General features: G+C 48.5%; 46 protein-coding genes and 2 tRNA genes (1 of these 48 only partly in view). 20 read left to right on the forward strand and 28 right to left on the reverse strand.

All coding sequences use genetic code 11. The annotated features are described in order from the left end of the window. Positions 1-91 precede the first annotated feature (91 nt). Positions 92-694: a nitroreductase family protein gene (locus ACJJI8_RS16820; RefSeq protein ID WP_444913658.1), complete on the forward strand. Its 603-nt coding sequence runs from the start codon at positions 92-94 to the stop codon at positions 692-694. A 271-nt stretch (positions 695-965) separates the two neighbouring features. Beyond that, complete coding sequence (locus tag ACJJI8_RS16825) at positions 966-1,877, forward strand: right-handed parallel beta-helix repeat-containing protein (protein WP_444933092.1); 912 nt, start codon at positions 966-968, stop codon at positions 1,875-1,877. A gap of 254 nt (positions 1,878-2,131) precedes the next feature. On the opposite strand, the gene pbpC is transcribed toward ACJJI8_RS16825, so the two are convergent. The 6 genes from pbpC to ACJJI8_RS16855 all read right to left on the reverse strand — a co-directional run bounded on the left by pbpC (position 2,132) and on the right by ACJJI8_RS16855 (position 12,463). Further along, complete coding sequence (gene pbpC / locus ACJJI8_RS16830; protein WP_444933093.1) at positions 2,132-4,498, reverse strand: penicillin-binding protein 1C; 2,367 nt, start codon at positions 4,496-4,498, stop codon at positions 2,132-2,134. Next, positions 4,495-9,618, reverse strand: coding sequence for an alpha-2-macroglobulin family protein (locus ACJJI8_RS16835; protein WP_444933094.1), 5,124 nt, complete (start codon positions 9,616-9,618; stop codon positions 4,495-4,497). The genes pbpC and ACJJI8_RS16835 overlap by 4 nt, the downstream gene beginning before the upstream one ends. Positions 9,619-9,866: 248 nt before the next feature. Next, positions 9,867-11,005, reverse strand: a protein-coding gene (locus tag ACJJI8_RS16840) for an IS3 family transposase (protein ID WP_444933095.1) whose coding sequence is annotated in 2 segments (ribosomal slippage) — positions 9,867-10,756 and positions 10,756-11,005 — 1,140 coding nt in all. Because the reading frame shifts where the segments join, the coding sequence is not laid out codon by codon here. Between the two features lie 144 nt (positions 11,006-11,149). Further along, the gene (locus tag ACJJI8_RS16845) at positions 11,150-11,308 is read right to left on the reverse strand and encodes a hypothetical protein (RefSeq protein WP_282932647.1); all 159 of its coding nucleotides are present in this window, start codon (positions 11,306-11,308) and stop codon (positions 11,150-11,152) included. A gap of 49 nt (positions 11,309-11,357) precedes the next feature. Continuing rightward, positions 11,358-11,768, reverse strand: a complete 411-nt coding sequence (locus ACJJI8_RS16850) for a hypothetical protein (RefSeq protein ID WP_444933096.1) — start codon at positions 11,766-11,768, stop codon at positions 11,358-11,360. A gap of 275 nt (positions 11,769-12,043) precedes the next feature. Beyond that, positions 12,044-12,463 carry a hypothetical protein gene (locus ACJJI8_RS16855; RefSeq protein ID WP_444933097.1) on the reverse strand — a complete coding sequence of 140 codons (420 nt, stop codon included), beginning with the start codon at positions 12,461-12,463 and terminating at the stop codon, positions 12,044-12,046. A gap of 272 nt (positions 12,464-12,735) precedes the next feature. Here ACJJI8_RS16855 and ACJJI8_RS16860 point away from each other — a divergent pair, with 272 nt between their 5' ends. Continuing rightward, on the forward strand, positions 12,736-13,797 hold the full coding sequence (locus ACJJI8_RS16860; protein WP_444933098.1) for an FAD-dependent oxidoreductase: 1,062 nt from the start codon (positions 12,736-12,738) through the stop codon (positions 13,795-13,797). A gap of 12 nt (positions 13,798-13,809) precedes the next feature. On the opposite strand, the gene ACJJI8_RS16865 is transcribed toward ACJJI8_RS16860, so the two are convergent. The 4 genes from ACJJI8_RS16865 to ACJJI8_RS16880 form a co-directional block, all read right to left on the reverse strand. Next, complete coding sequence (locus ACJJI8_RS16865) at positions 13,810-14,127, reverse strand: heavy metal-binding domain-containing protein (RefSeq protein ID WP_444933099.1); 318 nt, start codon at positions 14,125-14,127, stop codon at positions 13,810-13,812. Between the two features lie 487 nt (positions 14,128-14,614). After that, a complete protein-coding gene (locus ACJJI8_RS16870) occupies positions 14,615-15,121 on the reverse strand; it encodes an arsinothricin resistance N-acetyltransferase ArsN1 family B (RefSeq protein WP_444933100.1) in 507 nt (168 codons plus the stop codon). Positions 15,122-15,214: 93 nt separating this feature from the next. Continuing rightward, positions 15,215-15,823 carry a hypothetical protein gene (locus ACJJI8_RS16875; protein ID WP_444933101.1) on the reverse strand — a complete coding sequence of 203 codons (609 nt, stop codon included), beginning with the start codon at positions 15,821-15,823 and terminating at the stop codon, positions 15,215-15,217. A gap of 194 nt (positions 15,824-16,017) precedes the next feature. Next, on the reverse strand, positions 16,018-16,599 hold the full coding sequence (locus tag ACJJI8_RS16880) for an SEL1-like repeat protein (protein ID WP_444933102.1): 582 nt from the start codon (positions 16,597-16,599) through the stop codon (positions 16,018-16,020). A 1,278-nt stretch (positions 16,600-17,877) separates the two neighbouring features. Between ACJJI8_RS16880 and ACJJI8_RS16885 the strand changes: the two genes are divergently transcribed. Next, a complete protein-coding gene (locus ACJJI8_RS16885; RefSeq protein ID WP_444933103.1) occupies positions 17,878-18,729 on the forward strand; it encodes a hypothetical protein in 852 nt (283 codons plus the stop codon). A gap of 281 nt (positions 18,730-19,010) precedes the next feature. Here ACJJI8_RS16885 and ACJJI8_RS16890 read toward each other — a convergent pair whose 3' ends face one another. The 5 genes from ACJJI8_RS16890 to ACJJI8_RS16910 form a co-directional block, all read right to left on the reverse strand. Further along, a complete protein-coding gene (locus ACJJI8_RS16890) occupies positions 19,011-19,286 on the reverse strand; it encodes a TehB family protein (protein ID WP_413665657.1) in 276 nt (91 codons plus the stop codon). A gap of 51 nt (positions 19,287-19,337) precedes the next feature. After that, positions 19,338-20,237 (reverse strand): alpha/beta fold hydrolase, encoded by a 900-nt coding sequence (locus ACJJI8_RS16895; protein WP_444933104.1) that lies wholly within the window; start codon positions 20,235-20,237, stop codon positions 19,338-19,340. Positions 20,238-20,325: 88 nt separating this feature from the next. Next, positions 20,326-22,761: an ABC transporter permease gene (locus tag ACJJI8_RS16900; RefSeq protein ID WP_444933105.1), complete on the reverse strand. Its 2,436-nt coding sequence runs from the start codon at positions 22,759-22,761 to the stop codon at positions 20,326-20,328. Continuing rightward, on the reverse strand, positions 22,758-23,474 hold the full coding sequence (locus ACJJI8_RS16905) for an ABC transporter ATP-binding protein (RefSeq protein ID WP_444933106.1): 717 nt from the start codon (positions 23,472-23,474) through the stop codon (positions 22,758-22,760). Before ACJJI8_RS16905 ends, ACJJI8_RS16900 begins: the two co-directional genes overlap by 4 nt. A 34-nt stretch (positions 23,475-23,508) precedes the next feature. Further along, positions 23,509-24,759 carry an efflux RND transporter periplasmic adaptor subunit gene (locus ACJJI8_RS16910; protein WP_444933107.1) on the reverse strand — a complete coding sequence of 417 codons (1,251 nt, stop codon included), beginning with the start codon at positions 24,757-24,759 and terminating at the stop codon, positions 23,509-23,511. Between the two features lie 174 nt (positions 24,760-24,933). Here ACJJI8_RS16910 and ACJJI8_RS16915 point away from each other — a divergent pair, with 174 nt between their 5' ends. Beyond that, positions 24,934-25,161, forward strand: coding sequence for a hypothetical protein (locus ACJJI8_RS16915; RefSeq protein ID WP_444933108.1), 228 nt, complete (start codon positions 24,934-24,936; stop codon positions 25,159-25,161). Between the two features lie 97 nt (positions 25,162-25,258). On the opposite strand, the gene trhP is transcribed toward ACJJI8_RS16915, so the two are convergent. The 3 genes from trhP to ACJJI8_RS16930 form a co-directional block, all read right to left on the reverse strand. Further along, a complete protein-coding gene (gene trhP, locus ACJJI8_RS16920) occupies positions 25,259-26,557 on the reverse strand; it encodes a prephenate-dependent tRNA uridine(34) hydroxylase TrhP (RefSeq protein WP_444933109.1) in 1,299 nt (432 codons plus the stop codon). A gap of 224 nt (positions 26,558-26,781) precedes the next feature. After that, the gene (locus tag ACJJI8_RS16925; protein ID WP_444933110.1) at positions 26,782-27,351 is read right to left on the reverse strand and encodes a cytochrome P460 family protein; all 570 of its coding nucleotides are present in this window, start codon (positions 27,349-27,351) and stop codon (positions 26,782-26,784) included. An 87-nt stretch (positions 27,352-27,438) separates the two neighbouring features. Further along, positions 27,439-28,083, reverse strand: coding sequence for a Crp/Fnr family transcriptional regulator (locus ACJJI8_RS16930; RefSeq protein WP_444933111.1), 645 nt, complete (start codon positions 28,081-28,083; stop codon positions 27,439-27,441). Between the two features lie 137 nt (positions 28,084-28,220). Between ACJJI8_RS16930 and ACJJI8_RS16935 the strand changes: the two genes are divergently transcribed. Next, positions 28,221-29,705, forward strand: a complete 1,485-nt coding sequence (locus ACJJI8_RS16935) for a bifunctional 2-methylcitrate dehydratase/aconitate hydratase (protein ID WP_444933112.1) — start codon at positions 28,221-28,223, stop codon at positions 29,703-29,705. 121 nt (positions 29,706-29,826) lie between these two features. On the opposite strand, the gene ACJJI8_RS16940 is transcribed toward ACJJI8_RS16935, so the two are convergent. Next, positions 29,827-30,765 carry a porin gene (locus ACJJI8_RS16940; protein WP_444933113.1) on the reverse strand — a complete coding sequence of 313 codons (939 nt, stop codon included), beginning with the start codon at positions 30,763-30,765 and terminating at the stop codon, positions 29,827-29,829. Positions 30,766-31,035: 270 nt separating this feature from the next. On the opposite strand from ACJJI8_RS16940, the gene ACJJI8_RS16945 reads away from it, so the two are divergent. The 11 genes from ACJJI8_RS16945 to ACJJI8_RS16995 all read left to right on the forward strand — a co-directional run bounded on the left by ACJJI8_RS16945 (position 31,036) and on the right by ACJJI8_RS16995 (position 45,124). Beyond that, positions 31,036-33,615, forward strand: coding sequence for a DNA internalization-related competence protein ComEC/Rec2 (locus tag ACJJI8_RS16945; RefSeq protein WP_444933114.1), 2,580 nt, complete (start codon positions 31,036-31,038; stop codon positions 33,613-33,615). Positions 33,616-33,728: 113 nt separating this feature from the next. Then, positions 33,729-34,352, forward strand: a complete 624-nt coding sequence (locus tag ACJJI8_RS16950) for a MotA/TolQ/ExbB proton channel family protein (protein WP_413665667.1) — start codon at positions 33,729-33,731, stop codon at positions 34,350-34,352. A 15-nt stretch (positions 34,353-34,367) separates the two neighbouring features. After that, the gene (locus tag ACJJI8_RS16955) at positions 34,368-34,787 is read left to right on the forward strand and encodes an ExbD/TolR family protein (protein WP_444897173.1); all 420 of its coding nucleotides are present in this window, start codon (positions 34,368-34,370) and stop codon (positions 34,785-34,787) included. Between the two features lie 83 nt (positions 34,788-34,870). Beyond that, positions 34,871-36,700, forward strand: a complete 1,830-nt coding sequence (gene msbA, locus ACJJI8_RS16960; RefSeq protein WP_444917054.1) for a lipid A export permease/ATP-binding protein MsbA — start codon at positions 34,871-34,873, stop codon at positions 36,698-36,700. Positions 36,701-36,709: 9 nt separating this feature from the next. Beyond that, positions 36,710-37,744, forward strand: a complete 1,035-nt coding sequence (gene lpxK, locus ACJJI8_RS16965; RefSeq protein WP_444912975.1) for a tetraacyldisaccharide 4'-kinase — start codon at positions 36,710-36,712, stop codon at positions 37,742-37,744. Next, a complete protein-coding gene (gene kdsB, locus ACJJI8_RS16970) occupies positions 37,734-38,501 on the forward strand; it encodes a 3-deoxy-manno-octulosonate cytidylyltransferase (protein WP_444933115.1) in 768 nt (255 codons plus the stop codon). Before lpxK ends, kdsB begins: the two co-directional genes overlap by 11 nt. Positions 38,502-38,512: 11 nt before the next feature. Then, positions 38,513-39,529: a UDP-N-acetylmuramate dehydrogenase gene (gene murB / locus ACJJI8_RS16975; RefSeq protein WP_444933116.1), complete on the forward strand. Its 1,017-nt coding sequence runs from the start codon at positions 38,513-38,515 to the stop codon at positions 39,527-39,529. Positions 39,530-40,078: 549 nt separating this feature from the next. Then, complete coding sequence (locus ACJJI8_RS16980) at positions 40,079-40,732, forward strand: response regulator (RefSeq protein WP_413665673.1); 654 nt, start codon at positions 40,079-40,081, stop codon at positions 40,730-40,732. A 44-nt stretch (positions 40,733-40,776) separates the two neighbouring features. After that, on the forward strand, positions 40,777-42,591 hold the full coding sequence (gene uvrC, locus ACJJI8_RS16985; RefSeq protein WP_444933117.1) for an excinuclease ABC subunit UvrC: 1,815 nt from the start codon (positions 40,777-40,779) through the stop codon (positions 42,589-42,591). Between the two features lie 101 nt (positions 42,592-42,692). Continuing rightward, positions 42,693-43,256, forward strand: coding sequence for a CDP-diacylglycerol--glycerol-3-phosphate 3-phosphatidyltransferase (gene pgsA, locus ACJJI8_RS16990; RefSeq protein WP_444897179.1), 564 nt, complete (start codon positions 42,693-42,695; stop codon positions 43,254-43,256). A 158-nt stretch (positions 43,257-43,414) separates the two neighbouring features. Continuing rightward, positions 43,415-45,124, forward strand: coding sequence for a sulfatase-like hydrolase/transferase (locus ACJJI8_RS16995; RefSeq protein WP_444933118.1), 1,710 nt, complete (start codon positions 43,415-43,417; stop codon positions 45,122-45,124). A 30-nt stretch (positions 45,125-45,154) separates the two neighbouring features. Here the strand turns inward: ACJJI8_RS16995 and ACJJI8_RS17000 are convergent, their stop codons facing one another. Then, on the reverse strand, positions 45,155-45,763 hold the full coding sequence (locus tag ACJJI8_RS17000) for an LEA/WHy family protein (RefSeq protein ID WP_444917057.1): 609 nt from the start codon (positions 45,761-45,763) through the stop codon (positions 45,155-45,157). A 79-nt stretch (positions 45,764-45,842) separates the two neighbouring features. Between ACJJI8_RS17000 and ACJJI8_RS17005 the strand changes: the two genes are divergently transcribed. Further along, positions 45,843-47,009, forward strand: a complete 1,167-nt coding sequence (locus ACJJI8_RS17005) for a dipeptidase (protein WP_444933119.1) — start codon at positions 45,843-45,845, stop codon at positions 47,007-47,009. Between the two features lie 386 nt (positions 47,010-47,395). Then, positions 47,396-48,091: a YopT-type cysteine protease domain-containing protein gene (locus tag ACJJI8_RS17010; RefSeq protein WP_444933120.1), complete on the forward strand. Its 696-nt coding sequence runs from the start codon at positions 47,396-47,398 to the stop codon at positions 48,089-48,091. Positions 48,092-48,251: 160 nt separating this feature from the next. Here the strand turns inward: ACJJI8_RS17010 and ACJJI8_RS17015 are convergent, their stop codons facing one another. Further along, the gene (locus ACJJI8_RS17015) at positions 48,252-48,743 is read right to left on the reverse strand and encodes a RidA family protein (protein WP_444933121.1); all 492 of its coding nucleotides are present in this window, start codon (positions 48,741-48,743) and stop codon (positions 48,252-48,254) included. Positions 48,744-49,174: 431 nt separating this feature from the next. Between ACJJI8_RS17015 and ACJJI8_RS17020 the strand changes: the two genes are divergently transcribed. After that, complete coding sequence (locus ACJJI8_RS17020; protein WP_444932648.1) at positions 49,175-50,302, forward strand: ISAs1 family transposase; 1,128 nt, start codon at positions 49,175-49,177, stop codon at positions 50,300-50,302. A gap of 1,140 nt (positions 50,303-51,442) precedes the next feature. On the opposite strand, the gene ACJJI8_RS17025 is transcribed toward ACJJI8_RS17020, so the two are convergent. The 7 genes from ACJJI8_RS17025 to ACJJI8_RS17055 all read right to left on the reverse strand — a co-directional run. Beyond that, entirely contained in the window at positions 51,443-51,616 is a 174-nt protein-coding gene (locus ACJJI8_RS17025) for a 6-carboxytetrahydropterin synthase (protein WP_444905354.1), read from the reverse strand. Positions 51,617-52,927: 1,311 nt separating this feature from the next. Continuing rightward, positions 52,928-53,014, reverse strand: a tRNA-Leu gene (locus ACJJI8_RS17030). Positions 53,015-53,104: 90 nt separating this feature from the next. Then, positions 53,105-53,178 (reverse strand) — tRNA-Cys (locus tag ACJJI8_RS17035). 476 nt (positions 53,179-53,654) lie between these two features. Further along, positions 53,655-54,878, reverse strand: a complete 1,224-nt coding sequence (locus ACJJI8_RS17040; RefSeq protein WP_444905353.1) for a hypothetical protein — start codon at positions 54,876-54,878, stop codon at positions 53,655-53,657. Between the two features lie 398 nt (positions 54,879-55,276). Continuing rightward, positions 55,277-57,184, reverse strand: a complete 1,908-nt coding sequence (locus ACJJI8_RS17045; protein WP_444933122.1) for a S8 family serine peptidase — start codon at positions 57,182-57,184, stop codon at positions 55,277-55,279. An 85-nt stretch (positions 57,185-57,269) separates the two neighbouring features. Further along, positions 57,270-57,503 carry a hypothetical protein gene (locus tag ACJJI8_RS17050; protein WP_282932693.1) on the reverse strand — a complete coding sequence of 78 codons (234 nt, stop codon included), beginning with the start codon at positions 57,501-57,503 and terminating at the stop codon, positions 57,270-57,272. Between the two features lie 90 nt (positions 57,504-57,593). Then, a protein-coding gene (locus ACJJI8_RS17055) for a hypothetical protein (RefSeq protein WP_444917061.1) crosses the window boundary here: on the reverse strand, positions 57,594-57,671 show its end. 792 nt of this gene lie beyond the right edge of the window; the window shows 78 of its 870 coding nt (coding positions 793-870); its start codon lies beyond the right edge, outside the window; its stop codon occupies positions 57,594-57,596.

Raw genomic sequence — 57,671 nt, forward strand, 5'->3', positions numbered from 1 at the left:
CTCCGTCGAACCCCATTATCAGCGATAGGGAAACCCAATAAGCTTCTTCTCATCGACATTCAATCAACGAACGATAGTCAGAGAGAAACTTATGGAATTGTTTAAAGCTGTTGAATCCCGCCGCTCGGTTAAGCATTTCGATGTCACAGCAGAGATGCCTGCCGAGGACTTCACCCGTCTGGTCCAGGCGACTATGTTGTCGCCGACTTCTTACAATATCCAGCACTGGCGCTTCCTGCGCATCACTGACATTTCCCTCCGTAGCCAGCTTAAAGATGCAGCCTGGGGGCAACAGCAAGTAGAAGATGCTTCTGAGTTGATCATACTTTGTGCAGATATTAATGCCTGGAGCGACCGGCCGGAGCGGTACTGGGCCGAAGCGCCGAAAGAGGCTAGGGATGTGTTAGTGCCAATGCTAACTGAGTTCTACAAGGGTAAGCAGCAACTACAGCGGGACGAGGCTATTCGAAGCTGTGGATTGGCAGCACAAACCATGATGTTAGCGGCAAAGTCTATGGGATATGACACAGGTGCAATGGTTGGGTTTGACCCAGAGAGAGTCGCTGAGCTGATCAATTTGCCCGAAGGTTATTTGATCGGGATGATGATAGTGATTGGAAAAGCGGCAAAAGTTGCGAATGGGCGTGGTGGACAGCTGTCGATAAATGACGTCCTGTTCGAGAATAGCTTTTGAGGTGATGAGAAATAGAGGTGAAACGCTATTGAGGCTCTTTTTTTTAGTAGGTCTCAAGGATTAATTATGTAAATTATAAAGGCAATTACAGTGTCTATTTGCTGACGTTATCAAAGTTTCGTTATGCTTGCCTACCTCAAATAATAGATGTGAGATAGAGCAACATAATAAAAGCTCCCTTAGGCTCAGAATGAATTCTTTTCATTGATATTGGAAACGTGAAGTGTGGCTTATGCCTACAATTTTCTTATATCAATGAGAGGGACCTGCTATGAACACCTATTACCACAAGTTAGTCACAGCTTTCGTCACAAGTGCTACTTTATTCTCATCACCACTTGTTATGGCTGTTGATTGTGGCGATGTAATAACAACAGCTGAAACCCTGTCGGAAATGCTGAATTGTGAACTGAGCCTGGCGAATCCCTATGCGGTAACAGTAACTGGACCCGGTGGAAGACTTACGATGGCAGAGGGCGGGGAAATTATTTGTGATAACCCAAATCTAGAAGGTATCGCTGGAATTTTGGTTAATGGATTATCTGGTGCCGTTTATGGTGGGACGATAACCGACTGTCCAGATGGTTTAAACCTGGAGGGAGATGGATTTCATACCATAGATGGAATTATGATCTTAAACTCTCCACGAGAGGGAATTGTTATTGATAGTGACTCCAATAATATTGTTGGGAATCAAATTATTGATACTGGCAATGATGATGGTATAGATGTTAGAGGCGATCGAAACCAAATTATCAATAATTATATTGAATCAGCCGGTGATCAGGGAATTACGGTAAATGGTGTGTTTACACTGGTTCAGCTAAATACTGTTGTCGGCAGTACTGATGGTGATAACGGAATTGATATTAATGAAAGTAACACAACAGTTATTCAGAACTTTGTTACCGGCAGTGCGAGTAATGGGATTGAACTCAATGTGGATGTATCAAGTACTTCTATAATACAAAACATAGTAATGGAAAATGGGACAAATGGCTCGCCTGATACAGCCGGTATTAATATTGCTGGATTCAATAATGAGAATAATGTGGTGATAGGGAATACATCGCTTGATAATTCTGCATTTGATTTACGTGATCCTACCGATCCAACCTGTAGAGGAAGTAATACTTGGATTGGCAATACTCATGTAACAGCAGAACCTGCCTGTTTGGATTAAAATCGGGGAGACTTTTAATCTGGGAAAAGTAGAAGCGTGTAAGTGATAGTGCTGGAGAAGGCGGAAAGATATACTGCTTTTAAGGTGTGCTGTGCATTCGTGTGTTTCCTATTTTGGGTAAGTTGCGGAGTTACCAAAATTGAGCCCGAACTACGATGTTCCACGCCAATGCTGACATTCGATTGCCGATAGGGTGACACTAAGGGATATATTCTGTGAGAGAAACGACATAGCAGTCTTCTGCTTTATGAAAATCAGTTGTCGTTTCCTACAAAAATCTCAATCCGGTCGACATTCCCGCTAGTATCCAGTACAGCAATTTGGTGCTTACCACTTCCCGGAAGTAGTGCCAGGTTTTCGTTTCCGAGGGTTTCGCCCTTGGGTTCACCGTTTAGGAACCAATAGCGCTTTCCCTGTCCGCCAATCGCGCTCAGAGTTAAACGCGGAAGTGGGGCATTTTTGCCGGTAGGTCGATACTGGTTACCATCTCCAGCTCCGATAATCTTTAGTGGAGTTCCTGTTGTTGCAGTCGGGGTGTAACACTCGGGAGCCGTCGGAGGAATTTGCTGGGCCCGGGTTTGGTTTGCGGGTAGCCAGGATTCCAGTTCTTTTGGCCAAAGGGCTAGGCTATGCCTTTCAGTAGTAGAATCCATACAACTGGGCTTTACCCGCATACCTTGCCGGTTTGCAAAGAAACTAAAGGTTTGTGCTGCCCACAGAGGCTCACCTTGCGGCGATAGTGTTCTGGGTGTGCGCCCTTGGATTAACCAGGCGTTGTGTTGCAGATGGCAGTGGCTGGTTTGTGTGAGCGTCTTCTGGCCCCCAAGCGGCCAACAAATAGTCTCTTGAGTTACTGAGTCTGGCTTTTTCAGGTGCTGTTGTTTGTTGTCTGGTAATGCGGCGATAACTGCGTTCAACAGAGGTGTGGCACTAATGGAGCCATAGTAACCGGGCAGGGGAGTGCCATCCGGTCGGCCTACCCAAATGCCGACGGTGTAGCCGGGAGTTACGCCAATCGCCCAGGCATCCCGGTAGCCGTAGCTGGTGCCTGTCTTCCAGGCGATATCTGCCTTGTTTTGCCGCACCAGATTGCGCCAACGGCGGGAACCTCCGCGATTGGAAGCGAGCATTTCAAATGTAATCCAAGCTGCCTCAGGAGACATCAGATGCCTTTCACGTACGGGCTCCTCGGGTAAATAGCGGGGAGCTGCAGTCTGGCCTCCCCGTGCCAGTGTGGCATAAATACCTGTCAGCTGGTCAAGACGAGCACCTACGCCCCCCAAAATCATGGCCAAGTTGGGTCTACCGCCACTGGGAAACTCTAGTGCTAGTCCGGCATTTTCCAGGGCTGCGGCCAATCGACCGGGGCCGTAATGTTCCAGTAGCTGAACTGCAGGAATATTGAGAGATTTCTGAAGGGCGGCAGTGGCGGTGACAGGGCCGGCGAAGCCTCGATGGAAATTCTCAGGGCGGTAATCGCCGTAGATAAGGGGCGCATCGCTGAGCAGGGAGGCGCTGTGGATCAGGTCCTCATCAATGGCAAGTCCGTACAAAAAGGGCTTGAGCGTGGAGCCCGGTGAGCGCACAGCCTTGGCCATATCCACATAGCCATAGCGACGCCCGTTACCAAAATGAGAAGCTCCCACATAGGCACGCACAGATAAATCGGAATTCTCCAAAACTACAACAGCTGCAGATGTTTTGGCTGGATAGCTATCCATATGATCGCGCAGAAAATCTTCCAATCCGCGCTGGATGTTTCCGTCGATTGTGGTGCGAATAACTTCTTGATCGCTGATGGTATTTACCAGTCTGCGAGCTAGGTGTGGGGCGTTTTGTGGGAATTCCAAGCGTTCCGCATAGACCTGCTCAAGTTGGGCGCGTTTAACATCCTCAGCGCTCCAGACGGTAAATGACTGCAGCCTATCCAGAACTTTGTCCCGGGCTTTTTGTGCCTTTAGAGGATGCCGATCTGGCCGCAGGCGGCTCGGAGCCTGAGGCAGTACAGCTAGCAGTGCAGCTTCCGCATGGGTAAGGTTGGAGGCTGATTTACGCAGGTATAGGCGGCTGGCTGCTTCCACTCCTTCAATATTGCCGCCGTAAGGTGCGAGGTTCAGGTACAGATCGAGAATTTCATTCTTGCTGAAGTGCCACTCCAATTGCAATGCACGAAATATCTGCTTGGTTTTGCCCGGCAGAGTTTTGCGGTGTGGGTCCAGTAGTCGCGCTACCTGCATGGTGAGAGTGGAACCGCCGGAAACGACTCGTCCATTGCGAAGGTATTGGACTGAAGCTCGCAATAGGGCTAGCGGATTTACTCCGGGGTGCCGATAGAAGTGTCGGTCTTCGTAGGTGAGAAGAGCTTCGATAAAGCGCGGTGATACATTTTCCCGAGATATTGGGTATCTCCAAACTCCGCGACTGTCGGCAAAGAAGCGTAGTGGTTTGCCGTAACGATCTGCAACGACCCGTGCAAAATCTTGAGTTTCGGGAAGAGGTGGAGGGAAAGCAAAGTCGAGCAGTAGCAGTACCGCTGTGAGGGCGGCGGGCGCAAGCAGCAGTGCGCGAACTCTGCGACTGCTGCTTTGCCAGGCTCTCTGGATAGTGGCCAACAGCTTCACTGTTTACCGATTACCCGCATTTGCGTTAGGGGATTTTCACCGATAGCGAAGCGTTCCGGTTTGTACATATCCTCTACGTAGGGTGGGGGCACCTGATAGTTGCCGGGGGTTACTGCGCGGGCGATATAGAAGAGATTGGTGGTTTTGTATCTCAGCTGATCCAGTGCCGCTACAAAGCGGTCGTCGCGATATTCAGTGTGTTGGATATTGTCCTGGGTGTCCTGCCACTGGGCGATATTTTTGCCATCGAACTGGAGTTCATCCACTTTGACACTGTCGGCCAGGTTTTGATTCTCAAGCTCAAAACCTGCGGGCAATAGGTCCACTACAAGTAGGTCGGGCAGGCGCTGGTCCGCATCAATTTGCAAACGCACCAGGTAAAGCTCGCCCTCACGAACCTGATTGGGAATGACTTCCGTGCCATCCAAATTGTGGTAGCTGCGTTTAATTCTGACACCTTTATCCATCTCCGCCTCAGGTGACTTCTTGCTGTAACCATTGATGGTAATTGCTGCATAGAGTTTTTCTATCTGTGCAGTTACCTCAAGTGCGCTGGCGGCTTCGCGGCCGCGGAATAATGTGCTGTGCGGGTTATCGCTATTGAGCTCGCGCAAGCCATCAATACTGGCCAAAGTCGCAGACCAGTTTGCACTGCTATTAAGTTGCAACTGTGCTCCAGCCATAAACACACTATTGCGCTCCTGGGTGCTGAGATATTGGCGACCGTGGAGAAGATCGGCCAGCTCGAACACCAGAGATTCCGTTTTATCACCTGCGAAATTGTGCTCTAAGAGCAGGGAGATCATTTGGGCCGTATCCCGTAGGTCTGATCCATAATCGCCATAGTAACTGCGGCGTTTGCGCTCGATTTTAAGCGCTTTTTGCAGGGCCTCCTGGGCCAGGGTGGCATCGCCCATGGTGTGCAAAGCGATTGCCATATGGAGGTTTGGTAAGGGAGATTGGGACAGGCTCGAGCCGCTTTCATAAAGGGTACGCAGTTGCCCGAGAGACACTTTTTGTACTCGTGAGAGCACATAGGCTGCGTAAGCTCTTGAGGCATAAGCATAGAAATCGGGACTATAGCTATAGCGTTGCTGATAGAAAGTACCGCGCTCACGGGTGTAGTCCTGCAGGCGCTTGAGTGCGGATTCCAGGCGGTTATTGTCAAATACGATTCCCTGGTCCCGGGCCCGCAATAGAAGATCGACTACATAGGCGGTTAGCCATTGGCTTTCGGAAGACTCGGAACTCCATAGGCCAAAGCTGCCGTTTCCTTTTTGCATACTGAAAATGCGTTCAATACCTGCGTCGATACGCTCGGCCCGTTCATTCTCATCCAGAGGTTCAAGGCCCAGTTTTTGCTGTCGCTGCGGCGTTGCCATGACTAGCGGGAAGGTCCGACTGGAGGTTTGTTCCAGGCAGCCGTAGGGGTATTGCAGCAGGTTGGATAGGTGATCCTGTAACTGCAGTTGCGGTCGGCTGTCCAGGGATACCAGGGTTTGAACAGTTCCAGGCATTAGGGAATCCAGGAAGCTGCTATCGGCACTGAAGCTCTCGCCCTGGGACAGGAGTCTGCGCTGGTTGCGTGTGGTTGCCGGCCAAGCGGGGCGCACGCCCAGGCGCCACTGCTGTTCGACATCGATATTATTTCCATCTTTATCGACGGCACCCTGCACGACCAGTTTGAACTCCGCATCTCCGGTGGCATCTTTGGCGGTGATAGGGAAGCGCAAAGTTTTGCGTTCACCATCCGCCAGTTCCAGCATCCGCTCACCCATTTCCAAATCTACCGCGCCCACTGATTGCATATTTACAGTGAGTTTCTGGGAGCGGCCACTTAAGTTATTGAGGTCAAGGGCCAGTGTGCTGCTATCACCAGGGGCCATAAAGCGAGGCAAGGCGGCTTGGGTGACAACCGGTGAGGCGACTGTTACTTCTCCGTCAGTGCTACCGAATCGGTCTTTGCTGAAAGACACCGCCATCAAGCGCAGCTGTCCGTTAAACTCCGGTAGTTGTAGCGCGACCTTTGCTTGGCCCTGAGTATCAAATTCAACGGGTCCTGAGAATAAAGATACTATTTGAACATCGGAGTTGGGCTCGTCGCCGCCTCGGGCCAGTTCCGCATCGCCGCCAAAACGTTGCTCCACCAGTTTGCCACTGTTGGATTCAATAATGCGATGATAGATATCCCTTACATCCACACCATAACGGCGCTGGCCAAAAAAGGCATCGAAGGGATCCGGGGTTTTGAAGCGGGTGATATTGAGTACGCCGACATCGACGGCGGCAAGGGTGGCCCAGGCTTTGCTTCCGTTTTGTTCGATAGAATTTTCGTCAGTAGAAATGGTAACTTCAATTTCCGAGCCGGGCAGGGCATTCGTGGGCGCTTCGAGTGAAATGGGCAGGCGCCGTGGATCGCGATTCAGGGGCAAGTGGGCGAGACCAAAAGCGCGATTGGGGGCGATACGCTCATTCTTGTCCGCAGGGCGCAGAGCAGTAACAGAAATATAGGTGTCGTGGCGATCCCACTCAGCAGAGATTGGGATTTCGATATTGGTGCCCGACTTTTCTACAGGTAGTCGTTTGGACCACAATAGTTGGTCGCTCTCCACCAACACCAACGCCTCTCCGTCAGCGGGCGGTACTATGGTGAGTTGCGCCAGATCTCCAGAAGAGTACCTTGGTTTATCCAGTGATAGGGCCACGGTATCTGGACGCGCAGCCTGGCCTTTGGCTACTTGATCCTTACGCCACCAGTAATACCAGTCCCGGCCGGCGTGGAAGCGTAAGCTACTGGTTGCCCCCGTATTGGTATCAGTGACTTCTAAGCGGTAGTGACCATGTTCCACTGGGACTGTGAGCTTCAGTGGCTGCTCTTCGGTGAATTGGAGCTGGCGACTGAAAGTTTCAAATTCAGCACTTGAGTATTCATAGTGCCAGCCCCGATTTGCAGAGTACTCCCAAAAGTACTGGCGGTCTTCGGAAATTAACACCGCTTTGAGATCCCGCCCGATAACAGGCTCGCCCTGTGCGTCGGCAACCACTATTTCAAATTCAGGCCTGCTGTTGGCTGATGGGTTTTCCTCTCCAAAATTTGGGCGAATACCTACCACCGGGTGTGTGGGCCATACCAGGACTGGATGTTGGCGAGTTACCGGGCGGCCGCCGGATTCGAACAGGCTGGAAACCAAGTTGATTTTCAGTGGGCTCTTTGCTCGTTTCCAACGGGAGGGCAAGGTCAGATTGCTCAACCCTTCCTCATTGAGTTCAATCGTAGGCGCATGAAACTGTCGCGTGGGCAAAGATTCATTAGTGTTCCCAAATAAGAACCCTTTCCACTGGGGGAAGGGCTCGCGATAGTGGCTAATTTGCACCAGAGTTTCCAGGCGGTTCTTTGCCGCTGGCGCACCATAGAGATAACTACCTTCTACTTGAAGTTCGAAAGATTCTTTATGGCCCTCTACCAGACTGCGCTCTTCACCGTCTTGCAAAACCAGCTTCATTCGCTCTGGCAAGAATTCTTCTACCTTAAATGGATATTTCACTTTGCGCCCATCGGCTAGCTCAACATCCAGGCGCCAGTCACCGGTAGGTGCATTTTGTGGAAGTGGGATAAGCTTTTCGTAGTATCCGGGCGCGCTGGCATGCCATGTGAATGCGCGCGCGCTGGTATTGTCCGGCTTTATGAGTTCTGCCTTGATCGGCAGGTCTTTGATATAGCGACCATCATAATTGCGCAGCAGCCCGCTCACCTGGATCGATTCATTGGGGCGATACAGATCTCGCGGGCCATACATGAAAAACTCCATCGGTCTCGAAGGGCGCTGGCCCAACTGAAAATCCGAAAGGTCCAATGCAGGTTCACGTAGGTCGAGTATGGAGAAGTGACCGGTATCAGGATCTCTTGCGATGAAGAAGCGCTGTGAGTCTTCCTGTTCCTGCGTCAGAGCAAAGCGCACCTGGCCGTCTTGGTCGGTTGTGTATTGCTGGATTAGCTCCCCTTTGTTGTTGAGCAGCTCGACTTCAATGCCCTTAAGAGCCTGCCCTTCATCCAGAGATGAAACATAGAGGTCAACACTGTTTGGATAGTACCGCGCATGAAGGCCTAAGTTGGAGATAGAGAAGTGGGTGACATCATAGAGATTGGTGTCATACACGCCTGCCGGCTGCATAACTGCGACATAGATTCCTGGTTGTTGCAGGGGCTTTATATGCCCGATAGAGAGGTCGAAATCTCGCTGGACGTATTTCTCCTTGGTGAGATCGAACTGGGCACTATAGACAAAATCGGCCACTTGATTGAGGGACTTTAAGCGATAGTAGTATTTTAGTGACTGGCTTTTGATCAGCCTGAAGAACTCGGAATAATGCTCAGGTTTCACTCTATGGAAGTGAATCTGTGCAGCCTCAACACTGACTGCAGTAACAGGTAGGCCGGGAGTTACCGTCGTGGGAAAAATACTTCCATTGCTGGCAAAGCTGATACTGGGCTCAATCCGTCGGGTGCGAAGCCTCTCCTGTTTCTCTTCCTGTAATTCCAAGCCGTTTTCGCCGGGCAGACCCGGGAGCACGGTGAGTTTATAGCGAGTATCTGGTTCAATATGAGGAAAATAGAGAATTTTCTGGTTATCGGAGAGAACCCAACCACCATCTACACGCTCGCCATCGTCACGGGATAGATTCAAGTAGGAGCCAAAATGGGCATTGCCCAGTAAAGGTTCAGAAAAGATAACAGCGATGGCCCGTGCATCTTTAAACGTCCGCTCCCCAACATGGAGGACCTTTAGAAAGTGATCCCCGGAGATTTGAGTACTGGCTCTGGCTGTGACTTGTGCAGGGGTAGCATCATTCTCTGTCAGCTCAGTAGAATTAGTTTCAGAAGTGCGCCGAACTTCATCAGCTTTCGAGCTTATTTCACTAGAAGAGGCCGCTTCTTTTTTATGCACTTTCTCAGTGGGGCTGAGAGCTTGTGCCTGGTTGTTACCCTCTTCAACGCTCCCGCCTTCCGCAAGCTTGGGGGTGTCAGCGAGTTTCTTCTCTGACTTTTCTTGTGAGCAAGCCATAGCAATAAGACAAAGAAGAATGACCGCAATCCAGCGTGGTGAGCGGTGAAGAGACATGGGTATTTCCTTATAGAATCCATTTAACGACGCACAATTTAGTCCGTCTTTAAATATGTCTCAAGTTTCCTCCATGGTTTCTGTGCTCGGTATCTACTTCTGATGCAAGTGTGTATCAATAGTGAGGCGGGATTACTGATGGCTGGAAAATAAATTTATGGAATGGTGGGGTGGCAATTAGGTGGCTTAGATAGTAAGTGACTTTTCTGCTCTATGGTTGTTGTGGTCAACTCCAAGCGGACACTTCTTTAAGCACATTTCTCAAATTCGATAGGGGCTAGGTCTCCCAGTGTTGTATGTATTCTTCGTGAGTTGTAATAAGCAATATAGGCTCTTACATCTGCTACCGCATCCTCCCTTGTCGGATAAAGGTTTCCCGTTAACCACTCCCGCTTCAGGCTGCTGAAGAAACGTTCAGTCGGTGCGTTGTCCCAACAATTTCCCTTACGGCTCATTGAACACACCATCCCCTGCTGACTCAATAACATTTGGTAGGTATGGCTGGCATACTGACTGCCACGATCAGAGTGATGCAGGAGACCTTTTGGGGGCGAACGCAAATTGACAGCCATCATCAACGCACGAGTTACCAGGGCCGTTTCCATCTTCCGATCTAGATGCCAACCAATAATCCGGCGCGAATAGAGATCAATCACTACCGCCAAGTACAACCAGCCCTGCGAAGTCCAAATATATGTAATATCAGTCGTCCAAACTTGATTTTTAGCACTCGGTGAGAACTCCCTATTTAGAAGGTTCTCTGCGACCGGCAGGTGATGTTTACTGTCTGTCGTCAGTGTAAATCGCTTCTTGCGCTTTACTGCCAAGCCTAGCTTTTTCATGAGCTTGCGGACTCGATAGCGCCCGACTTCAAAGCCTTCTTTACGTAACAGCTTCATTAACCGACGACTTCCCAGGCTCTGTCTAGATTCTGCAAATAGGGCCTTCAAACGATGGCATAGTTGCCATGTTTGAGCATCTATTGAGCTATTACCACGGCAACACCAATCGTAATAACCAGACTTACTTACCTGCATTACCCGGCAGAGCACCCTAACAGGAAAGCTGCCTTGCTGTTTTTCAATAAAGCTGTACTTTATTTCATTTCTTTCGCAAAGAAGGCGCTGGCCTTTTTTAGGATTTCTTTCTCCATCCGCAACTGCTTATTTTCACATCGTAATCGCTCTAATTCTGCGCGCTCACCTACATCCAACCTCACACCGTCTTCTTCCTGCTTCAGTTCCTTTATCCAGCGTCGCAGGTTATTGGCTGTTGTTCCTACAGCCTCTGCTGCTTTAGAAATTGAATACCCTTGCTCAGAGACTAGCGCTACGGCGTCTTTCTTAAATTCCGGCTTGAAATGCCGACGTGTACCTTTTGTTGTCATACTTCACCTCGCTTGGTAGTTTTACCATCTTAGCGAAGTGTCCGGAAGGATTAGACCACTACAGGTACTAAATTGGGGCGTGTAGTGTATTCGATAATCACTAGTTCAATTGAATCTAGCCGAAATAACGTTGTATCACTACACCTATGTTGGCTTCTTTTTACGTTTAAATAGCTTAATCCAGAAGATTCCTTCAAAGATAATGCCAAGAGCAAGGAAGATTACCCCTCCCACAGGGACTCCGAAAGCGTAGCAGGCAATCGCCGCAAATAAAAATAGCAGTGCGGTGGCAATTCTTTTCACTTTGATATCCCTTTGTTATGCCTCAGTACTAGCCTAAGCTTATCCTACTTCAAAGACTATACTGAATACCGGACTTAAACCCAACATAAATAATGCCCAAGCATAGAACTGTGGAACAGAAAGCTAAAGGCAGATAGAGTTTGTGATGGCCATGCCTGACCCTGTAAATCGTCACCACTATCAGCGAACTTAAGGCCAAAAGTGCCGATAAGCCTAGAGCCATAAAGATGACTTGAACTTCAGTAATACCATCATTTCCGGCAACTAGCGTCGGTTCTAAATACTTGGGGCCACTTTGCCTGGCAGCTGTTACAGCGGAGACACTTTTGGCTAAAAGCAGTTCGTTACCATTAAGCCCTCGCCAGTACTCCATAATGGAAATAAGAGTTGCTATTGAACTTGCTATAAGGCAAAGGCTGATTTTTGAAGCGGTAGCCATGATGCTTGAAGTTGGGGGCATACAGAATGTCTTATTTTGTCTTTCTATTGAGTTTGCTTTGCCAGAATGTGATTAGTAAGCAGGCAGCTAATGTAGGTATGAAAACGACTAAAGCCTGAAACATCAATATGGAGGCCTGGAGCTTCAGAATTTCACCTTCACCAAAAGAGTTATCGTAAATGTAATGTGCAGCCAGAGTATAACTTAGGCTGACTATTATAGAAGTAATCAGTGATCTTAGAATCATTGTTTTAGTTAACTATGATAACTCAGCTTGGATGGCCTTTAAGGATAAACTAAAGCTGTGTTAGATTTCTAAGGAAATTATTAATTGATTCTTGTAGTTCGTAATCCTCTGCACTGACAGAATAGATTTGTGCTTTATGGGCAAATTTCAAGGCTTTATCTTGATTGTTTAGCCTCAAAAAACGTTCAGCCATTTCCAGGGCAATTGAAGCTGAAAACAAAGGGAGATCTAATTTTATGGAGCAGTTAAGTCCCTGCGTGTATGCCTGTATTGCAGCCTCACAGCTTTCTGAAAAATCACCCAGAGCCTCCCACTGTAGGGGATGGTCTAGCTCGCCTCCGGCATATTTTGCGCATAGTCTCTCTAGCGAGTTGAGGGAGTCTTGGCACCCAGCTTTATCCCCAGAGGCGGATTTATTGACTATCTCAAGTGCGAGTCCATGTACATCATCGTAAAGTGGTGTAATCATTTAGAAATTAAACCCAAGAGATGAAATATAAAAATATCGATATAACAGTGGGTACTCTTTGGCAAGACGAGTCTTTTGTCTATCGTTGCCAGATATTAGAGGTTTTGACTTCGCAAGTTTAAGTACGTCCTCACCAAGCGGTGACTGGTATTGCTGTGAAGAGATCACTGGTGGCGACCGAGGTTTTTTATAAAGAGTCTCAGACCAGTCAGTCATCCTTACTCTTTCATATGTACTATCTTACTGTTAGGTGGGGTTATTTGAGGTAGCCTGTGAAAGTACTGATTGTTGGGGCTGGGCCCACGGGCCTTACAACAGCGGTCGAGCTTGCTCGGCGAGGGCTATTGCCAAGAATTGTGGACCGCAGGGATAGCGCTTCAACCCTTAGTCGAGCGGTGGGAGTTACTTCTCGCAGCCTTGAGTTGCTTTCACACTCTGGCGTTTCTGAAAAGTTGATTGCCGAGGGGATCGCTGTTCAGAGCGCATGCATTTACCTAAATACGAATTTAGCTCTAGAGTTTCCCCTCCATTCCAATCGGACCTATTTCCCCGCCATTCTTGGACTTCCTCAAGACAGAACTGAAGCTCTCATGGCTCAGGTTTTATCTGGTATGGGAGTCGAAGTTGAATACAGGAAAGAACTCAAAACCCTTACAGAGGAAAATAGTGGGGTAGTGGCTTTTTTTGATAATGGTGAAGAGGAGCGATTTGACCTAGTCATAGGAGCGGATGGTATTCGCAGTACTGTTCGTGAAGCTGCAGGTATCAGTTATCCTGGATTTGATTTGGAAGAAGTGTGGTCAATCGCGGATGTTGATACAGGGGATTGGCCTCCTAAAAGAAAGTTTACCTTGGTCAAAATGGAATCTGGCGTGGTCGCTGTTGCGGTGCCATTGGGAGAAGGCCGACACCGTCTGGTAGCTAGCTGTGATAATGCAATTAAAGCATTTCCGATGGCGGTGGATGTTAAGAGGGTTAGGCGGGAGGGAACCTTTAAAATCTCAATTCGACAAGCGGAAACTTACTCAAAGGGCAGGATACATCTAGCTGGGGATGCTGCTCATTGCCACTCTCCGGTTGGGGGGCGAGGTATGAACCTTGGGATAGCTGATGCAGCCGAATTGGCAAAACGAATCACTGAGGGGCAGCTCCTAGGCTACTCTGAATTGCGCCATCAAGAAGATAAAAAGGTTATTGAGGTAACTGAGCGTGGCCGGAAAATGATTACTGGACAATCCCTGAAAGCAAGATTTGAATTTCGAGCGTTAATCGCTGCCGCCAGTTCTATTCCTGCGGTGCGGAGAAAACTGGGGCAGTTTGCGGTAGAACTTTAGGGGCATTCCAACCTATTTTTTTAGTTTTACAGCTGTACCAAAGACAAGAATTTCTGAGGAGCCATCCATAATTGCACTTGTAGTAAAACGAATTCCTACCACGGCATCAGCGCCTTTTTGCCGGGCACTGTCACTCAATCTTTGAAAAGCTTTGTTTCTCGCTTCGGTCAGCATTTCCGTATAGCCTCGTATCTCTCCACCGACAATACTCTTTATACCTGCCATTAAGTCACGGCCGATATGTTTTGATTCAACAACGTTGCCCGTAACGATATCCAGTACCTCCGATATTTCTCTTCCTGGTACTGTTTCTGTAGTTGAAAAAATCATATCACTTCCTTAATTATAATTACCTATTTTTTGCTCTATTGGTGATCTTACCCTAACCTGGATCCGTTATGCGAATATATTTAATTGTTTGATGGTGGTCGAATGTTTGTTTTAGCTGCCGTGTCTTTTCTGGATTTTAGCTTTTATCTTACATTAAATGAGGTAGGGTTCCGGGGTGAAAAGTGTAATGATCATATAGGTCAGTAACTTTTGATGGAATATGAGTTAAATTAAAAGTAATCCAGTAATTGCTGAAACTTTCTCTATAGTAAGTTGTCCACTTTTATTTTGGTGTAAATTGGGAGGGAAATCAGTGCCCTTAATAAAGTCTCGGCTACTCAATGTAATAGCCCTTGCTGCGCAAAAGCGCGCAGTTATGACCTTAGATTAGAGAGGATTTGGTAAAATTTAGGTTAAAAATCCCTAGTGGGGTTAATGTGGGTACATAAAAGCTGCTTAAAATGTACTCCCTCATGACGTGCTTATTTCATGCTTTCTCCTTTCTTAAGGGGAGTAAGCACTGCCAATAACCAACATCTATCCACTGGTTAAATTTTCGGCCGACTTCTTTGAAATGAGCAACTTTTACCATTCCAAACTTCTCATGAAGTGCTACGCTGCCTGCATTTGGTAGAGCTATGCCGCAGATTACTGCGTGGACATTGAGTTCACTTAACTGTTTAAACAGTTCATTATAGAGCTTCGAACCCCAGCCTTTAGAAGAATAGTTCGTGTCCAAGTACACGGTAGCCTCCACCGAATACTGGTAAGCACAGCGTCCTTTCCATTTACTGGCATAACAATAGCCAATTAAACGGCCCTCATTCTCAGCAACTAACCAGGGAAGATTGTTTTTTGAGCATTCTTCGACTCGGTCGGCGATAATTTCTGCAGAAACTGGCTCTACCTCAAAAGTGATACAGGTATTCTCCACATAGTAATTGTAGATTTTAGCAATCCCAGCAGAGTCAGAAGCCTTAACTGCTCGTATCATACTGTTGTCTCTCCCTATGGTTGATAGCATTGGCCAGAGATTGGTGGTGAACTGACTAGCCAGATACCCGCTGGCTGGCTCTGTAAAGCTGTATTAATGCTTACTTTTCTTTTTACTATTTAGCGACTTTTCCATGGCCTTTGATTCTTCTAGTGTACGAACGGACCAATCTATTCGCTGCTGATCAGAGATTGTATCATAATCAATGTTATACAGGCTCCAGATCCCAGAGTCATCTTTAATAAACTGAGTGCCGTACCACTGTGGCCGACCAAGATTCATCATTAAGCGATCCCAAGTGGCCGCTTTTAGCCAATTAGCTTTATTCTTATCCTCTGCCAGGGTTGCTGCAATAGTGGCAAGAGCATGGGCCAGTCTTATATCTTCTGATTTATTACCATGCTGAAAGATAAGTGCCGCATTATAGTAATCCTTTGAGGTTCTGATTCGGCCTTCTGCTAGCATTTTTGAGACTTTTTTTCGTCGATCCTCGTCTTCTTTATTGAGTGAACTCCAGTCAATTTCACTGTGAGGTATATTGCGTGCATTTTGATCCTGGTTAAATAGTTCTGTTAGTTGGATATTTTCCGGCGTAGCTTTGTTGTTGTGAGAATCGTAACCCTCCTCTGTCCCAACAGCGAGGGAGGTATGAGCGACAAATCCAAGAAAAAGAGATAGATATTTAAGTGGGATATATTTCATATTGAACTCTACACGTCTGGCCATCGGAGTGATGGCAACTGGTAGTTTCTATGTGTGTGATAATTCTTTAGGGAAGCTTCATCTTCCTCCAAAAAGGGCAGACTTGATATTCATTAATTATCACTGCTGCTTTATGCTCTTCTTTAAGAACCATATATCAATAGTGAAAGGTGCATAGCAAGTCCGGATTGGTTTTACATGGTTGATTTTGCAAAGTGTAAAGCTTTTGATTGTTCCTCTGAGCTCAGAAGCGCTTTCAATCTTTTAACCTCTCTCTTCGCATCCAGATAAATACTCTGATCGGATTCACTGAGATCTTTATGGTTTGGATAGAGTAAAAATATAGACTCATACCAGCCCAGTGCCTGAACAGGGTCTCTGTATTTAAAGTTGTCGTCTGAGTAGGCAGCACCGAGGTGCCTTCGTGCTTCAAAACCACCTTTTTTTACGACTTGCTTCCATGTGTCGACAGCAGCGGCCCGGTCCTGCTCAACACCTAAACCGTTATAAGTGAGAAAAGTTAATGTACTTAGCGCCATTGCCTTTATCTCTGCATCTCTTGCATATTTTATAGGTGTCTCTAAGATATATTTCCAATGCGAGGCTGCTACTGAATAAATTTCATGTCGATACGCAGCTGTTCCCATGTAGAACTGACACTCAATATCTGTATATTCCATCTCCTCTAAATATTTTTTATCACACTTTTCCGCATGCGAATAGGGCGAACAAAGGAAAACCGATGCGATTACTGTAAGGGCTATCGTTCTATTCACTAAAGTAAAATTCCGTTCAATAGTAAAATGTAAGGTTGAAATCTATAATTGCCACTAAAAAATGATTTTTATATATCTAGGTGTGATGTACCAATTTATAAGATCGGAGATAAGATGTTTCTCATAATCGCGCTCTTTGACTCTGGGCTGTCTATAAGGAGGCAGAATGTTGACAGGATGCAACTCTTCAGAGTAGCTAAGTTGATACATACTTAGATCCCCAGGCCACAGCTCATTGTTCAGTGTGTCCTCTTGGTGTGCGCAACTAGTAAGAGTTAGGGATACTAGAGCAGATAATATTAATTTCGTTGTCATTTTTTCCTTGGGCTTGAACACTGCTATCTTGGACGGCTGAGTCAAATTATTACTGTAGTTAAACTGTTTCCGAGTATAAAGTCGGCGAGCTTTGACCTAGAAGCTCTCTGATGACTATTGATATCCAACGACTATCCAGAAATTTTGTAAGTTTGGCAACCATATGATTCTTAGACCGCCCAAACTCTGTGTCATTGATGGCAAATAGGCTTGGCTAAAATTGGTAGTCCCGAGCAAAATTCAACCAAGGTGTTCGTTTTTTGATAAGTGGTGAGTTGACTCTACTTAGATATTTAAGAGAGGGGACCTTAATGAAACAAGGGTACGAACTCACCACACTATCGGGCACCTCCGACAGGGATCTTTCCAAACTAAGAAATATTACAGATCTGACCACCAGCCGTAAGTAGCTGCTGTAATTCCTTGTGATTCAACCACGTGACTTAATTACAGAGAGAGAATAAATATGCCATAAACACATGAAAGGTATTAAGTCGTTACAAAGGATTTGTAGTTGCAGGTATGTTCAGTTAGTAAATTATGGAGAAACAAGCAATCTACTTCCACGGAGAATATCTGCCTTTGCCCCGTCTTTCACACACTATCACTTTGCTGTTGCAGCCAGGCTAGTCAAAGTCATTACTTGGCTTGCTTGTATCAATTATGCAGGCATGCAGAGTATTACAGCTTGTTTTGAGAGGGTTCCAAATGTAACACAGAGTTTCACATGGTGCGGCAGTGCTATTAAAGAGGTACAGGAACAGGTGTATAAGGAAAAAGCGGGAATTAAAATTTAGCCTTTACCTGTGGCTAATTGCGGCCGGATATTGATGGCTGGCGGTTGCCATGTTTTTTCTGCGTGCAGCGCAAGAAAGCCTGAAAAAATATTGAACTCAATACAAGTAAACGGTTCTATGCTTGTGAGAATATTTATCACTAACTTTTTTGTTGGAGTTCACGCTGTTGATTAACAAATATATTGCTGTTCTTTCGATGCTGTATTGTATAGGCGGAGTTAAGGTCCATGCTGTTGAAGCGACTTATAGTGCGATAGAGAAAAAGATAGTAAATCATTGTGGGGCTTGGTTTGATTCAAAGGAGTTTACTTTTGATAATGCAAGAGACTCTAAGTTCGAAATCAAAGAGGTCTCTGGTGGAATTTGTATGGATGGACCCATACATCGCAATGAAGCCGAGCTAAAATTTAAATCTAAAACCTCCAATTTGGTAGATGGCTCCGACTTAATTGTTGTTGTGAGGTCCCCTGGTGGTGAAGGTCGTCCCGCAGTGAATATTGCTGAGGAAATTTCAAGGTTAAGAAGCACAGTTGTTGGCTTTGATTTATGTGCATCTGCTTGTGCGAATTATATTATGGCCGCCGCCAAAAAGAGAATCGTGCATGATGATGCACTGCTTCTTTTTCATGGGGCGCCGTCCTATCAAGGTTTGGTAAATATTTTGGAGGTTAAAAGTAATGATTATTATGATGTCACAAACGATACTCGTGTGGATTCTATTCGGTATCAGGTAAGTTTCTTAAAAAAACAAGAAGAGCTCTTGAAGAGTGCTGGAATAAAGCCTTACTTTTTTTCTTGGATGATGCTGTTTGATCAAATGGACGAGTCCGACAGGGTTAAGTTTTGTCCGATGGGTACCTCTATGATCTTATATTCTCCCAAGATCTTGGATAATTTTGGATATAATATGCATATCTATAAAGGTCCTAAATCTCAAGAAGAGCTAGATTTAATTTATCCAGCTAAGGGTGCTAGACATAGGATGTGTTATTGGGATAGCAAGTCCGTAGTAATCTAAAATCAACCTTACCTATTATGTTTCGTTACACAAAGATACTTGTGGTAGATAGGCGAAAGGAAAGAATGCCCCACGCTTGACTTGCATGGGGCATAGATGCCGATTACAAGCTTACAGAAAAGTATCCACAGCGTCCCCTGAATGTAGTGTATTCTTTCCTTCTTAACCAATAGTAGGTCGCACCTTGTTGTATGCCACTAAATACCTTCTGAGCCTATCAGCTTTCTGAAACTTGAGGAAGTAAAGTGTTAGCCAGGTCTAGCTAACTTGATAGTTTGATTCTATCGATAGAATTCAACATAAAATTTTACATCCCCTAACGGTCTTATGTGATGCCTTATAGTTGGCTCTACGACACCAAACTTCTTAGGGCTCAGTTCAATAATCTCCACTTCGGGCTCTTGAATCGTATATTCCAATGATCCGGAGAGGATCACTATCTTCCCCCATACGCCTTCCTTGGTAGTATGATCTTTCAATAGCCCTGGAGGGATATTCTCCTCAGTGAATTCAGGGGTTTTCTTATATGGAGCTATATTCCTCGGAAACTCTTTCATTGATTCTGGCCTTTTATCAACTTGGGTGGGTTTTGGCAGTCCAGGCTTTGTTTATAGGCTGACTTGAGACTCTTTGTTTGAATAGGCCTCAATAAACTTTAGATATGTCGAGACTAGAAGAGTAGGAGCTTCCCACTGCGGATAATGCCCAATCGTTCCCAGCTCTACAATATCCGTTGGCCGATCTATCAGTTGCCGAAATCGATCCACCATATGCTTACCTGAAACTGGGTCTAATGAGCCATTGATTAGTAATAGGGGGCCGGGGTATTGCTTTAGGGCGTCGACCCAGCGCTGACGATGTTGGCGCCTGTCGCGCATATAGCTGATTAGTTTATAAAGGAGCCGGTTGCCATTCTTATATTGGAGAATTTGCCACAAGTCTCGCAACTCTCTGTCAGAGGGTTGTGTCTCTGGTCCGAAAATGGCACTGAAGCTGCGGCAAAACTGCCGGTAATTCATCAGTTTATTGATCAGGAAGCCTGCGGGAGAGAGCAGCAGTTTTTGTACGAAACGTGCTTGATGAGTTTCTGGAAATAGACCTCCGTTTAGCAGGCATGCTGAGGCATACCTCGTGGTACCACCGCTATTGGCTCTGGCGAGTAACTCCTGGGCAACGGTATCCCCATAGTCATGGGCCAGCAGGTGAACCTTGTTGATGTTTAAATGTTGCAGAAGAGCTTCATGTAAATCAGATTGCCCGTGGATACTGTAGTTATGCTGCTTGGGTTTGTCTGAGTAACCGAATCCCAGCATATCCATAGCAATACAGCGATAGTGCGCTGTCAGTTGGGCCCATACCTTTTGCCAGTCATAACTACTGGTTGGAAAACCGTGAATCAAAAGCAGCACTGGTTTATGTCGGCAGCTTGGGTTGCTATCGACATAGAAGAGTTGGTGGTTTTGATAATCAAAAATCTTTCCGTTTGATAACCACTGCTGAGGCTGCATTGGCTGTTCCATTTCTTATTGTTGTATTTGCTGTAAAGATTGCACGATGAGCGCGCAACCTCAAGCAGCGGCTACAGGTGGAAAGTAATTATCCTGTTCCTTGCAATGCGTAAATCGCGGGCTTGTTGATTATCTTCCATACTGAAAGCAGGGTCACCGAGGCGGTTAGGGCGATAATAAGCAATGGTGGTAGCAGCCAGCCCCATAGGCTGGTTTCAATACTGAACTCGCTTTGCCCAAGCCAAAGCGCCAGAGGGACTAGAACCAAAGTCGCTACAGCGATACCGATAATGACGGGAATCAGGCTATCGATCAGGGTGTGATAGAAAATCGTCGCTGGGCGGGCGCCGATTGCCATGCGCACGCCAAGCTCAGTACGCCGCAGTTGTACACTGTAACTGAGCACTCCAAAGATACCGATGGCAGCGAGGCTAAGTGCCAGTAATGTCAGGGCGGTGGTTACCCAAACTGAGACCCGGTCATTGCTTAGGAGTAGGTCTCGCGCCTGCTCGAGGGTGAATAGCTCAGAAACTTTGTACTGCCTGTTTACTTCGGCAAACCCCCGATTAATCTCTGTGGTGCTGAGCGGTTGGTGAGGCTTATGCCTGAGTACGAGTAGGGGATAGCTCACGTTGATACCGCGCACAAATAAGCGGGCGGGTTCCTTTTTGCCGGGCAGGCTTGCGTTGCGTACTACACCGACCACTTGGTAGGGCAAGTCACCTCGCCAGTAGTAGCGATTGCCTAATACTTCTCCATCCGGCTCCAGTTGCTGGGCCAGGGTTTCGTTGACGAGCATCATGCGATTGTTATCGGAAAATTCAGCCGCATTGATATGGCGGCCAGCTATCAAAGGCATACGCAAAATGGAAAGGTAGTTTTCGTCGACCACAGTGGTCTTGGCCATCACCGGGTTTTGTCGGCTGGCATCATGACTCAGGGATGTGGTCCAGAGTGGCCGGCTGATGGAGATAGGAGTGTTTAGGCTCAGGCTGGCATTTTGTACTTTAGGGTGCTCCAGCAATCTTTGCCTGATGGCCTTCAGATAACTCTCCCGTTCGGCAGTGGGGGCACTCCTAAGATTGCCGATATTCAGAGTCATCACTTGAACGTTGTCTAGGGGGAAGCCAAAGGGCTGGTTAATCAGTCGGTTAGCTTGCAGGAAAATCTGCAAGCTGGCGAGGATAAGCAAACTGGTCATCGCCACTTGGCTACTGATGAGTACCTTGCGGATTAGAGGCGAGATCTGTACGCCGGAACCTTTGCCGCTGCTCTGCAGCATTTGATTCAGTGCGCGGTAATTAACCTGGCGACTGACTACGGCTGAGAAGAACAGGGCGAGCAGTAAGGCACACAACAGTGCAAAAACCAGTGTCTGCCAGTTTAAGGTGAGCTCTTGAATACGAGGAATTTGTTCCGCAGCCATCACCTTTAGTACCTCTGTCGATCCCAGGGCTAAAAGTAGAGAAAGTAATGCAGCCCCTAACATAAGTAGGCCGATTTCACATAGCAGGGCCAAAAAGATATGTTTTTTATGTGCGCCCAACGCGACCTGTATCGCCATATTGCGTTGTTGTTTGGCTGCGCGAGAAAGAATCAGGTTGGTAACATTGGCGCAGGCAATTAACAGAAGCACCAGTGTACCGCCCATTACCATTAAGGTTCGCGTGGCGCTGTCGCCAAGTATTTTATTGGCGAAGGGGGTGAGTCGGTATTCAACGGACCTTTCTACCGAAGTGGACCTTCTCGCTAGGGCCGCTTGATACTGGGCATCCATTAATGTGCTCAATTCATGCCCCGCACTGGCGGGGTCAATGCCCGGCTTCAGCTTTCCTGTGAGCATGCGGAAAGGCAGGAAGCCTCTCCAATTATTTCTGCGCTCTACTTGTGTATCGTTAAAGTCCCAGGGCAGCCAGACCGCCGTTTGCCGGCCCTGCTTATAGATTTGGGGTTCAATGAAGTCTTTGGCGGTGACGCCGACAATGCGAAAGTCCACCTCCCCAAATTGCAGGCTTTGCTCCAAGACATTTGGGTTGCGCCGGAACATCTGCTCCCAGGTTTGATAGCTGATAACCGCCACAGGGACTCGGCTGTCGAGCCCTTCATCGGCATTGAATTGTCTGCCTAAGGCCAGGGGTGCTCCAGCCAGCTGGAGATATTTCGGAGAGACATAGGAAACATTAACCCGTGGTGATCCGGATAAATTGCGAGCCACATCTTCCCAGAAGTACACCAGGGCGCTGGACTCGAAGAAACTATCGTTCTTATAGATTTCAACCAGGGCAGGGTATTGGCTGTTGTTTTCCAGCCGCAGCTGCTTGTTCTGGTAGAGATTACCATTCACGACATACAGCCGATCTTCGTCCGGGTAGGGTAGGGGTGCGGCTAACAGTTGGTAGTTGAGATTAAATAGTGTTACCAGGGCGCCGAGAGTGATACCCAGGGTCAGAATAATAGTGGTGGCGTAGCTCCGCGCCCGATTGAGGGACTGGAGGGCAATGGACAGGTCCTTTGTGGTGATCATAGGGCCATCTCATGGGGCTCTAGTATGGGCTGCGGCGTTGAGATTTTTCCATCCAGCAGATGCAGTTGGCGGCTGGCCATGTCTGCATAACGAGGGTCATGGGTCACCATGCACAGGGTGGTCCCTTCATTGTTGAGCTGCCGCAGCATTTCCATTACTGCATCGCCATTGTGGGAATCCAGGTTGCCGGTGGGCTCGTCCACCAGTAGCAGGGATGGATTGCCAACTAGCGCCCGGGCTATGGCGATTCGCTGCTGTTGGCCACCGGATAACTGGTTAGGTTTGTGAGAGGTCCGGTGACTCATTCCCACCTTCTCCAGGCAGTGTTGCACTTTTTTGTCGGCTTCAGACTTGGGAATGGGATTGCGGCGGTATCGCAGGGGTAGGGCGATATTGTCGTAGACTGAGAGTTCGTCAATCAGGTTAAAGGACTGGAAGATAAAGCCTACTTTCTCGTTGCGAATAGTCGCCGCCTCACTCAGCGACAATTGAGCGACTTCAATGCCTTCAATCTGATAGCTGCCGCTGGTGGGGAGGTCCAGCAGGCCGAGAATCGAGAGAAGTGTGGATTTACCGCAACCCGAGGGGCCGCAGATAGATACAAATTCCCCCTGGTAAATACTCAGGTCAACGCCCCGCAGGGCGTGAGTTTCCATTTCTTCGGTGCTGAACACCTTAGTGATCCCGGCCATATGGAGGATTGGCTTGGACATAGCGAACTCCCTTTCTCGCTTTAGGTTTCAGGCTTTAGTCAATAATCTGGATATGCTCAGCTTCATTGAAATTGGCCATATCCGAGAGGATGATGCGGTCCGCTTCATTGAGGCCTTGGGTGATCTGGATATATCGACCTGACTCCTCGCCGAAGCTGATGGGCTGGAGTGCCGCTTCCTCCCCGTTTTCGTTAATCAGGAAGAGATTGGCCTCACTGTGCCTCTGCACATTGATAGGTCTCTCGACGAACAACGTATTTTCCATCGTGGCAGTGAATATCCGGGCATCGACGTTGAGCTGTGGCCTGGCAGACTCTGGCGCGCCCGCGCTAAAAGCAATTTCCACTTCAATATTGCCGTCCCGAACTTCAGGAGTAATACGGGTTACCATACCTTCGACCTTTTCTCTGCGGGTATCAATTTCAGCGGGCTGGCCAACCTCCAGTTGCTCTGCTTTGGATTGTGGTACTTGAACCAAAGCGAGAAGATCAGTCTCGCTGCCGATCAGCGCCAGCTCCTGCCCGGGATCGACACCTTGCCCCAGCTCTACTGGTAGTCGTTGCAGTATGCCGTTCAGGCCGGCGCGTACTGTCAGTCGGTCTGTACGTTGCTGGATACTTTGCAATTGGGTTTGGGCTTGGTTGATTTGCTCGCGCTGGATTAACTCTGATTCGACGGCGACTTTGCGCAAGTGATTGATACGCTGTTTTTGCAGGTCCACACGTTTTTTCATCTGTTCCTGGCGTAAGACGGTGGTTTGGTAGGTGAGCTGGGAAACCACTCCACTTTTTACCAGCTCGTCCTCAGCTTCGCGACGCAACTTGATCACTTGGTAATTGGAGTTCAGTTCCGCGAGTATGGCTTCCTCCGCGAGAACATCGCGCTGGTTGTTCAGAACAAGCCGACGCAGATTAGCTTCCTCTTGTTCCAGGGAGGTTTCGGCTGCATCCAGGTCGCGCATTAATTCTGGGTTGCTCAGCTGCATAATGATGCTATCACTTTGTACTTCTGCACCGGGACGCAACATGATTTTTTCAACATTCGCTGCGGTTAGAGCGGTAATTAACGTCTGCTTGTCTGAACGCAGCCTACCATAACCATCTACCACAACTTGTAGGTCTCCCCGTTGGACGGTGCCTAGCATTAGCTGTTCCCGCTCAACCTTGTAGGCGCTGTCAGGAAGTAACAGGAGGGTGCTGGTAAATGCCACAAAAGCAAGAGCAGCACCACCTAGCATTAAAGGGTGCTTAATCAGGGGGCGTTTCTTAGGTTTAATAATATCCATATTGCGGCATTTCCTTGGTTAAGCAATCGTTGCACGCATTTCTACTGTGAAACCTTGATGCGGGGGCGAGTTAGAGGTGGAAAATCATAACTATTTAAAACGGGTGTATTCCTGTTGGAACTCCGAGGGAGGGTGGGTTTTTATCTTGTAATTAGTACTGTCGAGCATATTTTTGTGATCAAAACTCAGGGCTTTAAAAGGGTTTTAGGTGAGGCTGAAAATGCAGGAAAATTGGTACAAGAACCAGTTGCTTGCGGTGAATGGTGGGGAAATACAGGACGGTTTGAATATTATGAGGTGGGCAGTAACTTGAGAGGTTTAACGATTACCCAATGCATTTTGAGGATAGGTTCACAAGTAAAATTGTGGAGATGTAGTGGGAATAAAGGTGTCGTGGCTTAGTGAATCCGGTAGATTGTCTAAACCACTACACCTTTAACAAAATATATTTGCAAAACGAAGAGCTTGATAAGCCATAGTGCAAATTACAGGCCGAGGGTTATCCCAGAGCTTTGACCAATAGCGCCTGTTGAAGTTGATCGTCATCAACCCCCTCTGGTCGGGGTATTTGCACGATATGCCCGGATCCCGGAGCCACATCGATAGCCTTACCTTCCGTATTCTCCATTTGCTCCAAGGGGAAGAACAAGCTACCGCTGGGAGTCATTAACTCCAATTGATCACCGCGTTCAAAGCGATTTTTAACATCAATCGTCAAATGCTCAGGACTGCCGTCAATAAGCTCGCCTACGAACTGTTGGCCCGGAGTTGATATCAACCCCTTTTCATATTGCTGGTATTCTGCTGGTGGATGGCGACGGTAGAAACCTTCCGTGTAGCCCCTATTCGAGAGGGTTTCCAATTCGTCCATCATTTTCATGTCAAAGTCTTTTCCTGCTGCAGCATCGTCTATCGCGCGACGATAGATCTGAGCAGTACGAGCCACATAGTAGTGGGATTTGGTGCGACCTTCGATTTTTAAAGAGTGAACCCCCATTTCGGTGAGGCGCTTGACGTGCTGTACGGCCCGCAAATCCTTGGAGTTCATGATGTAGGTACCGTGCTCATCTTCGTAGGCAGGCATATACTCTCCAGGGCGACCCTCTTCCTGTAGTAAAAAGGCCTGGGAAGTATTGTCACTGACGGAGGTGGGTTGCTGGATGGGTTTTTGGATAGGTTCCTGGGTTTGCACATGAATCAATTCGCCAACTTCATTCTCTTTGGCTTCATGAGCTTGGTATTGCCAGCGGCAGGAGTTGGTGCAGGCGCCCTGGTTGGCATCTCTATGGGTCATATAACCGGATAGCAAGCAGCGCCCGGAATAGGCGATACAGAGTGCACCGTGGACAAAGACTTCCAGCTCCATCTCAGGCACTTTCTGGCGAATTTCTTCAATCTCATCCAGGGACAGTTCTCGGGAAAGTATCACCCGAGATAACCCCTGGCGATGCCAGAACTTTACGGTCGCGTAGTTTACCGCATTGGCCTGTACGGATAGGTGGACTGGCAGATCAGGCCAACGCTCCCTTACCATCATTATCAGGCCTGGGTCGGACATAATCAGGGCGTCAGGTCCCATTTCAACAATTTCTTCCAGGTCCCGCAGGTAACTGCGAACTTTATCGTTGTGGGCGGCGATATTGGAAGCGATATAGAACTGTTTTCCTTGCTGGTGTGCTTCTTCTATACCTAGGCGCAGGGTTTCAATATTTTTAAATTCATTATTGCGCACACGCAAGCTGTAGCGGGGCTGGCCTGCATAAACGGCATCGGCACCATAGGCAAACGCATATCGCATATTTTTTAAAGTCCCTGCGGGGGACAGTAACTCAGGTTTGAACACAGAAAAACTCATAGTGGAATAGTCGGACGCGGCCGCATGTTAACGGTATTCAAGATCGCGCTAATTGATATAAATCAATTAGCGCTGGGGTGGGGGTGATAAGCTGTTATGGAGGGAATCTATGCTGTTACTCTAGCCGAATAATAGACCTCTAACCTCTGATTTTTGCTGTTTACTTTTTAGTTCTGCAGGACCTGCTGATAACCCTGTGTGTATACCCAGTCATTATTCTTGGCAGGCAAATGACATCCAAAACAGTTGTTAAGCCCGGTGCCTTTCCAGGTTTCAGTTTCACTTTTGGCTATTCCTGGCTTAAATAAAGCCCATCCCCAGCCTTCGGCCCAAGCCGGGTTTTCTGGGAAGCGGTTGTTATCGTCTTTTACCATCATAAAAGTGAATTGAAGGTCTGAGGAGTAATAAGCCAACCCTGTGGTTAAGGGCTCCGATTGGGTGCTATTAACATCCTTTACCAAAACTGTCCCATCGGGAAACTTCCCCTTTTTGCGATACCCTTCTACTGCCTGGGGTTGGGTATAAACATTATGAGTATCCCATCCATCGCCACTCGAGGACTTTACCTGATAGGAGCCCAGGAAGACCCATTCCCGGCGGTAATTATCCGGCAAAGTAATATTCCCCTGGCTATCAACCATGCTTTTATAGGTTGAATTGAGGTTTTCATCGGCCTTTGCAGAAATACTCAATACGAGTGTCAGAACTAAAGAGGTAAATAAGTAGGCGCTGCGCATAATCCTTTTCCATTGCTGTTGATGTGGGAGAGCTATACCCGGGTTTCAGCTGCTGGAAAGTATATGAAGGCGGGAAGGGTAAAACTGTCAGCTGGCTGACACTGGCGCATATATTTGGTTCTCTGCCAGGCCTTTTAACGCGGTTTGATCGAGAAGGCAGATATATTGGCGCGTATAGTCGATAACTCCATCAGACTTCCACTGTTTAAGCTGTTGGCTGACTGTTTGCCTGCTGCTACCGGCCATGGCGGCCAATTCGGACTGGGTCAACTTGATGTCTAGTTGATGTCCATGGCCACAGGGTTGTCCCCGGTAATTAAATAGTTGTGCTAACAGGTTGGCCAACCGGACCGGTAAGGGGGCGGTGATGTGGAGGAAAAGACGTTGCTGAAGCTGAGACTCCCTTGCGGCTAGTTGTTGCAACAGCTCATCGAGGGTCTGTGATTGGCGCGCCATCATGGCGTTTATATGTTGAATGGAAGCAGCTTCCAGTTCACTGCCGGATTTGGCGGTTGCTTGAATGTCCAGGTTTTTCCCAGTTAGACCTGGTCCAAACCATGATCCGGGCCCATAGAGATCGATAATGGCTAGGTTGCCGCAGTAGTCCACTTTTTGGATAAGGACGTAGCCGGCATGAATAAAATAAATCTGGGGACCAGAACCCCCTTGTCGGAATAATACCGTTTCTTTGAGGAATCGAAGTTTTTTTATTGGGTCGCTAGTTCGTTGCAAGTGGGTTGATTCCTGTTTTTAGAGATTCCTAACAATATAGAATTCTTCGGTCGTTTGTTTGACTATCTGAAGTTTAGGAAGCAGCTAATCTTACTCCATCTGTTTTGCCCTCCGACAATTTCACGGGCTATTCAATCATGATTGCTGACCCCGCTCCGAATATCCGCCCCGATTACGATCAGGTGATACAGGATATCGCAGATTATGTGCTTCATTTCAAAGTGGGTTCCAGTGATGCTTGGGAAACAGCACGGTTAAGCCTGATGGACTCCTTGGGGTGTGCCTTTCTGGCGTTGAGTTTCCCTGAATGTACAAAGTTGTTAGGACCCTGGGTGGAGGGGACATGGGTGCCGAATGGGGCCCGGGTACCTGGCACCCGGTTTCGCTTGGACCCGATAAAAGCGTCATGGGACATCGGCTGTACAATTCGATGGCTCGATTACAACGACACTTGGTTGGCGGCTGAATGGGGGCATCCCTCTGACAATCTTGGGGCAATATTGGCCGTTTGTGACCACCTGTCGCAAGGGCGATTAGTTAAAGGGGGAAGCTCAATAAAAATGGGCGCGGTACTCGAAGCAATGGTCAAAGCCTACGAGATTCAAGGTGTCTTGGCATTGTCTAATAGCTTTAATCGGGTTGGGCTCGATCATGTACTACTGGTGCGGGTTGCTTCTGCCGCTGTGACTGCCTGGCTTAAGGGGGCTGGGCGGGAGGAAGTAATGGCGGCGGTGTCTCAGGCGTGGGCGGATGGTGGAGCATTGCGGACCTATAGGCATTCCCCGAATACTGGATCACGCAAGTCCTGGGCTGCAGGTGATGCCAGTTCCCGTGGGGTTCGCTTGGCTGATTTGGCGATAAGTGGAGAAATGGGAGTGCCCGGAGTACTTACGGCAAAGCAATGGGGTTTTTATGATGTCCTGTTTAGCAAGACAAATGCTGAGCAGCAACTGAAACCACCATCAGAACGCAATTTTCAGTTCCCCAGAAGTTTTGGCTCCTATGTCATGGAGAATATCCTGTTCAAAATTTCTTATCCGGCTGAGTTTCACGGTCAAACAGCTTGTGAGGCGGCAATTATTTTACATCCACGGGTTGCAGAGCGTATCGATAATATTACTAAAGTAGTGGTGACCACACATGAATCAGCCCTTCGCATCATCACTAAATCAGGTCCATTAAATAATCCGGCAGATCGGGATCACTGTTTGCAATATATTGTTGCAGTGGCGCTTATTTTTGGTGATTTACAGCCAGGTTTTTATGAAGACGGTTTTCATCGCGATCACAAAGAGATCGATATCTTGCGGGACAAGATTGAAGTGATAGAAGATAAAGGTTACTCAAAAGATTATTTAGACCCAGATAAGCGTTCTATAGCCAGTGCGGTACAAGTATTTTTTAAAAGTGGTGACGCATCAGAAAAGATTGAAGTTGAATATCCGATGGGACACCGCCGTCGCCGACGGGAGGGGGTTCCGTTATTGGAAGATAAGTTCCGTAGTAATTTAGCTACGCGATTCCCTCAAGGGCGGGCTAACAAAATATTTGCAGCTATTAATGATCTTCAAGGGTTAAAGCAGTTGTCAGTTAATCGCTTTATGGATCTATTGGTTATTTAGAAGGCCTTTTAGGAAATTCCAGAGTGAAAAAGGCAGCCAAAGGCCGCCTTTTTCACTGCTCAATCTTCCCTATGCGACAGAATCGCACTTCCCAAATTGGATCGCCGCACCTCAGGAATGATTAGAACTTGTATTCAACACCAACACCGGCATAGCTGCGATCGTAGTCGTCGTCAGCAGTTTCGTCGGTGTAGAAGCCGAAAATTTTGGCTGCACTGTTGAATTTGTAGTCTGCGCCCAGGCTGAAAGTCTCACCGCCTTCTTCTTTGATATCAGACTGGCCGTATTGGGCTTTCAGTGTCCACTGGTCCAGTTTGTAAGCAACAGAGCCCATCCAGCCATCAACAGTTTCGCCGTCGTCAGCGTCTTGTTCTTCGAACAGCGCACCTACCTGTACGGGGCCGATGTTGTACTGGGCTACGAAACGATGAACATCAACGTCCTGATCTTCAACGTCCTGGTCCATAGCGTAGGCCAGGTAAACACCGTTGTTGTCGTAGGCGACAGACATGGATACGCCGTTGTTGCGCTCTTCACCAGTTACGTCGTCAATAACTTCTTCTTTGTTGCTGATAAAAGCAGCGGAAGCTTTGAAGCCACCGAAAGAAGGGGTAGTGTACTGAAGCGCATCTTCTTCGCGGTTATCGCTGTTGGTGATCAGGCTCTTGATGTCGCCTTCCAGATCGTTGAACAGGTCAACTTTTTTCTGGGCAACTTTCAGGGGAGTATCGAACTTACCAGCGATGACCTGGCCGAAGCCGCCTTCCAGACCTGCGTAGATGTTGCGCTGGGAGAAAGTATCGTCAGCGTCACCGTCCATATCTACTTCGTATTCCATACGGTAGATACCTTTAACGCCTTCAGTCAGGGCTATTTCACCCTTAACGCCCAGGCGGGAAGCGTTGCTCTGAACGTCAGTGACGGAATCGTCACCTTCGTCGGCAGCCTGGAAGGTGACGTTGGCTTTGCCGTAAAAGTCGAGTACATCGCCTTCATCTTGGGCGTTGGCCAGAGCAGGTACCATGGCAACGATGGCCAGAGAGAGAGCGGTCTTATTCATAATCGTCTCGCACAGTTTATGGTTTTGGGTTGAAAGGTGCCTTCCGTGTCGTCCTAGTTGGCTGCCTTTCGATTTGGTGCGGATTCTGCGTTTTGAATATTACAAACATGTTAAAAATGGCATTTTTCTTAAAAATATGTGACTGGCCAGTGCTATGAATGGCAGGTTAGCTAGCCATATTAAGGTTTTAGGCGCCTGAAGCGGCGGTTCGCAATCATCGTTGATTTGAGTGAAGGTGGTCAATAGTTGAACAAAAAGATGGTGTAAGGGATGGCGCTGGGGTTGGAATTATGGAGTTTTCGCGAGCGAATTCAGCGGCTTTCTCGCCTGCTGGCTAAGGCGAGAGGCATTGTCGTCTACATGGGGCCCAGCATATATCTTTGGGTCTATTCGCTATCTATTATCGCAGTGGGATGTCTTGCCCGATTACCCGCTGAAAGCACTCTGTGGGGACTGTATCTCTCTCTAGCCTTGTTTGCCTGGGTGGTAATACGCCGCTGGCGCCCCCTTGCTCTGATCTTTCTCTCCTTTATTGGTGCGACCTGGGCACTCCACTCTCATGAAGCATCGCTGGATCGCCGGCTCCCCCTCGGTGCACATGGTGCGGACTTCGTACTTCAGTTGAACCTGGTCTCGCTGCCTGAATTAACTGAGGGGGGAGGGTTTGGCGCTAGTTCAGAATCACAAACGGTGCGTTTTCGCGCTCGAGTTGTGGATATTGTTTCCAGTTCTTTAGGTGAAGAGGGTGGCCAGTTAGCACCGCCAGAGCTACCTATCGGAAGCCTTCTCAACCTAACCTGGTATCGAGTTGACGATGAGGCTCTGGCTCGCCTGCGGGGTGGCTCTCAATGGATATTGCCTGTGCGATTGAGAACTCCCAGGGGGAGCGTTAATCCACATACATTCGACTATGAAGGCTGGCTTTTGCGAGAGGGAATTACGGCAACAGGGTATGTTCGCCCCCGCGATTATCCTCCTCAGTGGCTGGGGCAGGGGAATGGCATTATCGGGTTAAGGGATGAATTGCGCTCCCTAATTAGTCAGTTACCGATCCAGCGACCGGACCTGATAGCTGCGCTATTGCTTGGGGATCGCAGTCAGTTGAGCGAAGGTGATACCGACCTGCTTAAAAGGACAGGTACGGGCCACCTTATTGCCATATCCGGCTTACATGTGGGCATGGTAGCCGGTTGTATTTTGTTGATGGGCACCGTACTGGCAAAAGGGATTGGGCTTTTTACGGGCACCAGCCGTTTTGGTATTGCGATAGGACTCGCCTTGGTGGCGAGCCTTGTATATACCTTGATCGCCGGCGCTCCTCTATCCGCGCAACGTGCGCTTGTAATGACCTGGGTGCTGTTGCTGGGGTGGCACTGGCGGCGCAGACTGGGAGCGGGTATTGCTTTTTCATTGGCTCTGGCAATAGTGCTTACCCTGCAGCCACTGGCTTTTTACAGTGCTGGTTTTTGGTTGTCCTTTGTGGCCGTCGGCAGTCTGCTTTTGGGGTTCAGTGGGCGAATTAGCTTAAGTCGAGAGCCGCAATGGAGGCCGAAGGCTGAGGCCCCTGGTGCTGTAACCTCATGGCAGCACCGATTTTCCCAGTTACCGTTATGGCAGCTGTTGCGAAGCCAGTGGCTGATTGCAATTGGCCTGTTTATCCCATCGATAATATATTTTTCTGGCTTTAGCCTTTCAGGTGTATTGGTCAATCTTGTAGCGATTCCCTGGATGGGCCTGTCTATTTTGCCATCACTTATGTTAGGTGCTGTATTTATTGATACTCAGCTGGGTGTTTGGCTGCTGCAGTTTGCAGGTTGGCAATTGGATCTGCTGATGACTGCGCTCGATATTGTCGATCATTCGATACCGGGGTTCCGTGGTTTTGCGATTGCCTCCACTGCATTGGTGATAGTCATCGCTGGGCTTGGCGCGGTGCTACTTTTGCTGCCTAAAGGGTTGCCAGGACGCAAGTTAGGCTGGTTATTTTTTCTTCCAGTTGCTCAGCCCTGGCTTTCTACATTGGCGCCGGCAGATGAGCGTTTGAAGTTATCAGTGCTGGATGTTGGTCAGGGGTTGTCAGTAGTTATCAGCACCGGAAAAAGCCGTATTGTTTACGATGCAGGGCCTTCAATCCCCTCGGGCTGGAGCGCGGGAGGTTCGATAGTGGCTCCCTACTTGATGAGTAGCGGAGGTAGTGAACTCGATGTGCTGATCGTCAGCCATGGCGACAGGGATCATGCCGGCGGCGTGGCGGGTTTGCTTAGTAACATTGAAGCAAAAAAACTCTATGCCCCGGGGACTTTAGCTAGCAATTTACCATTATCGCCAACCACGATTACTGAGCAGTGTCGGACAGGAACGGAAGAGCAACTGGGAGATATATCATTTCGATGGTTATGGCCCTCCTTAACGGCACAGGGAGAGGAATTACTGGATGGTGAGGAGAACGATCACAGCTGTGTAATTTTGGCTGAATGGCAGGGGGTGCGTTTACTGCTTACTGGGGATATCAGTCGTAAGGTTGAATATCAACTGTCTAAAATGTATCCACAATTTCCCGCTGTTGACGTACTGATTGCGCCTCATCATGGTTCCCGCTCTTCCTCATCGGTTGCTTTGCTCGAATGGGCCAGGCCTAAACGGGTTGTATTTAGTGCCGGTTTCCGACACCACTTTGGCCACCCTCACACCGATGTTGTGAAGCGCTACCAAAACTTCGGTGCCAGTATTTTCAGTACTGCGGAGAGCGGAGCGGTAGAATTTTTCTGGCGAGCTGGAGATCAAGAGCCGCAAATTTTACAGGCTCGTTTGGCACCACGGTTTTGGTATGCGAGTCACAACAGGGAATAAGGATGCGTGGGAGGACTTAGCCGCCGGCACCAGCTGTGATAAAGTGCTGCTCTGCGTCGAGGACGCAGTAATAATTTTCCAAAAATTCCCTCTGGTTTTCTGGGGCTAAGAAAGTGTTTGAGATAATAAAATCCGGCGGCCTGCTGATGTGGCCAATCCTGTTTTGCTCTGTAGCGGTTATTGCTATTTGTGTCGAGCGTTTCTGGACTTTGCACTCGCAGCATATTGCACCACGTACTTTATTAGGTGAGGTATGGGGCTGGCTTAAAAATAACCAGGTCAATGCGGAAAAATTGAAGGAGCTGCGCGACTCCAGCCCACTGGGAAAAATTTTTGCTGCGGGCCTGTCCAATTCCCGCCACGGTCGCGAAGTAATGAAAGATAGCATCGAGGAAACTGCCAGCCAGGTTGTGCATGAACTGGAGCGATTCCTGGGTGCTCTGGGCACGATTGCTGCCGTAGCACCGCTGATTGGTTTGCTGGGTACTGTGATCGGTATGATCCAGGTCTTTACCGCGATTATGGTGGAGGGTACCGGTAATGCAGGCGTACTGGCCGGTGGTATTAGCCAGGCATTGATCACCACTGCCGCTGGCCTGACTGTCGCTATTCCTGCGTTAATGGCACACAGATACTTCCAGCGTCGCGTTGACACGATTGTTGTGGCAATGGAGCAGGAAGCTGTCAAGCTTGTGGATGCTCTGCACAGCGATCGTAAAATCGAAGATGCGGCCTGAGCGGGGTAGCAAGCGATGCAATTCCGCCGCCAAGCCACAGAGCAGGAAGGGGTTAACCTGACACCACTTATCGATGTGGTATTCCTGCTGTTGATTTTCTTTATGGTGTCTACAACCTTCACCAAGGAAAGCCATCTTAAGCTGAACCTACCTGAAGCAGCAGGTCCTCAGTCTGTTGATCAACCAAAATCTGTAGAGATTTTGATCAGTGCTGATGGTTCTTATTCAGTAGATGGACAAGCTTTGATCAATAAGAAGATCAACACCCTCAAATCTGCGCTGTCGGAAGTTTCCGCAGGCGAGTACAATCGCCCGCTTGTGATAACCGCCGACGCCACCGCTCATCACCAAGCCGTGGTTCGGGCAATGGATGCCGCTGGACAGCTAGGCTTTGTCAACCTAAGCATTACTACACGGCAGCCGGAAGAAAACTAGCGCGGAACCCTGTAGGGAGCTGACTTACCTTCGGTTTCTGTGCCCACTCGCCCCAGTTGGGGCGAGTCCATTCATTGGTCTGTATGAAGAAAGTAAAAGCGCCCCCCAGCAAACCGCAAAATGGGGCGGAAACTTACCGTCGATTGCTCACTTATGCCCGCCCGCACATGGCGATTTTCGGGGTTGCGGTACTGGGCTTCTTCCTGTTTTCGATCATGGGTGTCAGCCTGATTGCTGTGACCGAGCTGTTGCTCGATGCAGTGGGGGCAGGTATCCAAGAGAGTCGCGGGTTTCTCTCAAAGTTTGTAGCATCCTATTACCCCGATGGAGTAATGCCCCAGGAGACTGCTCGTTGGCTTGTACCGCTTGCAATGTTGCTGATTATTGTCCTTAGGGCTATTGGCAATTTTGTCGGCAGCTATGGTTTGGCCTATGTGGGCCGTGCAGTGATCCACGAGTTGCGAACACAGCTATTTGAGAGAATTGGCCAGCTTCCCAGCTCCTATTTTGACCGCTATACCGGCGCCTACCTGATCTCAAAGGTTTCATACAATGTTGAGCAGGTAACCAACTCCATCACCAAGGCGGTGAAGGTACTCTTCCGGGAGTCGTTTACGGTAATCGGTCTCTTGACCTACCTGTTACTGGTGAACTGGAAGCTGACTTTAACCTTCTTCCTTTTTGCCCCCTTGATCGCCTTTATTGTGCGTATCGTGGGTAAGCGTTTCCGCAAATTAAGCCATCGCATCCAGAATTCCATGGGCGACGTTACCCATGTCACTCAGGAGGCGATCAATGGCTATCAAGTGGTGCGGATGTATGGGGGGCAGGATTACGAGAAATCCCGCTTCCTCTCTGCCAGTGACAATAACCGTCGGCAGTTTATGAAGCTCGTAGTAGCAAACAATGCCAGTGTTTCTGTGATTCAGATACTGGTTGGTTTGTCTACCGCAACTATTGTCTGGCTGGCTCTGGCACCGGGTATGGTTGAGTCCATGACTGCTGGGGTTTTTGCCGCCTATATTGGTGCGGCTGCATCCCTGGCCAAGCCGGTGCGCAGCCTTTCTGAAATTTTTGCCGATATCCAAAAGGGTATTGCGGCAGCGGAGAGTATCTTTGAAGTAATGGATGCTCCCAGAGAGCCCCAGGATGGTGAAGCTCAGCTACCTAAGCCTGTGAATGGCACAGTAGCTTTTGAAGGGCTTGAGTTTAGTTATGACCCGGCAGCACCCAAAGTACTCTCCGACATCAGTTTCGCGGTAAATCCGGGAGAAACGGTGGCCCTGGTGGGTGCATCTGGCTCCGGCAAGAGCACGCTGGTAAGTCTGCTGGCTAGGTTTTACGAGCCGACAGGTGGACGTATCCTGGTCGATGGGGCTGATATTTCCAAGGTGCCTCTTAAAGAGTTGCGCCGCCATATCAGTATGGTTTCCCAAAATATCGTGCTGTTTAACGACACTGTATATCGCAATATTGCCTACGGTGAATTAGAGCATGCACCCAAGGAAAATGTTCTGCGTGCTATGGAGCAGGCACATGCAGCTCAATTTATTGAAGAGCTGCCTGAGGGGGCGAATACGGTTCTGGGGGATAATGCGCAGATGCTCTCCGGCGGCCAGCGTCAGCGCTTGTCTATTGCCCGTGCCCTGCTTAAGGATGCGCCCATACTGATCTTGGATGAGGCTACCTCAGCACTGGATAATGAATCGGAGCGCCATATTCAGGCGGCTCTGGCTGAAGTCATGAAAAACCGCACTACGTTTGTTATCGCCCATCGCCTGAGTACGATCGAGAATGCCGATCGCATTCTGGTGATGGAGAAAGGTCGAATTGTAGAGAGCGGGAATCACGCAGAGCTGCTCGCCCAGGGTGGTCGATACGCATCTCTGTTACAGCAGCAAACAATGGGGTAGGGCACCTGGATGTCACTGGAAGACTGGTTTAACAAGCGCTGGTACCCCGAAAAGGGTGAAGGTCGCTCGCTCTCCCTGCTTACCCCGTTGGAATTACTCTATGGGGGGGTGAGCAAGCGGCGCCGGGTAATGAGTTCTCGCACTCCACCGGAGCCCTTATCAGTTCCTGTCATCGTCATCGGTAACATCACCGTTGGCGGTGCGGGTAAAACGCCATTGGTTGCGGAGCTGGCTCGCTGGCTAAAGGAGCGGGGTCGCAATCCGGGGATTATCAGCCGTGGCTATGGTGGTCGCGCAGAAAAATATCCCTATCAGGTGACTGCCCAATCCCACCCCCTGGAGTCCGGGGATGAGCCGCTGATGCTGCACTTGATCACTGGTGTGCCGGTGATGGTTTCTCCCAATCGCACCGAGGCGGCGCAGGCCCTGATCGACTATCACCAGTGCGATGTTATTTTGTCTGACGATGGGCTGCAGCACTATAGTTTGTGGCGGAGCTACGAAATTTGTGTGGTTGATGGTCATCGCGGTTTGGGCAATGGTCATATGCTGCCCAGAGGGCCTTTGAGGGAACCGGTGACACGCCTGCAAAGCGTCGACATGCTGGTAAGTAATGGAGAGCCAGAAGCCAAGGTCAGGGATCAGTGCGGAGGGCTTTTAGAGTTTGAAATGACGCTCGAGCCTTCCTGCTGGCACCAGTTTAACCTCGACCAAACCTCCACATTGCGCCTGCCGTCAGGGCCTGAAGTGGGGCCTTGCCACGGGGTGGCAGCGATCGGTAACCCCAAGCGGTTTTTCCGTTCACTGCAAGCGCTGGGGTTCGAGGTGACAGAGCAACCTTTTGACGATCATCATCAATTCAGCCCCCAGGAACTGCACTTCGATGGGGAAACCCCCGTGATCATGACCATGAAAGATGCGGTGAAATGTCGCGATTTCTGGGAGAGTCACTGGTGGGCGCTCGAAGTGCGGGCCAAGTTGCCTGACCTTTTTTATCAAAAGGTGCACAAGCACCTGCAACAGTTTAGTGAAAATGAAAAATAACTCTTCTTTTGATGTGATTATTCCCGCGCGTTATGGTTCCAGCCGCCTGCCAGGCAAGCCCCTGGCTGATATCGGTGGCAAGCCGATGGTGGAGCATGTTTATTTGCGTGCCCGTGAGAGCGATGCTGAGAGGGTGGTTATCGCCACCGATGATATGCGTGTAGCGGAGGTGGCCCACGGCTTCGGCGCGGAGGTGTGTATGACATCTGCCGAGCATGCTTCGGGAACTGACCGACTGCAGGAGGTGGCTCAGAACCTGGGCCTTGCAGAGGACCGCATTTTGGTTAATGTGCAGGGCGATGAACCCTTGATACCCGCTGAGGTAATAAATCAAGTGGCTGAAAACCTGGCAGCTATAAAGCGAGCCGGAGTTGCAACCCTGGCGGAACCCATCACCTCAGTGGAGGATTTTCGCAACCCGAATGTCGTCAAGGTGGTGACAACAGAGTCCGGGTTGGCCAGGTATTTTTCCCGAGCGCCAATCCCATGGCCCAGAGATGCCTTCGCGTTGGATAGCAGTGAACTACCAGAGGGCTTGGAACCCCGTCGCCATATTGGTATCTATGCTTACCGTGTTGCGCTATTGCGCCAGTTTGTCTCCTGGCCCATGGCCCCGCTAGAAAAGTTCGAGGCTCTGGAGCAGCTGCGCTTTCTTTACCACGATCAAGAGATTCACGTAGCGGATGCCTGCGCAGAAGTGCCCGGTGGCGTAGATACTGAGCAGGATCTTCAGCGTATGCGAGAAACCCTGGCCTGATGTAGAACCTAATGATTGAAGCCAATATCGATTTACAGCCCCACAATACTCTGGCGATTTCAGCCAACACGGCTTATTTTGCGCGAGTGGAAACCCTGGATGAATTGCGTGAGGCTTTGAGCTTTGCGCAGCAGAAGCGTTTGCCGATTCTGCCCTTGGGTGGAGGCAGTAATATCGTATTAACGGGAGACTTTCCCGGGCTTGCCATTCAGGTGGGGCTGCGAGGGCTAACAATTGCTCCCAATGGTTGTGGCGGTACGATTGAGGCGGCGGCCGGCGAGGGGTGGCACCAGCTGGTTATGTCTTCTGTCGAGCAGGGTATTGGAGGCTTGGAAAACCTCGCGCTGATTCCAGGTAAAGTGGGTGCAGCCCCAATCCAAAATATAGGCGCCTATGGTGTAGAGTTGCGCGACTGTTTTTACAGTTTGCAGGCCATGGAAATTTCTACCGGTGCACTACATAACTTTTCCGTGTCGGACTGTGAGTTTGATTACCGGGACAGTGTGTTTAAAGGGCAGTTGCGCGATCAATTTATTATTACCCAGGTTAATCTTCGCCTTGCGCAAGATTGGCAGCCCAAAGTAGCTTACCCGGCACTGCAGCAATTTATTGACCAGCAAGGATGGGATTGTAACTCCTTAACACCCGCGCAAATTGCCGCTGCGGTTATCGATATTCGCAACAGTAAATTGCCGCTCCCCGATCAGATTCCCAACGCGGGGAGCTTCTTCAAAAACCCTGTGGTGAATGCGGACATTTACCAAAACCTAAAATCGGAACATCCCGATTTAGTAGCTTATGCCAGCGGTGAAGGTTGGAAGCTGGCTGCGGGCTGGCTAATTGATCGCGCTGGTTGGCGGGGCAGGCGGCAAGAAGCGGTTGGTGTTCACCACCAGCAGGCATTGGTTTTGGTTAATCCCGGCCGGGGCCGAGGTGATGAAGTGACAAGATTGGCTCGCGCTATCGCTTCTGATGTGCAGGCTAAGTTTGGTGTTACCCTGGAGCCTGAGCCGCGCTATTACCCTTAACCCATTTAAGATTGTTTGCATGAGGGTGCGGGCAATCCCTTCTTTTATTCTTCACTGAATTACAGTTAGGAAGTACCCAATAGAAAGTGCAAGTTATTGGGTGAGGTTGGCAGTTTTCAGTCTGAATTTCAGTAGAGAATTGTTCTAGTTGTTGACGATTATTTTGTTATAACGAATTCAACCTCTAACATTTTCTCATATTCCGATTTCTTTCATAAATATTTTCTGCGATAAAATGAATCTTCTATCGCAAATTTTGCGGAAGTGCTCATCTTGATCGCAGAAAAATTAACTGGTACGTTTTTACGCTATAATTAAATGTTATAAAGGCAGCAAGATCCTGTGGTCAAATGTCTGTTCAGCAGCATTTGAAACGGTGCTTCTGCTTTGCAGTAGCGTTTTTGTCTGGTATGTTGCGGTTGGGTTCCGGGGGGACCTACACGGGGTAGTTTCACCGTGAGCTAAAAAGAAGAACGCAGTTTATAGAGCTCGTGCGTTGAGGATGTATACGCCGCGTAGCCACTGCACTTATCCGTAGTTGGGGATAGCTTGATCAAAGTCTTAGTGGTGGATGATCACGATCTTGTGCGAATGGGTATTTCGCGCATGCTGGGTGATGTTGAGGATATAGAAGTCGCCGGAGAGGCAAATTGTGGCGAGGAGGCCCTGGAATTCGTTCGCCGGTCTAATGTTGATGTCATTCTGATGGATGTAAAAATGCCAGGAATGGGCGGCCTTGAAGCGACTAGAAAGCTGCTGCAGCGGTGCCCGGAGGCAAAGGTTGTTGCCGTTAGTGCACTCGATGATGATTTATTCCCGGGCCGCTTGATGCAGGCTGGGGCAATGGGTTACGTGACTAAAGGCGCGGACCTTGAAGAAATGGTTCGAGCGATACGGACGGTTATTTCAGGTGGTGTTTTTATCAGTAATTCCATGGCAACCAAAATGGCGATGCGCAGTGTCAGTGGCCAGGATGATCAGCAATCTCCGTTTGAAAAATTATCTAAAAGGGAATTGCAGACTGCAGACATGATCGTCAATGGCGCCAAGGTTGCGGATATTGCAAAGTCTCTCTCGGTAAGCCCCAAAACGGTGAATAGTTACCGCTACAGGATTTTTGAGAAGTTGGATATTAATAGTGATGTAGAGTTGACGATCCTCGCTGTTAAACACCAAATTCTCGACCCAGATGCTGCACTTTAATTGAAAAGTGGCTGATTTCTTAAAATATTGAGGCCGGTTGCCAGATGTTCGACAGCAAGCGTTTCCTCGCGACAGTAACTCGCAAACCCGGCGTCTACCAGATGTTCGACGCCGAAAATAAAATCCTCTACGTAGGGAAAGCCAAGAACCTTCGCAATCGGTTGTCGAGCTACTTTCGCAGCTCCGGACTAACGACAAAAACCATGGCGCTGGTGCAGCGTATTGGAAACATCGAAGTCACCGTTACGCGCAGTGAAACCGAAGCCCTGGTGCTTGAACAAAGCCTGATCAAGTCCCAGCGGCCCCCATACAATGTGATGCTGAAGGATGATAAAGGGTACCCTTATATCTTTCTTTCCAGCAATGACACTTTTCCCCGTATTGCATTCCACCGTGGTGCCAAGCGCAAGAAAGGCCGATACTTCGGACCTTTTCCAAATGCATCGTCGGTTCGCGACAGCCTGAACTTTTTGCAAAAAACTTTTCGAATCCGCTCTTGTGAAGACAGTGTTTTTCGTAACCGTTCAAGGCCCTGCCTTCAATATCAGATAGAGCGCTGCACCGCTCCCTGTGTCGATTTTATTTCTCCCGAGGACTATCGCCAGGATGTTCGCCACGCAGAGATGTTTCTCACGGGTAAAAGTGACAGCATTATCCAAGAGTTGGCCGATCAAATGGATGAGGCATCCCGGGCGCTGGAATTTGAAAAAGCCGCGAGACTGCGGGACCAAATTTCCGCGCTGCGTCGTCTACAAGCGGATCAGGTAGCTGAGGGTGCAAGTGGCGATGTGGATGTGCTGGGGATAGCCAGTGAGGGCGGCAACTGTTGCGTACACGTTCTGTTTGTCAGGCAGGGGCGAATTCTGGGGAGTCGCAGTTATTTTCCCAGTGAGCGCCTGGGACTCACACCGCCAGAGCTACTTTCCGCATTTGTCCCGCAATTTTACCTGGGCAGTCCCCGAGAGATCCCCCGTGAGATTTTAGTGTCAGAGGCCTTACAGGATCTCGAACCACTTCAACAGGCTCTTAGCGAGCAGTGTGGTCGCGATGTTGGTATCACCCATAAGTTGCGTGGCAAGCGGGCCACTTGGGTTGAGATGGCGCAACAGGCAGCACAACAGAATTTGACTAGTCGAACTGCAGCCCAGCAAAAACTCTACAACCGTTTCGAGAAGCTACAGGAAGTATTAGAGCTGGAGCAGCTCCCGGAGAGGCTTGAGTGCTTTGACATCAGCCATTCTTCCGGTGAGGCCACGGTTGCGTCCTGTGTTGTATTTGATACCGGAGGCCCGGTGAAGTCGGATTATCGCCGATTCAATATTGAGGGTATCCAGGCGGGCGATGATTATGCGGCAATGGGGCAGGCGCTAAAGCGGCGCTATACGCGCCTTTCCGGTGGCGAGGGCAAATTCCCGAATATCCTGTTGATCGACGGGGGCAAGGGCCAGGTTACACAAGCGGTTGAAGCTTTGAATGAGCTGGGCATTGTCGGAGTGCAAATTATTGGTGTTGCCAAAGGAACTACACGAAAAGCGGGCTTTGAAACATTACATGTGGTTTCCAGTAACAAAGAGCTTGTACTCTCCGCCGACTCATCAGCGCTTCACTTAATTCAACAAGTGCGAGACGAAGCGCACCGCTTTGCTATCGCTGGCCACCGGGCAAAACGGGATAAAAAACGCAGGGAGTCTCCATTGGAAGGTATCGCTGGAGTAGGGCCCACTCGCCGCAGGGCGCTACTGCGACATTTCGGAGGTTTGCAGGAGCTAAAGCGCGCAACAGTAACGGAGATTGCCAGCGTGGATGGTATCAGCCGGAAATTGGCTCAGGATATATACTCGGCACTACACCACGAGTAGAACAGGATTGAGCTGGCGATTAAATGACCAGTTTTTTCCAAAGCGTTTCATTTTGCGCGATGGCTTGATAACGTACGCCCTCCGCAAGAATAGAGAAAAGTATGACAATCGCCAATCAACTGACGCTGTTACGTGTTGCTTTGATCCCATTTTTTGTTTTGGTTTTCTATTTGCCGTACAAGTGGAGTTACATTGCTTCTGCTGCAATTTTTGCAGTTGCCGCAATTACCGATTGGCTTGATGGCTATCTCGCCAGAAAATTAAATCAGAGTACTGCCCTAGGTGCCTTTCTGGACCCGGTTGCCGATAAGCTAATGGTGGCTACTGCATTGGTCTTGCTGGTGGGATTGCATGACAATCCGCTGTTTGCGATTGCTGCGGCGGTGATCATCTGTCGGGAGATCGCGGTCTCTGGGTTAAGGGAGTGGATGGCTGAGCTGGGGCAGCGCGGCAGTGTTGCCGTTTCCTACGTAGGCAAAATCAAAACCACCGCACAGATGGCAGCAATTCTTGTACTGCTTGCCTTCGATGTTAGAGAGTTTCCGGTGATGGAAACTATTGGATATCTGCTGCTCTATATCGCTGCCGGCCTCACCTTGTGGACAATGGTGATGTACTTGCGCGCTGCATGGCCGGCCCTTATGGCCGACAGCCAGGATAAGTAGATAGAGGGGAAATACTTCTCTCACGAAATTGGCGCCTCGATTCTGGCATTTGCTGGAAAACGAGGCGCTCTTTACCCCGCTTAAACTCGCTCTTCCTCTTCCAAATCCCTGCGTTCCTCTAAATTGTTAGATACTTTTCTGCGATCTATAGGAAGCTCATGTCCGTCCAAAGCCACCTGATTATGATCTGGCTGCTTTGCATCACTCTCAATGTCGAGGGGCAAGTTGTACACGATGCCGAGTTTTATATTCTCAAGATGCAAAACGGCGAACGTTGGGATCAAGAGGATGCGGAGCTTGAGCAACGCTTACAGCAGTTGCGGCAGAAATATGGACAGCCACCGAATATCGTATTTCTGCTGTGGGATGACACTGCATTTGGAGCTGTTGGCTTTCCTGCGTTACAAAAGAACTTTGGCTACTCAACGCCAAATCTAAACCAGATGGCTTCAGAGGGTATCAATTTTACCCGCATGTACTCTGAGCCCTCATGCACACCAACCCGCGCCGCTGCGCTCACCGGACGGCTACCGGTGCGCTATGGCATGGGTGAAGTGGGTATGCCCCATGAGTTTTCCGGTCTACGCGCAGAAGAAGTCACTATTGCCGAGGTACTTTCGCAAGCGGGTTATACGACAGGCTTTTTTGGCAAGGGGCACCTTGGAGATATCGAGGAGAGTTATTTGCACAATCAGGGGTTTGATGAGGCGTTGTTCACTCCGATGAATCAGATTACCTCTCTGTTTAACCCCCAGGCAAATGTAGCAAATGCGGTGCTGGGCATGTTCCCCGAAATCTATCCACCTGATCCCTATCAGTTGGACAGCCCTGGTCTGATTCCCGCTGGCTGGGTAATGAATATTGAAGGGAAAAAGGGACAACCCGGGCGAGAGTGGTGCGGAACATCCAACGAGTGCTTCGCTAAGTTTGATCCAGAGGCAGAACAGAGAACGCTGGCGTTTATTCGCCGCAGTGCGGAACAGAAGAAACCGTTTTTCGTTGCCTACTGGCCCAATCTCCTTAATTTCATGGCGATGTATAACCCCAAGCGCTCGGTGGCCGGGTTGATGGTTGCCGATGCTTTCCCGGCGATGGATAACTTTGTCGGGGTGCTGATGCAAGAGTTAAAGAGCTTAGGACTTGCTGAAAATACCTTGCTCGTTGCAATGGCGGATAACGGCCCTATGGTCCACAGTCCGCCGGCGGGGTGGGGAATGCTGCCCATGTTGTATCGGGGGGGCAAAGGGGATTTTACTGAGGGCGGTGTTCGCGTACCTGCTTTTGCCTGGTGGCCAGGAACTATCGAAGCGGGACAAACGGCAGGGGATATTATTCATATCACTGACCTGTATACGACTTTCGCTCGCTTGGGTGGAGCAACTGATGCTATTCCCACGGATCGCGTCGTTGACGGCCTCGACCAGACCGCTCTGTTCCTAAACGGCGATACTCATGGTCGCCGGGATTATGTATTCATTTATACGGGTAAGGAATTGGGGGCAACAGTAAAGGGGCGATATAAGAGGCATTGGCTGGGAGCGGGGGAGGTGGCAGGGTCGGGGATGCCGGAGGCTTATTACGATTTATATATGGACCCCCGGGAGGAGTCCCCGCAGTTGGTGCCGTTAATTTACACCCAGGGCCAGTTCAATCATATGGTGGCTCGCCACCGTTTATTCAAACGTAAATATCCAGACGTAGCCAGCGGCAAAGGCATACCCTATACCGGGCTGGCCAATGCGCGCCCTGAGACACAGGCTATTGGTGAGCGCGTGCGCGCAGTCATCAGTGAGATGCCATTCACTGTTGAAGACTATCTCGAGTATCAAATCCCCGGTGCCGACAAGGTCGGCGACTGGGGAGATTAAAACGCTATATCCAAAGTGAGTAGGCTTGGACTAGTGGTAGAGGCCCAGATTCTGATTTAGTCGAACTTCGCCACTTCGCTGCACTGTAATGGAAGGCACAATGGACCTGCTCAGGCCAATCTTTGCCTGAAGTTCATAGGGTACCGATTGCTGCCCACTATTCGCTAATTCAGCGGCGGCGAATAGAGACCCCATCCAGCTCGCAGTTGCGTCTACCGCGATGTCATCCTGGCCATAGGGGGCAATGGGCAATAAGTTGTTTGAGGTTCCTGTCATCACTTTGTGGCCGGCAAGACTGAGCTTGTAGTAGATCCCGGAGAGGGGTAGCTCTTGGTTGTTGGGGTTGAAAATGCGCAAATGGATTCTGAAGCGCAGATCGCTGCCGACGGCAGGAGGAAGCGGCTCCAGCCCAATAATCTCAACCTCGGGCTGCTGAAAATTGGGCGATAAAGCGGCGCAACCACCCATGAATAGAGCGAATAATACGAGTAAGTTCAGTTGTAAAAGTTTGATCACTGCTTGTCCTTCATTTTTCTCTCTTCTGATAAGTGCGAGGTTGGTGTCCCAGCGCTTATTCCACGACCACCACAGTTTTATTTCTCTTGCTTGCTTATTGAGCAACCGCTCGAATTGCTTCATTCTGCGATCCTGATGGATCGAAGAAGGTTGTTGCCTCTGTGCAAACTTCCCCGTGGATTTCTACTAACGGAGACAATAGATGAGCAAGTGGTTCATTCTTCTGACAACAATGGTGGTGATATTGTTCGCCAGCTGGAAATGGCTTTTGCTTCCGGCTATTGAAAAGTCGATGAACAAAGTAGAGCCGGGCAAAATTGCAGCGCTGTCATCTGAGGCTAAAGCGCTACACCAAAGTCTATTGGTAGGTGATCTCCACGCAGATAGTTTCCTGTGGGCCAGGGATTTGAGGAAGCGAGCCGACTATGGTCATCTGGATCTCCCCCGGGCGCGAGAAGGTAACCTGGGTATCCAGGTCTTCACATCAGTTACCAAGTCTCCCCGGGGGCAGAACTATCAGAAGAACTCCAGCAAAGCTGGCGATAACATAACCTTATTGGCCATTGCTCAGGCGTGGCCAGTAAAGGCGTGGGGCAGCCTGTATGAGCGGGCGCTCTATCATGCAGAGCGTGTTAATGCGCTACAGCAATCTGCGCCTGACCAAATACGTATCGTCAAAAGTGCGGCAGATTTACAAGAGGTGCTTGTAGCAAGGAAGCAGGGTGGAGAGGTTTTGGCCGCACTCCTTGGCACTGAAGGTGCCCATCCTTTGGAAGGGAAGATCGAAAACATCGGTCGCCTATACGATGCTGGCTTCCGAGTGATGGGGTTGCAACACTTTTTCGACAATGAGCTGGGTGGCTCCCTGCATGGAGAAAGCGGGCAGGGTTTGAGCGCATTTGGCCGGAAAGCAGTGCAGGAGATGGAAAGGCGCTCTATTGTGATTGACGTCGCCCACTCCTCCGAGCAGGTCGTCCGCGAAGTTTTGGATATTGCCGAGCGCCCAGTGATTGTTTCCCATACCGGGCTTCAAGGGGCGTGCAACTCACGCCGGAATATCAGTGACGAGCTAATGAAGGAGATAGCGGGTAAAGGAGGCTTAGTTGGAATCGGTTTCTGGCCTGGTGCTGTCTGCGATACAAGCCCCAAGAGCATTGTTAAATCCATTCGTTATGCCATTGATACACTGGGTGTGGATCATGTCGCATTGGGGTCGGACTATGACGGTAGTGTAAAGGTTGCATTTGACGTAAGTGAACTGGGCGTGCTTACCGCAGAAATGCTTCGGCAAGGGTTTACTGAAGAAGAGATCCGTAAAGTAATGGGTGAGAACCTGAGAGATTTCTTCCTTACTCAACTTCCCAGTTAATATCATATAGGAAGGTTGAATTTAGATTCCTCAGCCTTCTCAACAGATATATTAGCGCTGGCATTTGATAGCTCACTGTTCTGATGAGTTTGTTATTACCAGCGCAATACTTATACTCGTATATGATTAAAAATAAATTTACTTTCTGCACATATCCAAACGCAATTTAAACTGGAAATTTCTATCAAATTTTGACCTTAACGTCCTGAAAAGCCAATTGAAATTAAGTGTAATCAAATTCCGGTTTACATTTTAAAATGACTTAAAGCTAAAAAAGCTGAAAGAAAATTGATAGAGCTAAAACTGTAGGTGAGAAAAATAGAACATGGGCCGCGATACTGCGGATAGGCAAAAGTCCACTATCTCTAAAGAATAGGGAGACCTCCATGTTCAATCCGAAACTAACAGAAACAGAATTTCTATTGGATCAAGCAAATTACATTCAACCCGGTGTCCACAATGATGTAAGGCGCGGAGTTTGTTACGCATTATCCTACATGTGGGTGAGACTCGGCTTGCAACCCGGCGGTCATATAAATATGCACCTCCAGGCAGGACTGCAACAGCGTTACCATAATACGGGAATTGGAAACGCCCTCAACAGAGCAACTCCAGGTATGTTTTTAAGGGCTGTTGGCGGGTCGACCACCACCTTTGGGCAGCCTATCTATACAATGCAAAGGGCAATTTCCGCGCAGCAGCAGATCCAGGGAAATGTGATGGGTATATCGTCAGGGTTAAGGACGATTTGTCGGGCAGATGGGTATACCGAGCACTGTATCGCCCGTGGGCATCAGTTGAATCCATTTGAGCCTTTTTCCACATTTTTGCGATGGATACGGCAGGGGATGGCCCGCCTTAATCAAGGCTTTGCATTGATAGGATTCCTGGGCCCCAACAGCGGCCATGCAATTGCAATTCAAGTACAGAATGGTAATACCTGGAGACTTTTTGACCCCAATTTTGGTTCCTTTGTATTTAACGGATACAACCGCTTTAAGGCCGAATTACATCAGTTGGCTTTGATATACCTGGCGATGGGCACTGCTGGCGGAAGCTGGATGATTTCAACTTTTAGATAAGTTAGTAGGGTTGTTTTATTGTCTAGGTATCACAGGGTCGCTTAGGCGACCCTGTGCGTTGAGTTTAAGTGCAAGCGTATACTAGAGAATTGAGACCGCAGTAAAAGTCCTGATGAGTCAATTAGGGGGATTAGTCTGGCACTGCCAGTTTTAATATTGACTACTTGGCAGCGATGCACTCAATTTCAATTTGGGCGTCCAGCGCTAGGGACTCCACTGCAAAAGTAGTCCTTGCAGGGTAGGGGGAGGCAAAAGCTTTCTGGTAGATGTTGTTGAATTCAGGGAAATTCTTGATATCTGTTAAAATGACCGTGCATTTAACAACATCTTTCATTTCGTAGTCGTAGCGCTCCAGGGTTTGCTTTATGTTGTCTAGAGTCTGTTTGATCTCCGCAGAGAATCCCCCTTGAACTAACCGCTTAGTCTTCGGTGAAAGCCCTATTTGGCCAGAAAGAAATAGCTGGTTGCCAACTTTTACAGCCTCTGAAAACGGTAGCTTTGAGACTGATCCTGTTGGGTTCAGAAATTCAACCTGTTCAGCGTCCTTTGCATGGCTGAAGCTGGAAAGCGTAATAGTGAAAAGTGCAGAAATTAATGCATTTATAGGTGATGTCTTTATACTCATTGGAATCTTTTTTTGTAAGTTTTTCATAAAAGCTGGGGCCGGTGTATCTTGCGGTCGATCACTTTTTGTTCTTGGTGATTACCTCAAAAAACTTAGATGGGTTTCTGGAGCAAGTGTGTATTGGAGCTTATGAGTAACCACCTTCGCTTTAGTTGAGTATAACCTGCTGGAGCGAGCTAATTGAATTAAGGTGCTAAAGGGTATATTGGTCGGTGATTATACCTGCAGTTTGTATCTAATTTGTATGCATTGGCGACGGTGATGAATGCGAGAGTTTTCTCGTATTATGAGCAGCTCAATCCTATTGCTTGCCTGAGAGCCACTTTCAACATTGCTGGATTATTGAACAATGGTGCTCTGGAGTGACCAGGGCTGTCCCATATAAATCGGTGTAAAAACGAACAAAATAGACCTAGAATAGCTATCTTTTTTGATAAATAGAGTGTTTTTCAGACAAAATGGATAGCGTAAGCCTTTTACATCACTTTGACGACATGGAAGATCCTCGAGTTGATCGGCACAAGCTGCACGCCCTGCCCGATATTTTACTTATCATGTTTTGCGGTGTTATTTGTGGTGCTGAAAGCTGTAGAGATTTTGTCGATTTCGCAGAATCTAAAATAGATTACCTAAAACGATTCACCCCGCTAAATAGCGGAATACCCTCAAAAAACACTTTTAGCCGTGTTATTTCAAGCTTAGACCCCGAACAATTTAAGCGCTGCTTTCTGCAGTGGGTCCAAGGTATTCAGCAAGAACTCGGTAACGTAATTGCGATCGATGGCAAGGCGCTAAGGCGCAGCTTCGATCAGGCCAGCAAGCGATCTCCTATACATATGGTGAGTGCTTTTGCGTCCGAGGCGCGACTTGTCCTTGCTCAGCAAAAAGTAGAAGAAAAGTCGAATGAGATTACGGCCATACCGAAGTTACTGGAGGTTCTTGATCTTAATGGTGCGATTATTACGCTTGACGCCATGGGCTGCCAGAAAACGATCACCCAGAAAATTATCGAACGAGGCGGCGATTATGTGATTGCTGTGAAGGGCAATCAGGACAAACTGCACCAGCAAATTACCACGCATTTTAATAATTTGTTCGATATGCAGTACCACAAGGATGTCGATACTGATTGTGTGGAAGAGGTGAGCCGAGGCCGAATAGAATCCAGAAAATGTCTCTCTACTAACAGTATTGATTGGCTCGGAGGTAAAGAGCAATGGCACGGTCTAAGAAGTGTTATCGCAGTCCAGGCGAAGCGAACTGTAGATGGGCGAACTAGTTGCGAAACGCGCTACTATATCAGTAGTTTAGAGCCGTGCTCAGCAGAACTTAATCATATTATTCGCTCTCACTGGGGTGTTGAAAACTCGTTACACTGGATTTTAGATGTGGTTTTTCGTGAGGATGATAGTCGCTTCAGATCAGGAAATGCACCAGAAAACATGGCGATCTTGAGGCATTCGGCACTCAATCAGTTGCAAGCGGCAAAGCCCAGCTTTAAAAAAGACATGAGCATTAAAAGGCTTCGGAAAAAGGCTGGCTGGGATAATGAAACCTTGGACAAGATAATTACAGCCACCATTTAGACTGATTTATATGGGACAGCCCTGCTGGAGTGACCGACTCGATAGCACTGCTATTCGAGTGCGCTATTCACTCCCTAAGCCAATCGAGCTTAAGCGTTGTATTGAGTGGACCGATCTCTTTTAATTGAAACCAACACACACATTTTATTGTAGAAATATAGATTTGCCAGGATTTTGGCTATACTTGAGTACTCAATTAGGGAAGTGGTATGTCCTTCTTTAAGCAACCATCAAAAGAACGGAAACGCTCGAAACTAAATACTTCAAAGCTTGATTCTCAAATTGGCGTAAATGTCACCTAAGGCTGTATATTAATACAGCTGTACGCATTGACAGCTCTCTAGTATGAGGGGTAATATATTTACAGCTGCTTTGGTTTTCATGCAGCAACCATCCTTTCTTGAACCGGCCCCCAAGCCGGTTTTTTTTCTTCCTTGGTCGGTTTATTTCATCTCTAGTTTAGGGTAGTTAAATGAGCGTATGGCATACATTGGCCATTGAGGCGGTAGGCTTGATTCTTTTTTCTGTGCTTTTGGGTGTGCAGGCACGGAGGTGCCGGTAAGAACCTCTGGTTGTCCAATAAAGGTTGGAACTAAAGTTATGGTGATAGGGGAGATGTATTGCCTCAAATTCTCCCTTCCGGAAAAATTGGCTCGGATACTGGAGCTCCCGAAATGGTAGGATTGATTCGGATATTGATTTGTATCTTTGGTGTATTTGTCGGCCCCTTTAAAGGGGTGGGTTAAAGTATCATTGCAGTGACTGGTATTTCTGTGTCTGTAGAAATAGTAGGGGCGCCATGAGATTCCAAAGATTTTAACTAATACCGTATCTTGCTTTTACCGTCATATGCTCACCAGTAACTGTTACCTCGAGCACTTCAATTTCTCCCTCGTGTTCAGTTTTACCAATAATATCCTTCATACACCCATAAAAGTATTTGGCCAAAGCCTCAAAGCTAGGGGAAAAGTCGACAACATATAATCTTAAATTGTCTTTCTCCACAATTTTTTTATGTCTGGGTATAGTGGGTCATTTTTATCAACAATAAATGAATGATCAATTTGATCAATAATCTTTTGAAAAGGTGCCTTAAATAGGTCTGTATCCATGACAAAGTTCTGGCGATCTACTGTTTCACTAGATTAAGGTCACTGAAACTAACAATGAGTGGCCATGTAGATTTGCGCATTTGTTATAAGGATACGGCATGTCATCAGAGTAGAACTCTTTGCCGCGCCCTTTGCGCATGTCCTGATTCCATGTTCGATGGCCCATGTCTAACTTAAATGTTTTTGTGATTTGATATGCCATATAGCTATTCCTAATATAAAGCTGGCCATAAAAAATATCAAAAAAGTAAGGTGTACTTGTTAATTGTATTCTATATCGTAAATCGAGTTTTAAATTGCTGAGAATAAATGCGATCTATTATTTATTGTAATGCTTATATTATTTCGATTCTGGTGATTTTTCATTCTTCTTGTATTTTTTGTCCGAATTCGAGTGAAAAATTACTCTGCTCAAATTTTCCTGATGAAAAATTAAGTTTTATTAGGTGTGGTTTATGCAGTTGGCAAAGGTCTGTTTTCAAATTGTTTAATCGATTTGGGGTCTGAGGGTAAACATGATTAAGGGATGTACTTTTGTTTGTCCAGATAGCGGATTATTTATAAGTTTAGTTAATTTGTTGTTCTCCAAAGCAGTGTAAATTCCAGTTATATTTTAGTTTTTTTGAAAGAGTCTATCCTTAAGTATAGGCGGTTTTATCAGGAGTTATGTGGTTCTTGTTGCCAGGCTGTGAGTGAGCAGGGTGGGCGGTAGCTTTAATACATACATGACTGGAAGATGTTGCGGAAATGGTATGAAAGAACACTACGCACGAATTATTGAAGAAATAGGTGAGGGTCCACGCCGATTTACTTGCAAGTCAGCCAATGTTGACTAAGTAAATTGCTATTTTTCAGACTATCAAGGATGGTGCTGGGAAGCTCGAGGCTGCTGCTCTCGTTATAAATGAATTCCATTTTAAAACATTTTTAGTTGCCCTAGAGGTTTCCGATAATGTGGGGTTAGCCTCTTCAGCTGCGACGGTGACTAAAGGTGAGGCCATGGAGTTCTGGCTATATGCAGATTCTCACTGTATCGTAGATAAGTATTTTATTTAAAATGCTGGGGTGCCACCTCTGAGTGCCAAGGCATGAGAAGCTCAAAGGCTAAGCCATTGGTTGCCAAGTGGGTATCCTGATAGTTAGGGGTGCTGTAACGAAGATAGATAAAAAGTAGCCGGCCTAATTGCCATAGAGTGCGACTCCTCCGGTGACTACCAGATTGCAGACCTCGCGCCCATTAAAGCCTATTTCAGCCATGCACTCTTTCGTCTTGCATGTTCGCGAAATAATCAACCAGGTGGTGCTGATGCTTAGTGGCTCAGTAGCTCTATAAATGAAACTTGAGGGTCGATGGATCTCAAGCTATCTAGCGACAAAGCTCGGTGTAGCTTGATTGGTGGCGCAAGCGGGACGGTAACTACTAGTGTATCAGTGGAAGAAATTTAACTATAAAAATGGGGCGCGCCAGATTTGCACGAAGTGGGGAGTTGCTTATTGATTTCAAAGATCTGATTGGTGCCCGGGGCCGGACTTGAACCGGCACGGCCGTGAAGCCGGGAGATTTTAAGTCTCCTGTGTCTACCAATTCCACCACCCGGGCAGATCCTTTGCGAGAGAGGGCGATGTTTAATAGCTGCCCTTCATTCTCACTTTCATTGCATTCAACAGGATACTGCAATGAAGAGGAAAATGGAGGCTAGGGTCGGAATCGAACCGGCGTACACGGAGTTGCAGTCCGCTGCATGACCACTCTGCCACCTAGCCTTTTTTATCCGCCTTTGGCGGAAAAGAACGCTGCGAATTCTATCTGATAAATCTGAAAAATCCTAGCGTTTTCTTATACTTACGTGCGTTTCGCTGTGTAAGTGGGCGCCATTTTAGGGACTCTAGAGGATTAGTCAAGCATTGTTTTCATCAATGTTGCAAACAAGTGAAAAAAAGTAGGAAAAGTTACCTTCTGATGGTGGGGGAGGGCTGTAATAACTTTTAGCGCTGGTGCTCAAGAACCTATTTCCATTTGTTCTAAATTAATCTTCAGGTGTGCTGGCAATCTGTGACCTGTGTTCGATACTGTCTTTATCTGGCTAACACATCTCCCCCAACGTGTTTAGTAATGCTGGTAGGGTGGCTCACATGGCTGCCACCCGGAAGCAAGGATGAAATCCTCCAAGTTTCACTCCTAATGGTCTTGGCCCTGACGCTCTCCCCCCCCGTCGTCAGGGCTTTTTTTTGTCTGCTATTTACTGGAGCCTTTCGTCCGGGTCTGTCAGGTTTTCTGTGGCTAATGTATCCACGGGTTTACCGGCTGCTTTCTCAGACAGGGATCTAAACCTTTCCAGAGTCACTTCACCGCGTGTTCGAGCCAGTTCTCGTGCGACGTCATCAATACTTGCCTTGCCATTGCTGGCCTCGCGAATCTCTTTATCCAGTTGCTGCATTACCCCGGCCGCACGGGCGGTAATGGGACCGGATGAGCGTTCGACTAATAGTGAAGGAGCCTTCTTACCCCATTTAATCAGTTTATCCATTGCCTCCTGATAGCGGGTTTCACTGATGCCACCAGTTCGCCTTAAAATCTCCAGGGAGTAAAACTCAGCCAGTCCCTCTACAATCCAATCGCTCTCATCGTCGCCGTGAATTCCCGTGCCCACATGAACTAACTCGTGGATCATGCTGCTGGTGCGGTTGCCGCTGATCAATGGTCGATCAGCATGCATATATAGAGAGCGTGTCCCCGACAGTCCGCCGCGCCACATGGGGTCGTCAGCGGTTACGATCAATAGATGATCAGGGAAGAGGGGGAAGATCTTCTTGAGCTCTGGCAGGTTCCAATTTAGGAAGGCCAGGATGTCTTGCCGCCGAATATTCTCATTTTTAGGGCCTGCAACACGGGTTTCAGTGCCGGCAATCATATCCTGCCGACTGCCAATTTTCCCTACAATCATCCAGCCCTTGGGTCTTACAAACTTACGCTTGGGGTCAGATAACTCGTATAGGTTATCTTCGATCTCAGGGTAGGGTAGGGCCGCATACCATTGGTCAGGAAGTTCCAGCTTAAGGCGGGCGGTAGAGCGGCCACGGCTGGTTGCTGATACCGGTGCAATCAATTTATCGCTGCGGAGAATTGCCCAGTCTTTGGTGATCCGTGAGTCGTAGCCACCGTTGCTACGCTGGTTATTTATGACAAAGCGGTACTTGAGGACGGGGTTCTTCCCTTCGGGTTGCCAGGTTGCTTTGTCGCCCTCGATCTTTAGTGGGGTGTCACTTTCCAGGTCCTGATAGCGGCCAGAGCGCAAGTTTAGAACGAGCTTACTTGGCATATCATCACCGCTGAGCGCCATTTCCACCTCAGCCAGCTTGGAGTTGGGTGAGATCTCTGCACTGTAAAGAATCTCATAAGCCTGAACAGCAGGGGATAGAGTGGCGAGTAATAGCGGCAGTGTTAGTAATCGTTTAAGCATCATTTCTTCAGCGGGAAATCCAACAATTAGTCGTTTCGACAGTATCTAAGCCTACAGGTGCCCTTGTGTCATCTTCAAGCAAACTGGTCACAAGCTAGCCAGTTATGAGGTGACAGTTTTGTGCCGTCAGGTTTCATTGGATTGGTTTTCAGATATGTACCACTTAAAAAGAATGCACTTACAAAGTCGTTATCATATTGCAGCGCATACTAGTAAGCATCTCCCGTATGAGTAAACAAGAAGATAGATGTGGGTGGGCCGTCACAAGCATCTTTTGAGAGGGCTGGATTAGCGGGCAGGCATGCTGCCTAAGTGGGAATTGAATGCTACGAAGGACAAGACCGCAGCATAGCTGCGGTCTTGAAAGGTCTTTTGCAGTCTAACTAATGATGGCGACAGAGCTACCAATATCTGATTGCACGGGGATCAACGAACTGCATACCGTAGGCGCTCAGGGCAAATCCATCTGGAAAACTACTTACCATTGGTTGCTGGGGGTTAACCGCGGCTATTTCGGGAGGGTAATAACCTCCCGGCACAAACTGCCCCTGCCAACTGGGTGTAGCTTGAGGGGGGTAGCCCTGTAACGGACTCATGGTAAATCCAGAGTATGGCGTGGCTGAGGAGGGACCTTGCGCGGTAGCGGCATGAGTACCCGCGGCCCTTGCTTGCTCTTTGGCGGACTCAAAAGCGGAGTTGATACCAAAAAGCTTGGGAACACCTGCGCCAACTCTCTCTGCCCCGAGGGGCATTGGTGCGGCCAAGGATTGGATCAGTTGGAATAAGGCGGTCACTCTGGATACATCTTTCTGCCGGAGCGCACCTTTAAATAATGGATGGTGGGCAAGTAGTAGTGCTGCCAAACCGGTAATATGCGGCGCGGCCATTGATGTACCTGACTGAACATCGAAGCCTTTGTCAGGCACAGACGAAACGATACCCACACCAGGTGCGGCAATAGAAATTTCCTGACCGAAAGCGCTAAACCTAGGAACAAACAGACCGTCGGCTGATGCTGTTGAGGGTATTACTGTTTGCGCTTCCCAGGAATCTTTGGGGAATTCATTGAGCATTCCAAGAGCGCCTACAGCCATAGCATTTGGGGATCTGGCTGGATACTGGACTGCCCCGCCATTGTTGCCTGCGGCAACTATACAAGCGATACCATGTTGGACCGCTTCCTCGATTTGCTGCTCAACAGCCTCTGATGAGTCAGAGCTGCCCAGGCTCATATTCACCACATCAACGCCGAGCTCTATGCAATGTGAGAGCGCATCAATCAAGCTACTAAATTGCCCGCCGGGGAAAACTTTGAATACATAGATTTCGGCTTCAGGAGCAAAACCGCGTATTGCCTCGGAGCCAGAGGGTTGGCCTGTAATAATTCCCGCACAGTGGGTTCCATGGCCGACGATATCTTCTGCCCAGCTATTGGTATCGTTATTATTGGTGACATCGATACCATTCTTTAAATGGCTCAGTATCGGGTGCTTATTGTCCGCACCGGAATCGATGATTGCGATTTTGATACCTTTGCCGGTGTATTCATCGGGTAGCTGGTCCAGGCCCATGTACTTTTGCCCCCAGCCATAGGAAGCATCATTGGGGAAGTTGGGTATGGCTTCGCTTAGGGGTTGGAGTTTCACCAAGTTTACACCGGTGAGAGATAGGGAGGGGCTGCGAATATATTTGTTCCAGAAATCTTTGGCGGGGCGGATCAGAAGTGATTTCACTTGAGCGCCGCCGCTTTGCGCAAAAATACTGAGCGCGACTTCCCCTTTATTATTGGTGACCCCTTCTTGAGGAAAACCCGCACTTTCAACAATTATTTGCGCGTCGCGTATGGGCTCACCTTTTGCACCGATAACGCGGAAGTGCACCTGCTGTGCCTGGACGTGGTATTCGCGCAATAGTCCGGGTTGCTGTGCAAAAACTGCGGAAAAGGTCGGTGAATAGCTCGCTTGCCCGTAAGAGAGAAGTGAGTCCAGTTCAACGGCGACGTTTGGTGGAGTGGTCTGGTAAAGTGCCGCAGCAGCATCCACATCCATACGGACTTTGTAAATATTGGTGGCCTCATCGGCGGAGGACAGCGTTTTTAGTTTTCTGCCGGGGCGTATTTCACGAAGCACCTCACAACCTGCCTGCCTGGCAATAGTGGAAATCACATGGTGCATTGAGCCCGAGCTCAATGGCTGCACGCCCATGGATTTAGCCATCAGGCTGCGGCGGGGTGAAATAAGTAACTCGACTTTCTCTGCAACCTCGACCGAAGGTTCTCCTGCGGCCTTTTCTTGTCGGGATTCAGTCATGTTCATGTTCCTTCGCTTTCAGTGCGGTACTGATTTAGTACGCGTGTGAAACGTCTGAAAGTGGTGAATCGAGTGGGTTTCAGTCTCAATTGAGAGGGTGGACAGGTTGATCCGGATCAATAATTACTTTGCCTCTCAATTTCTTTCTTAGGTCGTCGACGGCATCGGGTGTAGCCACAAGGGTGACGTTGCTTTTGCGCAAAGTAACGTCCTTAACATCGGGGCAATTTGAAGCTTCCTTCACCAGCTCCTCTAGCTCCAGAGTGCTAGCTGATACCTTACGATTGGGTACGGCTACATATTGCTCAAACTTCTTCATTTTCTTCTCATTGTGACTGCGCCATCTAAAATAGGGCAGGGTCGAACCCACCCCCAGGAAAAGGGGCGTGAAGCCCCTTTTTTTGCATTTTTAGTGCAGATAAGCCTGTTGCTGAAAGGCTGAGTTGGGTTGCGGCATTGCCTGATAGGGCAGTGGCTGCCCGATGCC

Source organism: Microbulbifer maximicatervae (SeqCode), from assembly GCF_052467695.1.

Excerpts from the sequence above, each read along its gene's own strand:
- ACJJI8_RS16945 (WP_444933114.1), top strand. The coding sequence starts at position 31,036 with ATGGCGCTGGGGTTGGAATTATGGAGTTTTCGCGAGCGAATTCAGCGG.
- ACJJI8_RS17005 (WP_444933119.1), top strand. The coding sequence starts at position 45,843 with ATGAGCAAGTGGTTCATTCTTCTGACAACAATGGTGGTGATATTGTTC.
- ACJJI8_RS16935 (WP_444933112.1), top strand. The coding sequence starts at position 28,221 with ATGATTGCTGACCCCGCTCCGAATATCCGCCCCGATTACGATCAGGTG.
- kdsB (WP_444933115.1), top strand. The coding sequence starts at position 37,734 with ATGAAAAATAACTCTTCTTTTGATGTGATTATTCCCGCGCGTTATGGT.
- pgsA (WP_444897179.1), top strand. The coding sequence starts at position 42,693 with ATGACAATCGCCAATCAACTGACGCTGTTACGTGTTGCTTTGATCCCA.
- ACJJI8_RS16955 (WP_444897173.1), top strand. The coding sequence starts at position 34,368 with ATGCAATTCCGCCGCCAAGCCACAGAGCAGGAAGGGGTTAACCTGACA.
- ACJJI8_RS16865 (WP_444933099.1), bottom strand. The coding sequence starts at position 14,127 with ATGATTTTTTCAACTACAGAAACAGTACCAGGAAGAGAAATATCGGAG.
- ACJJI8_RS17020 (WP_444932648.1), top strand. The coding sequence starts at position 49,175 with ATGGATAGCGTAAGCCTTTTACATCACTTTGACGACATGGAAGATCCT.
- ACJJI8_RS16875 (WP_444933101.1), bottom strand. The coding sequence starts at position 15,823 with ATGAAATATATCCCACTTAAATATCTATCTCTTTTTCTTGGATTTGTC.
- trhP (WP_444933109.1), bottom strand. The coding sequence starts at position 26,557 with ATGCGATATGCGTTTGCCTATGGTGCCGATGCCGTTTATGCAGGCCAG.
- ACJJI8_RS16820 (WP_444913658.1), top strand. The coding sequence starts at position 92 with ATGGAATTGTTTAAAGCTGTTGAATCCCGCCGCTCGGTTAAGCATTTC.
- lpxK (WP_444912975.1), top strand. The coding sequence starts at position 36,710 with ATGTCACTGGAAGACTGGTTTAACAAGCGCTGGTACCCCGAAAAGGGT.
- ACJJI8_RS16925 (WP_444933110.1), bottom strand. The coding sequence starts at position 27,351 with ATGCGCAGCGCCTACTTATTTACCTCTTTAGTTCTGACACTCGTATTG.
- msbA (WP_444917054.1), top strand. The coding sequence starts at position 34,871 with ATGAAGAAAGTAAAAGCGCCCCCCAGCAAACCGCAAAATGGGGCGGAA.
- ACJJI8_RS17040 (WP_444905353.1), bottom strand. The coding sequence starts at position 54,878 with ATGATGCTTAAACGATTACTAACACTGCCGCTATTACTCGCCACTCTA.
- ACJJI8_RS16870 (WP_444933100.1), bottom strand. The coding sequence starts at position 15,121 with ATGATACGAGCAGTTAAGGCTTCTGACTCTGCTGGGATTGCTAAAATC.
- ACJJI8_RS17000 (WP_444917057.1), bottom strand. The coding sequence starts at position 45,763 with ATGAAGCAATTCGAGCGGTTGCTCAATAAGCAAGCAAGAGAAATAAAA.
- ACJJI8_RS17045 (WP_444933122.1), bottom strand. The coding sequence starts at position 57,184 with ATGACTGAATCCCGACAAGAAAAGGCCGCAGGAGAACCTTCGGTCGAG.
- ACJJI8_RS16910 (WP_444933107.1), bottom strand. The coding sequence starts at position 24,759 with ATGGATATTATTAAACCTAAGAAACGCCCCCTGATTAAGCACCCTTTA.
- ACJJI8_RS17010 (WP_444933120.1), top strand. The coding sequence starts at position 47,396 with ATGTTCAATCCGAAACTAACAGAAACAGAATTTCTATTGGATCAAGCA.
- ACJJI8_RS17050 (WP_282932693.1), bottom strand. The coding sequence starts at position 57,503 with ATGAAGAAGTTTGAGCAATATGTAGCCGTACCCAATCGTAAGGTATCA.
- ACJJI8_RS16855 (WP_444933097.1), bottom strand. The coding sequence starts at position 12,463 with ATGATTACACCACTTTACGATGATGTACATGGACTCGCACTTGAGATA.
- ACJJI8_RS17015 (WP_444933121.1), bottom strand. The coding sequence starts at position 48,743 with ATGAAAAACTTACAAAAAAAGATTCCAATGAGTATAAAGACATCACCT.
- ACJJI8_RS17025 (WP_444905354.1), bottom strand. The coding sequence starts at position 51,616 with ATGGCATATCAAATCACAAAAACATTTAAGTTAGACATGGGCCATCGA.
- ACJJI8_RS16995 (WP_444933118.1), top strand. The coding sequence starts at position 43,415 with ATGTCCGTCCAAAGCCACCTGATTATGATCTGGCTGCTTTGCATCACT.
- ACJJI8_RS16895 (WP_444933104.1), bottom strand. The coding sequence starts at position 20,237 with ATGCAGCCTCAGCAGTGGTTATCAAACGGAAAGATTTTTGATTATCAA.
- uvrC (WP_444933117.1), top strand. The coding sequence starts at position 40,777 with ATGTTCGACAGCAAGCGTTTCCTCGCGACAGTAACTCGCAAACCCGGC.
- ACJJI8_RS16900 (WP_444933105.1), bottom strand. The coding sequence starts at position 22,761 with ATGATCACCACAAAGGACCTGTCCATTGCCCTCCAGTCCCTCAATCGG.
- ACJJI8_RS16940 (WP_444933113.1), bottom strand. The coding sequence starts at position 30,765 with ATGAATAAGACCGCTCTCTCTCTGGCCATCGTTGCCATGGTACCTGCT.
- ACJJI8_RS16905 (WP_444933106.1), bottom strand. The coding sequence starts at position 23,474 with ATGTCCAAGCCAATCCTCCATATGGCCGGGATCACTAAGGTGTTCAGC.
- ACJJI8_RS16835 (WP_444933094.1), bottom strand. The coding sequence starts at position 9,618 with ATGTCTCTTCACCGCTCACCACGCTGGATTGCGGTCATTCTTCTTTGT.
- murB (WP_444933116.1), top strand. The coding sequence starts at position 38,513 with ATGATTGAAGCCAATATCGATTTACAGCCCCACAATACTCTGGCGATT.
- ACJJI8_RS16850 (WP_444933096.1), bottom strand. The coding sequence starts at position 11,768 with ATGCCCCCAACTTCAAGCATCATGGCTACCGCTTCAAAAATCAGCCTT.
- ACJJI8_RS16825 (WP_444933092.1), top strand. The coding sequence starts at position 966 with ATGAACACCTATTACCACAAGTTAGTCACAGCTTTCGTCACAAGTGCT.
- ACJJI8_RS16890 (WP_413665657.1), bottom strand. The coding sequence starts at position 19,286 with ATGAAAGAGTTTCCGAGGAATATAGCTCCATATAAGAAAACCCCTGAA.